Raw genomic sequence first — 55903 nt, forward strand, 5'->3', positions numbered from 1 at the left:
GTCAACAGAACGTGCTCGATGGCACGTGAAATCCGTCGGTCTCTTGCGCCCCATATCTTGTTTCACGCTCTGCTAGGGTAGCAGCGTTTCCATCGAGTCAACAGAGCCGGACGAATCTATATAAATGAACTGCGATGTCGGTGACAGCAGCGCGGTGCTGCGTGAACTACCCCACTTTATTGCGCTCCTCAGTTGCTTCGGCCCCTGTGTTGCTCCTCGAGGAAGGGGAGTTCGCGCCTATTCTTTAGTTTACTAGGCAAATGCGATCTGTCGGTCACGGTCTCTGCAACGGCAGATCGCCTACTGGTGATTCCAGGTTCCTCCGCGCGGTCCGGTGCGTTCAACGATGAGCGCCCACCGTCAGGCGTTGTTGTCTCTACCTTGATCGAGAGGCTCCGATAATCCCATAAAATTGCCCAACACGATACGCAGCGAAGGCAGAGAACACGATCGGCGTCCCAATGAAGAAGATCAGGAGCACCTCTTCACGCGTGAACAGCCCGGTGATCGCATTTCTGTTGACGCCAGGCAACCCCGCGAGAACAATGGGGACGAACAGGAGCGTACTGAACATCAACGCGGCCGTCAATCGCGTGTACGGCCAGGTCCTGTCGCCACTATCTGTCGACGACATCAGGCCTTCACCTCCGAACGGATTTCGCGGTCTGTCGACGGCTGGGTAAACGTCTTCCAATCCTGTTTCGCCCACTCTTGGGCGCGTCGGACGCGATCGGTCGCAGATTGGAACTGGCCGTGATCACCGTGGTCTTCGACGTAGCGAAGACGGCGAAGCAAGCCGTCCATATTCGCGTTTTGGATGCCCAGACCAGGACGCCGGTTCACTTCGAGCACCATCGGCCCATTGGCCTCATCAAAGACAATGTCAACACCAGCGAATCCAAGCCCGCTGGAGATCGCGGCGCGAGAGGCCATCGCGAGCACCGCTTCCCACTCCGGAATGGTGAACTCGAGGTCGGCCCCCGTATCGGGATGAGACTGGATGAACGCATCGCGAGTCTGCTGGTAACCGCCGGACGCCTCGCCAGTGAGAATATCGATAGCGACGGCGACAGCACCGGTATGGATGTTTGCGGTCCCGTTTGATTCGTCGGTGGGAAGCCGGACCATCGACATCACAGGGAACCCCTGGAGGGTGATGACTCGAAGGTCAGGTACTCCACCCGTCGTTCGGTCTGCAAGCAGGCCATCGGGTGTGATGAACCCCTCGACAAGCGCCTCTCTCCGAGCACCGTAGTCACCGACGCCACCAACGCAGATATTTCGAGTGTGAGCCACGATCTCGTCGGCCGTCAGCCGGCCACGATTCGTGAGGAACTCGTTGGTCGCTTCGTCTCGACCACGGACGACGAGTATGTCGCGGCCACCATAGCCGTCGATCGGCTTGATAGCGAACGTCGGTTGCGTCTCGAGAAGCGTCCGTAACTCATCAAAGTCGGATTCGTCTTCGGCGATAAGATACGTAGCCGTTGTGGGGATCGAGAGCCCGTGAAGGGTCTTTTTCATCTCGCCTTTATTGAACTGCGCCATAATCGGCGCGGGGTTGTATTTGTTGATGAACTCTCGATTCCTGACTCGCATCGTGAGGACATCACTGGCGTTGTCTTTTCCGAGGGAGCGTCGTAACTCTCTGAATCGGAGATATTCGCCAAGCCGGACATCCGTGAGGGTCCCGAGAGCAATGTTGACGGCGACGAGTGCGACCCAAAGCTCCGGCGAGTGAATAACGAGTGTGACGAGGGGTTCGAAGGTGATGATCGCGAACGCCGCAGCGATCCCAATAAGGGTAGCAGCGAGGCGCCGCGTCGCGGGCACCCACCCGGTTTCGGTGAGGCTCCCGACGAAGCGCTCGGCGTACCATGTCGTCAACACGACCGGGAAGAGGATAACCGCTTGAAGCGACGGGATGTCTTGGAGTTGCCCAGCGGCTTCGATAACGAACAAACCAATGGCTGCGACGACAAGGAGCGACGCCACACGGTGGGGTGTTCCGAGGTTCAGATCAATGATCGCAACGCGGGCGAGGGCCGTGAGAACGAAGATGTACGCGATAACGAGAAAGCCCCAGAATGGCCCAACAACGACCCACGAAAAGGCCAGAATAACCGGACCGAATACCCCAAAGGTGCTCATGCCAATTTCGTTCCGGAAGACGGCGATAACTGTCCCAGCGATCATCAACCGGAAGGCGAAGTCGAGATCCTCGGCCACCGGAACGAACAGCGCAGAATTGCTCCGCAGAAACACGGCAACGACTGTTAAGCCGAACAGAAGCACCAAACTCGGGAGGTGCTGTTTTACGTTCAGATCCATGAGTCTCCTCGAACTGAACTCCAAAGTATGAGCTGATTAATTACCCCACCTCCAGATGAGAAAACGCTTGAACAACTATTTGTTGATAGCACTTGATACACATTATCTACTGTCATAATGCGATTTGAGTATTTAAATTAGCCTCTTCCATACAGCGGGTATGGGAAACATAATCTCTCTCAAGTAATTCCCTGGGTCGTGTCGAAGTCGTCAGCAAACGAATTGAGATATTCGATCCCCTCCCGCTTGATGTGTGCAGCAATAGCCGCGTCACCGAAAGACAGACTCCCATAGTCCAGAAGAGATTTCCACGGTTATGAACTCCTTCTGGGCCGCGTGGATCAAGATGTGCAGTCGAATAGATCGGAGAGTTCATCAAGCCCGTAGAGGTGTGAGTCGGACCGATCAGCGACGACTGCACGCAAATCCTCGGTGAATCCGGACCGCGAAAAGAGCGCGTAACTCACCTCCCGGTCGTCCCCCTGCCACCGAACCTCCGACTCCAGTGCGGTGAGATCGTCGAACACTTCCCGACCGACGAGAGAAGATGTCCACTTGCACTCGCCGAGCACCAACTGGTTCGCGTCTCGATTGATTCCGACGACATCGATCTCCTCGCCGCCGTACCACCACCGACCGACTCGCGAGCAGGCCACGGGGAAGCCCGACGTTTGCGCCGCCTGCTGACAAACGGTTTCGAACGTCCGACTCGTGTGTATCGGGAGCGTCTCCGCGATCGCTTCCCGAACCGGTGCCGTGTGTCCCTGTTCGAGCGTTCCCCGATTGGGGGCCACGTACCGAAACCAGAACCGAAGGAAATCGTCCGTCAGCCGATACACTCCTCGGCTATCGGGGTCCGTCACTGGGTGTTCTCGCTCGAGGATCGCCAACTGCGTGAGATTCTGAAGATACCGCGAGAGGCTGCTGGCGTCCTTACCGATCTCGTTGGCGATCTCCGTGACGCGGGTCGCGCCACCGGCGATGGCTTCGAGGATCGCCATGTACGTCGCGGGCTCGCGGAGTTCCTGTCGAAGGAGAAACTCGGGTTCCTCGAAGAGGAACTCGCCCTTCGAGAGGACGGCTCGCTCGACGTTCTCGAACAGCGTTCGCTCCGGATCGAACTGTTCGAGATACGCGGGAACTCCCCCCAAAACGCTGTAGAGCTGGATCTGCGTCTCCAGATCATCGTCCGGAAAAAACGCGCGAACGTCCGCAAACGACAGCGGAGCCAGTTCCCACTGTCCAGTCCGACGACCATACAGCGGACTCTCATAGCTCAACACTCCATCCTCCATCATCGAAATCGACGATCCTAACAACACGAGAGAGATGTCTGTCCCTGCGAGTACGTCGTCGACGATCGTCTGAAACACCGAGGGGATCGTGTCGTCTTCGTCGACGAGATACGAGAACTCGTCTAACGCGACTACACACCGCCCGTCAACCCGCGCTGTGAGATATCGAAACGCCTCCGCGAAATCGTCGACATCCGGAGTGACGTCGTCGAACGCGTCCGCACACTGCGCCGCAAACCGTCGAGCATTATGATTCGAACCGCGCTCATCACAGAGGAAATAGACAGAGTCGGAATTCAGCTCTTCGAGTGCCGTTGTCACCAGCGTCGTCTTCCCGACGCGCCGTCGTCCATAGAGAACGAGGAGCTGTCGCTCCGCTCGAGAGAGATGTGATGTGAGCCACTCGAGCTCCGTTGACCTGTTTATCATTATGCATACGATCATATTATCGCAGTCATAATAATCGTTGGGGCCAACGCTCACTTTGTACGGGCCTAACAGACGCTCGCTGATGAGTGAGTGAGTAACACGGCACCGACATCGACGATTCCCATCGACTAAGCGCAAGGTTTTCGCTGTAGTGAGGGAACACTGCTCGCACACATGGACGTGACCGAGGGCGGGGTCCGAGACGTCTGCACGGACGCGGTCTTCGAGCGCGGCGAGACATACCTCGCTGAGAACCGTATCCGCGAGATCCACCGCGTCGACACCGCCGTAACCGCCGTTGTGAGCGGGAGCCGCCAGTACGACGTTCGCGTCGACCTCGCGGCCGACGGGTTCGACCCGTGGTGTGACTGCCCGTACGACGGGCCAGGAGCGTGCAAGCACGTCGTCGCCGTGCTGCTTCGGTGTGTCGACGAGGTCCCGCCGGACGAGGGCGACCGGCTCGACGCCGCGCTCGACGCCGCGAACCCCGACGCCCTGCGAGGGTTCCTGCGCGACGCGCTGGCGATCGACGCCGCGCTCCGCGAGCGGTTTTTCGCTCGCTTCGGTGAGTCCTCGACGCGGTCGGTCGACGAGCTGCGCTCCGCCGTCGACCGGCGGTTCGAGGAGACGAACCCCGAGTACTACGTCGTCTTCGAGCCCATCGACTTCACGGAGTGGTTCGATCTCGCGACCGAGTATCGCGAGCGGGGCCGAGACGCGTCGGCGGCCGCGGTCTACCGGGCGCTCGTCGAGTCGCTCGACGACAACATGGACCGCGTCGACGGCGCGTACGACCACTTCTCACAGGCGTTCGCGCGAGCGCTCGACGGCTACGTCGACTGCGCGGCGGCCGCGGACCGCGAGACCGAGAGAGCCACGGATGCCGTCGCCTTCCTCGAGGAACGGGCGGAGTCGGGGACCCCGTATCTCGCCGACCAGTTCGAGCGGGCGGCGACCGAACTGCAAGAGGAACTGGCGGAGGAATCCGACGGCTGAGTGGGTTCACCACGGCCACCGAGATCGGCACCAGTCCGAATACGGCATACCCCCATCCTACCACCACATTTTAATACCGTTGGGGTTCGATCACAACAAAGAGGGAACGATGCCTGCTACGGTCGCGTACCGGGAGCAAGCCGAGAAACCGGACGGCAGTCGATACGAGATGATCGCGTGGCAGGTTCCCGAGAGCGAAGAGTTCCCGCAGGGACTCAAGTACAGTTTCCAGTATATAAACCCAGACGGCGACACGCTCCTGCGGTACGACAACTCGCCGTACCACCGTGATATTGGTCGACATCATCGCCACGCACCCGATGGCGAGATCACGCAACTGGAGTTCACAGGGCTCGCCGAACTGATCGACGACTTCCAAAACGAGGTGACCGAAATCTATGAGCAACGAACCGACTGACACAGAACCTACACACGACGATTTCACGCCCGATCCGGATGAGGTCGAGTACCCATCGACCCTCCGCATCACGTCGCTCCCAGCGGAGCAGGCGCAAGCGGCAGCCATCAAGCGCGCCGAGCAGTGGGAGGACGGTGAGTCGGTCCCGCACGTCGTCAACTTCGAAGACCGTGCACGGCTCCGTCAGCTGCTCACCGATCGGCGGATGGAACTGCTCGAAACGGTGATGGAGCAGCCGCCCGAGAGCATCCGCGGGCTGGCGAGCCGCCTCGACCGTGACGTCCACGATGTCCACGACGACCTGCATCTGCTGGCCGAGTATAACATCATCCACTTCGAAGCGGACGGCCGGGCGAAGAAACCGTCCGTCCCGTACGACACGGTTCGGATCGAAGTCGAGTTCGGTCTCCCAGGCGGTGACGAATCGGAGTCGACCGCGTCGGCGTGACGGGTAGACATGACTAGACGCCGAAGCCACGGGAAGCCTCAGGCCGTGACCCCGAGGCGGTTCACTCCACCGTCACGCTCTTCGCCAGATTCCGCGGCTTGTCGATCGCCCGCCCCTTGTCGTTCGCGACGTGGTAGGCGAACAGCTGCAGGTACACGTTCGCCACCAGCGGTTCGACGACGCCCACGTTGGGGACCTCGAACGACACGTCCAGCGTGTCGTACGTATCGCCCGCGGACACGCACCCCAACGCCGGCGCGCCGCGCGTCTGCGCCTCGGTGACGTTGTTCATCGTCTCGGCGGCCCGCGCGCCGTCGGTCAACACGGCCAGCACGGGCGTGTCGGGCGTCACCAGCGCCAGCGGACCGTGTTTCAACTCGCCCGCCGCGAACCCCTCGGCGTGGTCGTAGGAGATCTCCTTGAGCTTCAACGCACCCTCAAGCGCCACGGGGACCCCCAGCGCGCGCCCGACGAAGAAGAACGCCTCGCCGTCGCCGTACTCGCGGGCGGCCTCGCGCACCTGCTCCTCCTCGTCGAGCACCTGCTGGACCGCGCCCGGGAGCCCCTGCAGATCCTTCAGCACGGAGCGCGCGTCGGCGGCCGCCAGCGCCCCGCGATCGCGGCCCACGGCCACCGCGAGCATCGCGAGCGTCGCCACCTGCGAGGCGAACGTCTTCGTCGCCGCCACGCCGATCTCCGGGCCAGCGCGGATGAACGCGGTCCCGTCGACCTCCCGCGTCACCGTACTCCCGAGGGTGTTCGTCACGGCGAACGTCCGCGCGCCCGCAGCGTTCGCGCGCCGGACCGCGCCGAGGGTGTCGGCGGTCTCCCCGCTCTGGGTCACGGCGACGACCAGCGTCCGGTCGGGCGTGCGACCCGCCCCGAACTCGTACTCGCTGGCGATCTCGACGGTCGCGCGGACGCCGGCGAGCTCCTCGAACAGCTGTGCGGCGTACCGGCCCGCGTAGTAGGAGGTGCCGCAGGCGACGATTCGGATCTCCTCCAGATCGGCGAGGAAGCCCGGCGGGAACGAGACGTCCAGATCCACGTCTCCCGCGGAGACGTCCAGCCGCCCGGCGAGCGTCTGCCGGAGCGACTCGGGCTGTTCGTGGATCTCCTTGCGCATGTAGTGCTCGTAGCCGCCCTTCTCTGCGGCGTCGGCCTCCCACGTCACCCGCTCGATCTCGCGCTCCACCGGCTCTCCGCGGGCGAAGACCTCGACGCCGTCGGGCGACAGCGCCGCCACGTCGCCGTCCTCGAGGTACGTCACGTCGCGGGTGTGCTCTAAGAAGGCCGTCACGTCGCTGGCGACGAACGCCGCGTTCTCGCCGCGGCCCAACACGAGGGGGCTCCCCCGACGCGCGACGACGATCCGGTCGTCGCCCTCGCGGACCGCACAGATCGCGTAGCTCCCCTCCAGCCGGTCCTCGACGCGCCGAACTGCGGCCAGGAGGTCGGCGTCGCCCTCCTTGCCGTCTTCCTCGCCCCCGGCGCCAGCGGCCAGCTCTTCTTCGATCAGGTGCGGGATGACCTCGGTGTCCGTGTCGCTCGTGAACTCGTGGTCCGCCAGCTCCTTTTTAAGCGCCTCGTAGTTCTCGACGATCCCGTTGTGGACGACCGCCACGTCGCCGACGCAGTCGGTGTGTGGGTGTGCGTTCGCGTCCGTCGGCGGGCCGTGCGTCGACCAGCGTGTGTGACCGACGCCGTGGGTCGCGTCCGGCACGTCCGGGACGGTGAGCCCGTCGACCTCGCCCGACCGCTTCGCGACGGTGAGCCCGCTCGACGCGCCCACGAGCGCGACGCCCGCGGAGTCGTACCCGCGGTACTCCAGGTTGCGGAGCCCCTCGTGGATGATCGCGCCCACGCTTCCGGTGGTCCCGCCGTCAGTCTGTCCCCCGCTGTCCAGCTCGCCGACGAAGCCGATGATTCCACACATGATTATCCCCTCCGGACGACCGCACCCGATTCAACGCGCCCGTCGATCACGACCCCCGCGTCGGCCTGCACGTCGTCGCCGACCACGGCGCCGTCGGTGAGCGTCGCGCCGCCGCCGATCGAGGTGTTGTCGCCGACGACGCCGCCGAGCGTCACGTCGCGGTGAACGGCGTCGCCGACCACGACCGTCGCGTTCCCGCCGACGACCGTCGCGTTCGGGCCGATCCGCGCGTTCCCCGCGACGACGGCGTCGCGGACGACCGCGCCCGGTCCGATGACGGCGTCGGGAAGCACCACGGTGTTCTCGACGACCGCGTTGGCGGCCACCGTGACGTTGCTGCCGATCGCCGTCGCCCCGCTCAGCGTGGCGTTCGGGCCGACGCGCACGTTCCCGGCGAGGACGACGTCCTCGGCGACGGTGACGGTGTCGCCGACGCGCTGTCCCGCCGCGGGGGCGTCGCGGGCGTGGTCGCTGTCGTGGATCAGCGCCGCGTTGACCGTGAGCACGTCCCAGAGGTTCGACACGTCGAGCCACCGGCCGTCGTAGCCGAGGGCGGTCACCTCGTCGCTCCCGGCCAGGTCGTTCAGGGTCGCCGTGATCGCCAGCTTCCCGGCCGTGTTCGTCGCTCGGATCGCGTCGAAGATCGCGGGCGCGAAGCCGTAGACGCCGGCGTTGATGCGGTTGGTGTCCACCGGCCCCTCGGGCTTCTCGTCGATCTCCGTGACGCGGTCGCCGTCGAGGTGGACGACGCCGTAGTCGCGGGGCGACTCCACGGCGGTGACGGTCACCAGCGGCGTGTCGCCGGCGTGGAGGCGGTCGCAGACGGCCGACACCGCCTCGGGGTCGACGATCCGGTCACCGTTGAGCACCGCGAACGGGCCGTCGACGACCGGTTCGGTCTGTAACACGGCGTGACCGGTGCCGAGCTGCGTCGACTGCTCGACGTACTCGATCGTCACGTCCCAGTCGTCGCCGTCGCCGAAGTGGTTCCGGATCCGCTCTTGTCTGTACCCGACGACGAGGACGATCCGGTCGATGCCGGCCGCCGCGACGGCCTCGACGACGTGTTCGAGCAGCGGGCGGTTCGCCACGGGGACCATCGGCTTCGGGCGCCGGTTCGTCAGCGGCTCCAACCGACGTCCCTCGCCCGCGGCGAGGATCACCGCGGTCACGGGAGTGTCGTTCATGCGACAACCGTCGCCCGCCCGCGGTTTAAATTGCTCGCGGTCGGTCAGCGCTCGGAGAGCCGGTCGCGCGTCAGCGCCTCCCCGGGACCGGTCGTGGCTCCCGCGCCCAGTTTGACCCCGGCGTTCAGCGACGTGTTGATCCCCGTCTTCGCCTCGTCGCCGACGATCGCCCCCAGCTTCCGGCGGCCGGTGTCGACGGACTCGCCTTTCACCTGCAGCCGGACGTTCGCGCCGTCGTGCCGGAGGTTCGCGACGTTGGTCCCGGCGCCGAAGTTCACGCCGTCTCCGAGCACCGAGTCCCCGACGTACGAGAGGTGGCCGACCGACGCGTCAGCCATGAGCACGCTGTTTTTGATCTCCACCGAGTGGCCGACGTGCGCGTCCGGGCCCACGACGGTCGCGCCGCGGACGTACGCGTTCGGGCCGACTTCCGCGCCCTCGCGGATCAGCGCCGGCCCCTCGATGTACGCCCCCGACTGGACTCTCGCCCCCTCCTCGACGACCACGGTGCCGTGCAGGTGGACGCCCTCCTCGACCGTGCCGGCGGGCTCGACCCCGTCGTCCAGCTGCGCGAGCGCCAGCTCGTTGGCCTCCAACAGCTCCCACGGGCGACCGACGTCGAGCCACGTGCCCTCGTAGGGCGCCACGTCGATCCGGTGGCCGTCGTCGAGCAGCAGCTCGATCGTCGTCGTGATCTCGTACTCGCCGCGCTCGCTCTCCGGGGTCCGATCGATGTACTCGAACACCTCGGGTTCGAACGCGTAACACCCGACGTTCGCGAGGTCCGTCGGCGGGTCGTCGGGCTTCTCGACGATCCCCGCGAGCGCGCCGTCGTCGGTCGTCGAGAGCACCCCGTACGCCCGCGGGTCCGGGACCGTCGTCGCCGCGACCGCCGTTCCCGACGCGTCGGCGAGCGCCGCCGGGAGCGACGCGTCCACGACCACGTCGCCGTTGAGCACGAGGAAGTCGTCGTCGACGACGGGTTCGACCTGCGCCACGGCGTGAGCCGTCCCCAGCGCCTCCGCCTGTTCCACGTAGTGGACCGGCCGGTCGCGGTAGGACTCGCCGACCGCCTCGCGGATCGCCTCGCCGCGGTAGCCGGTCACGACGACGAACTCGTCGACGACGTCCCGGGCGGTGTCGAACACGCGTTCGAGCAGCGACCGGTCCCCGACCGGGAGGAGCGGTTTCGGTCGTCGATCCGTCAGCGGTCGCATCCTGGTCCCGCGGCCGGCCGCGAGCACGACTCCGTACATGTCAGGCAACGACGGCGGGCCGGGGTTTAGCCGCTGTGGTCGGGACGCGAACGCCGATCCCGAACGCGTCGAACGGCTCCATGTCGAGCCGAATCGCTCCGCAGAGCCGGTCTCACCGGTTCGATCGGCGGATCCGGGGGAGTTTCGAAGCGGCCGCCGGCGCCGCTCTCGTCGCGAGCGCGGGCGACATCGCCGTCACACGCCCCAGACGACGGCGATGCCCGCCGTCGCGACGACGGCGAGGAGCAGCTGGAGCGGCCCCCCGACCCGCAGGAAGTCGGTGAACTCGTAGCCGCCGGGGCCGTACACCATGAGGTTCGTCTGGTAGCCCACCGGCGTCATGAACGACGTCGCGGACGCGAACATCACCGCCAGCAGGAACGCGAACTCGTTGGCGCCGAGCTGCGCGGCCGCGTTGACGCCGACCGGGATCATCAGCACCGCCGTCGCCACCGGCGTGATGACGCTCGCGAGGATCCCGGCGACGGCGTACAGGACGAACATGACGCCGACCGTCGGGAGGACGTCGGCGGTCGCGACGAGGAACTCCGAGACGAGGGCCGCCCCGCCCGTGGACTCCAACGCGATCCCGAGCGGGATGACCCCCGCCAGGAGGAAGATCACGTTCCAGGAGACGGCGTCGTAGGCGTCGGCGGTCGTCAGACAGCCAGTGACCACCATCGCGACGACGCCGGCCAGCGCCGCGATCACGATGGGGAGGACGTCGAGCGCGGCGAGAGCGACGACGCCGACGAGGACCCCGACGGCGATCGGCGTCTCCGGCGAGAGGGGCGCTATCTCGTCGATGTCCGCGTTGGCCAACCGGTCGAGCGCGCGCTGGTCGGCGACGACGAGGTCGCCGGTGTCCGTGAAGTACCGGACGGACGCCGGCGTCGTCCGGACCAACAGCAGGTCGCCCGCCTGCAGCGTGCGCTCGGCGAGGTCCGTCCGGAACACCTCGCCGCCGCGGCGCATGGCGAGCACGCTCGTCTCGTGGTAGTCGTGGAGCCCGGTCTCGGCGACCGTCTCGCCCACGAACGGCGACTGGTCCGGGACGATCGCCTTCGCGAGCATCCCGTCGGTGGCCGTCGACTCGAACGTCTCTTCGGTCACCGTTTCGTAGGCCCGCGTCCCGAGCGTCGCCGCCTCGCGGAACTGCGTGACCGCCCGCAGGGGTCCGTGGACGACCACGCCGTCGCCCGCCTCGATGACCCGGTCGGAGTGCGGGCCGGCGTACGCCTCGCCGTCGCGCCGGATCTGCAGGATGCGGACCGCCGGGTACGCCTCGTCGAACGCTTCGACGGACAGGCCGATCGCGGCCGATCCCGGGCGGACGTACAGGTGCGTGAGGTAGTCGTCGAGGTCGAACTCCGAGACGGGGTCGCTGTCCACGGGGACGCGGGCCGGCGTGAGCCGCCAGCCGACGGTCAACAGGTACGCGGTCCCGACGGCGAGCAGGACGGCGCCGAGCCCCGTGAACTCGAACATCCCGATCCCGTCGCGGCCGTCGATGAGGAGGCGCGCGAAGTCGCTGGCGAGGATGTTCGTCGACGTGCCGATGAGGGTGAGCGTGCCGCCGAGGATGGCGGCGTACGACAGCGGGAGGAGGAGCTTCGAGGGGCTCAGCTCGGAGCTCTCGGCGAGCCCGGTGACCATCGGGATGAACACGGCGACGACGGGCGTGTTGTTCACGAACCCCGCGATGGGGCCGGTCGTGCAGACGGTGGCGACGAGCGCCCGGAACTCGCGGCCGGCGGTGAACTCGGCGAGGTACATGCCGAGCCGCTCGACGATCCCCGTCTGCTGGACGCCCGCGCTGAGCATGTACATCGCCATGATGGTGACCGTCGCGGGGTTCGCGAACCCGGAGATCGCCGCCCGCGCCCCGACGCCGGTCCACGGTTCGAGGACCACGAGCGCGGCGACGACGCTGATCGCGGTGACGTCGTTGGGGACGACCTCGGTGACGAACGCGACCAGCACGACGAGGATGAGCAGGAAGACCACGGCGGCGCCCGACACCTCGACGATCGGCATACCCCGACGACTCGCGTCGGCGACTTTACTGTTCGCATGGGACCGCCACGCGCGTCGGTACCCGAAACCAAAGCCATAATCCCCCTTCTCCGATGACACACGCGCATGCAGGACAAGCGCGTCTTGGTCACGGGCGGGGCGGGGTTCATCGGCTCGACCCTCGCGAACCGCCTCGCGGCCGACAACGACGTGATCGCGGTCGACGACACGTATCTCGGCGATCCGGACAACCTCGATTCGGACGTGGAGTTCGTCGAGGCTTCGGTGCTCGACGACGACTACCCCGCCGACGTGGACGTCGTCTTTCACCTCGCCGCGCTCTCCTCGCGGAACATGCACGAGAGCGACCCCCAGCGCGGCTGCCGCGTCAACGTCGAGGGGTTCGTCAACGCCGTCGAGCGCGCCCGCAAGGAGGGGTGTGAGACGGTCGTCTACGCCTCGACCTCCTCGATCTACGGGAGCCGCACCGAGCCCTCGCCCGTCGACATGGACGTGGAGGCGCACACGGCGTACGAGGCCTCGAAGCTCGCCCGCGAGCGCTACGCCGAGTACTACGCCAACCACCACGAGATGGACGTGGCCGGGCTCCGCTTCTTCTCCGTCTACCAGGGCTTCGGCGGCAACGAGGAGCACAAAGGCGAGTACGCGAACACGGTCGCGCAGTTCGCGGACGCCATCGCCAACGGCGAGGCGCCCGAACTGTTCGGCGACGGCAGCCAGACGCGGGACTTCACGCACGTCTCCGACGTCGCCCGCGCCTGCGAGCTCGCCGCCGACCACGAGCTGACGGGCGTCTACAACGTCGGCACCGAGGAGGCGTACTCCTTCAACGAGATGGTCGCGATGATCAACGACGCGCTCGGCACCGATATCGATCCGGAGTACGTCGAGTGCCCCTTCGACGGCTACGTCCACGACACGATGGCCGACTACTCGGCGTTCCACGAGGCGACCGGCTGGGAGCCCGAGATCGGCTTCCGTGAGGGCGTCGAACGCGTCTGTGCGCCCTATCGCGACGACGACGCTGGCGACTGACCCGCGCCGCGTCCGACTGACCCGCGCCGCGTCCGACTGACCCGCGCCGCGTCCGGGTCCGCTCAGTGCCCCTCGACCGCGCTGCCGGCGGCGATGAGGAAGCCGATGATCGCGGTGATCAGCGCGACGGTCCCGATCGCGATCGCGCCGATCTGGAACGTGTCGCCGGACAGCCGGTTCGCGATGAGGAACAGGAAGACGGTCGTCACGAACCCGATCAGCACGAGCGAGCGCCCGAGCCGACCGACGTCGATGCCGGGTTCGTCAGACACGGTTGAGCAGCTCCTTGAGGACGCCGTCGTATTCGTCGTCGGTCGCGGAGTTGCCCAGCGAGTGGATCGACTGGCAGATCCACAGTCCGGCGGTGAAGTTGATGAACGCCGCCATCGAGATGATACCGAGCTGCCCCTCGACGAACAAGCCCGAGACGACCGCCCCGACGAACCCCAGCGCCATGAGGCTGTGCGTGACCAACGAGCGGGTGCCGAAGTCAGCGAGCTGTAACGAGAGACGGGTGCCAACGGCCATAGGTACCGTAACGGCTAGTGATGTAAAGAGTTAGCGCGGACCGAGGCGGCGATCGGGCTCCGGAGCGCCGAGACGGCTGGTACTTCGAGGGCTTCCGCGTGGAGGCTTCGCGATTGGAAGTGGGCTCGGAGCGGAGCGCAGCGACGCGCCGGCACCCCGACGGTTTACCGTGTCGCCGCCGTAGCCACGTGCGTATGACCGACGACGACGACCGGACGCACGACATCGTGGTGTGGGGCGCGACGGGCGTCGCCGGCGGCTTCGTGGCCGAGTACCTGACCGAGCGGTACGCGCCGGAGGACCTCTCGCTCGCGGTCGGCGGGCGGAGCCCGGAACGACTCGAGGAGGTCGTCGACGACCTCACCGATCGGAGCGACGCGTGGGACGACGTGCCCGTCGTCGTGGGCGACGCGACCGACCCCGAGAGCCTGCGCGCGATCGCCCGCGACACGCGGGTCGTCTGTACGACCGTCGGCCCCTACACGACGTACGGCACGCCGCTGGTCGAGGCCTGCGTCGAGGCCGGCACGGACTACTGCGACCTCACCGGCGAGGTCACCTGGGTGCGCGAGATCATCGACCGCTACCACGAGGCGGCGGTCGACGCCGGCGCTCGGATCGTCCACAGCTGCGGGTTCGACTCCGTGCCCGCGGACCTCGGGACGCTGCTCGCGCAGTCGTTCGCGGCGGAGACGTTCGACGCGCCCTGTCAGACGGTGCGGATCTACCTCGAAGGCGGGAGCGGGAGCGTCAGCGGGGGCACCGTGGCGAGCTTCGGCGAGGTGTTCGAGGCGGCCGACGCCGACCCGCTGGCCCGGCAGACGCTCCGGAACCCGTACTCGCTGGCGCCGCCCGGCGAGCGGAGCGGCGTCGACCCCGGCGAGCAGCGCCGCCCGCGGCGGGACTCCCTGCGCTCGGGGTGGACGGCGCCCTCGCCGATGGCGGCGGTGAACGAACGGGTGGTGCGACGCAGCAACGCGCTCCTCGGGTACCCGTGGGGCCGCGAGTTCCGGTGTTCCGAAGTCGTCTCGACCGGGACCGGACTCGCCGGCGCGGCCACCGCGGCCCTCGTCGCCGGCGGGCTCGGGGCGTTCACGGCCGCCATGTCCGTCGGGCCGGTGCGCTCGGCGCTGCGCCGGTACGCGTTCCCGGACCCCGGCGAGGGACCGACGCGGGAGGAGACCGAAGACGGGCACTTTCTGATCCGCGTGCTCGGCCGGGGGACGGCCCCCTCCGGGCCGTTCACCGTCGAGGTCGAGTTCGGCGCCGACCGCGACCCCGGCTACGGCGCGACGGCGCGGATGCTCGGGGAATCGGCGGTGTGTCTGGCGACCGGCGACGTCGACTCCCCGCTCGACGGCGGCGTGTTGACGCCGGCGTCGGGGATCGGTCTGCCGCTCGCGGACCGGCTCCGCGAGGTCGGGTTCACGGTGTCGGTCGGCGAGGCCGGACCACGCCTCGGCGACTGAGCCGATCAGGCCGGCTGCGAGTCCAGCTTCTTGTAGTCGATGTAGTCGGCCCCGCGGAGTTCTTCGAGCAGGTTGATCGCCGCCCGGGCTCCCTCGCCGACCGAGGTCGCGATCTGCTGGTGACCGCCAGTGACGTCGCCCGCCGCGTACACCCGATCGACCGGGGTCGACTGGTCGGGATCGGTGACGATGTCGTCGCCGTCGACGGGCACGCCGAGCATTTCCGCGAGATCGGTGCCGCCGGCGGTGCCCAACGCGACGAACAGTCCGTCGACCGGAATCTCGTCGCCGTCTCGCGTGACGACGGCTTCGAGGGTCTCCTCGCCGTCGAGTCGGTCGAGGTCGTCGGTGACCACCGGAATCTCCGCTTCGGCGACTCGTTCTGTGAGCTCTCCGTCGGCCTCGAACGGCGACCCGTTGGTGAGGATCCGGACGTCGTCGGTGTAATCGAGAAGCATCAGCGCCTCCGTCGCGGCGTAGTTGTCGGTGCCGACGACCGCGACGGGACTGTCGCGGTAGAAGTACGCGTCACACTCGACGCAGTAGGAGACGCCGTGGCCCTCGTACGCTTCGACGTCCGCGATGGCCGGCCGCTCGTAGTCCGCGCCCGTCGCGATTATCACGCCGTCGACGGCGTACTCGTCGGCCGTCGTCTCGACGCGGTACCGCTCGTCGTCGGGTTCGATCCGCACGACCTCCTCCTCGACGATTTCGGCGCCGTACTTCCGCGCGTGTTCTCGCCCCAGGTCGACGAGCTCCGGACCCGTAACGCCCTCCGGGAACCCGTAGACGTTCTCCATCGTGTCCACGTCCCGAGTCGTCCCGCCGCCGTCGTCGAACACGAGCGTTCGCCTGTCCGCGCGGGCCGTGTAGATCGCCGCGTTCAGTCCGGTCGGACCACCGCCGATGATCGCGACACTAGCCATTGTATTGTAGTATATACACTATACTAACTTATGCGTTGCGACCCTCACACCGACGTCTCGACGCTTCCGCGCTGTTCGCGACAGACACTGATCGACCACAGAGAACGGTCGAAGTCGATCGAAACGCCGATATGAGGCTCCTTAGAGGCCTCACTCCGAGAACACGGTACGGTCCGTGTCGAGAACCCGCGGTGGCGTGATGCGTACACGACCGAGATAGTATTGTATATAAATAGAAATACAATAACCGGCACCGACCACGACGCGGGCGCGATGAGCGATCGAGGCCAGACTCAACGAAGGGCGATCGAGGCCAGGCTCACCGGAAGGCGACCGAGGCACTGCGGGAAGGAGCGCCGGCCGCGGCGCTCGTCGCTCACCCCGAGACGATCCGTCCGGCCGCCTCGCGGAGTGACAGCCCCTCCCCGACGACGTCACGCCGGTAGTGCATGTACACCGCGCCCAGCGGCGGCTGGATGACGTACGCCAGCGCGATCGGTAGCACCGCGCCGGACGGCACCGCGTCCGCGGCGACGACGATCGCCAGCGCGATCGACAGGTTCCGCATGCTGGTCGCGTACACGAGTGCGACGCCGCGGCTCGGATCGAGCAGCGTCCGTCCCGCGACCGCAGCGACGCCGAGGACGCCGGCGTAGAACACGATCAGCGGGACGATCGTTCCGGCCGACGCGACCGGGTCCGCGAGGATCTGACTCGACCGCATCGTCATCGCGACGAACACGATCAGCATGACGCCGAGCGACGACAGCCCGCCGAACGTGGGTTTCAGTCGGTTGAACCCCTCTCGCGTGTAGCGACGCAGCAACAGCCGTCGCGTGAGATTTCCGGCGATCATCGGCACGACGACGACCTGCGCGAGCTGGCGGTACAGCGCCGCGGGATCGAACCCGATGTCTGCGGGCACGAGCAGCGATAGGTACGCCGGTAAGATCACCACCGCCGCAAGCAGGTTCGCCGCCATGGCGACCAGTGCCGACTCGAGGTCGCCGTCGGCCAGGCCGGTCCACGCAGCGGTCATTCCCGATGTCGGGATGAGCGCGATGAAGTACAGCCCGATGGCGTACTCGACGTCGCCGCCGAAAAACCCTCGCGACAGGCCGACCGCGAACAGCGGGGCCACCACGAAGTTGATCAGCAGGCTCAGCCCCACGGGACCGGCGTGATCGCGGATGTTGACGACCTCCCGGAGATCGATGTTGATCATCATCGGGTAGATCATCAGAAACAGGACCGGGACGACCATGGCCCGCAAGACCACCTTCGTCTCCGGTCCCGTGACCTGGCCGAAGGCTAACCCCGCGACGAGCGACGCGACGACGACGTAGATGAGGTTCTCCTTGATGCCGGTGAGGAGTGCGCGTATCATCTGATGGACGTGAGCTCTTCGCGATGCGGGCGATTGCTGTGGTGATACACTCTCTTCCCTCGGGCTGGCGTACGGTCTGTCATCTCTCGAGCACCGATCAGCCGTCCGGAGAGGGCCCCGGATCGGCTCCCGGTCTCTACTCGCGACCACGTGCGACGCAAACAAAAATGTATTGAATTCACAATACTGCATGGTCTGTACTGAAATGAAAAACGAATACCGTCCGCTCAAAATAGCTGAAAAGGTGTTACGCGAATATGGAATTGTGTTTATATACCAATACTAAGGCGAGTGTAAACCGCCAGCAATCGATTCGAGAGTCGGCTCGACCGCACGGCATCGGCGATCGAACGACATTCGAAGAGGAGAGTCCGAGCGACGACGGACCGCGTGTCGCCTGCGTAGGTTACATGTAGCCGAGGTCGCGCAGGCGCTCCATCAGGTCCTCCTTGTCCTGGGCGCGACCGGCGCGCTCGGTCGTGTCCTCGAGGTCCTGGAGCCACGCGGGCTCCTCGGTCGTCTTCTCCGTGCTGACCTCGCTGCCGAGCGAGCGGAAGCCGGCGAAGTACTTCGGCGAGATCGGCACGTCCTCTTGGGTGACGCCCTCGGGCAGGTCGTCGTCGGCCTGCGGGACGTACCCCTCGTCCGGGAACGCCTCGACGGTGTCGGGGACGACGTAGTTCCAGAAGGCGTCCCACACGTCGGCCTCGGCGAACTGCAGGATGGGCTGGATGCGGTCGTGCGGCGGGAACAGGTCGGGGTCGTGGCGCGGCGAGAAGAACGTCTCGTCGGCGCGGGCCTCCTGCTCGTCCCAGCGGACCCCCGAGATGACGCCGTCGATGTCGTGCGCTTCGAGGGCGTTGTTGAGCGCGACCGTCTTCAGGAGGTGGTTCCCGACGTAGGTGTCGAGCAGGAACGGGAACGTCTCCTCCTCGAACTCGAGGATGTCGCGGATGTGGTGCTGGTTCTGCTCGTTCAGCTCGGCGACGGGGATGTCGTCGCCGGGTTCGAGGCCGTGCTCCTCGACGTACGCGCCCACGTCCTCGTTGCGGGCGTACACGAGGTCGATGTCCCACTCGTCGGCCCAGCGCTCGACGAAGTCGGTGATGTCGTCGAAGTGCTGGAAGTGGTCGATGAAGACGGCGGTCGGCTTCTCGTAGCCGAACTCCTCGGCCACCTGGTTGATGAAGTACAGCGTCAGCGTGGAGTCCTTCCCGCCGGTCCACATCACGGCCGGGTTGTCGTACTCCTCGAGCCCGCGCTTCGTGACCTCGATAGCTTTCTCGATTTTGTGTTGCAGCGACGGGTAGTCCGCCGGATCCTCGCCCTCGCCGTCGGCGTAGTCGACGTCGACGCTCGCCGGGAAGTCGTCGGTCATACGGCGGATATGTCTCCCCCGACCGGAATAGGCCTTCTGCATCGGCACGGCTTGTCGGGACCCCCGGATACCGGCGGCACTCGCCAGAACACAAGGAATTTGTCGGCTCGAAGTCACGCTGGACCATGGGACTGTTCGATCGGCTGCGCGGCGACGACGACGAGCGCGTAGTCTTCCTCGGTATCGACGGCGTACCGTACGACCTCGTGCAGGAGCACCCCGAGGTCTTCGAGAACCTGACCGAGATCGCCGAGGCGGGCTCGGCGGGCCGGCTGGAGAGCATCGTACCCCCCGAGTCGAGCGCGTGCTGGCCGAGCCTCACGACGGGCGTGAACCCCGGTGAGACCGGCGTGTACGGCTTCCAAGACCGCGAGATCGACTCCTACGAGACGTACGTTCCGATGGGGAAACACGTGTCGGCGACGCGGCTCTGGGACCGCGTCACCGACGACGGCCGCGACGCGACCGTGCTCAACGTCCCCGTCACGTTCCCGCCGTCGAGCCGGATCCAGCGGCAGGTCTCCGGCTTCCTCTCGCCCTCGCTGGACGCGGCCGCGAGCGACGACGCGGTCCGGCAGGTGCTCGAGGACCGCGACTACCAGATCGACGTGAACGCGAAGCTCGGCCACGACGACGACAAGACCGACTTCATCGAGAACGCGCACGCGACGCTCGACGCCCGCTACGACGTGTTCACCCACTACCTCGATCAGGACGACTGGGACCTCTTCTTCGGCGTCTTCATGAGCACCGACCGGGTCAACCACTTCCTGTTCGGCGACTACGCGAACGACGGCGAGTACAAGGAGGAGTTCCTCGAGTTCTACCGGACGCTCGACGAGTACATCGGAGCGATCCGCGACGGGCTCGACGACGACACGACGCTGATCGTCGCCTCCGACCACGGGTTCACCGAGCTCACGTGGGAGGTGAACTGCAACCAGTTCCTCGCCGACGAGGGGTGGCTCTCGTACGACGGCGACGACCACGACTCGCTCACCGACATCGACGACGAGACGCGGGCGTACTCGCTCATCCCCGGCCGGTTTTACCTCAATCTTGAGGGCCGCGAGCCGGAGGGGGTCGTCCCCGAGTCGGAGTACGAGGCGGTCCGGGAGGAGCTCATCGAGGACCTCGAGTCGCTCACCGGCCCCGACGGCCGGCAGGTGTGCAAGCGGATCGTGAAAGGCGAAACCGTCTTCGACGGCGACCACGACGAGATCGCGCCCGACCTCGTCGTCATCCCCGCGGACGGCTTCGACCTGAAGTCCGGCTTCGGCGGCAAGGAGGCCGTCTTCACCGAGGGGCCGCGCAACGGGATGCACAAGTTCGAGAACTCGCTGCTGTACTCGACCGACCCCGACCTCGAGGTGGCGGGCTCGAACCTCTTCGACGTGACGCCGACGGTCCTCGACCTGATGGACGTCGAGCACGACGGCGACTTCGACGGCGAGAGCCTCCTCGTCGAGTAGCGCGCTCCTCCGAAGGGTCGCCTCGGTCGTCAGAGCTTCTTGGCTTCTCGTCCTCCCATCCTCCCATCCTCCCATTCTCCCATCCTCCCATCCTCCCATTCTCCCATCCTCCTATCCTCCCATCCTCCCGTCCTCTCGTTTCCCGTCCCTACCCGAGCAGCGACCACCGCTCTCCCGGAGCGGCCCGGAGTCCGTAGAGGTCGTCGCCGTCGACCACGAGCAGCCGGCCCCCGACCGCGAACAGTTCGGTGACGCGGACGCCCTCCGGGAGCGGGGCGCTCCAGCGGTCCGCCCCGTCCGCGCCGACCGCGACCACCGTCGGCCCGGTCCGTCGCCCACCGTTCCGACTCGTTCGGCGGTCGACCGCGTAGATCCCGCGCCCGTCGGCGGCGAACCCGCGGGCGGCGGGCAGGTCGTCGCGTTCCCACGCGACTTCGCCGGCCGCGACGTCGAGCGCCCGGACCGTCTCGCCGCGGCGGAGGTAAACGCGGGACCCGAGCGCCTCGCCGCTGCTGTCTCCGTCGACGATCGGCGGCCGCTCCCCCGGCGTCGGCGCGTCCAGCGCGAACCGCCGGTCGAGGTCGCGGTCGAAGCCCGACACCGAGTCCGCCCGCTCGTCGCCGACCACGACCCGTCCGTCGACGACGGCGAGCCAGTCGACGCCGCTCGAAAGCGCCCGGGCGACCCGTCGCTCTCCGGTCCGATCGAACCGGGCGAGCACGGGGCCGTCTTCGGATCCGCTCTCCCCATCGGCCCCCGAGACGGCGACCCAGACGTCCTCGCCGTCGACCGCGACGCGGTCGGGAGCGACGGAGCCCGGGCCCGGGTCGCTCGCGTCGGGCCACGCCGCCGCGAGACCGAACGCCCGGTCGCCGGTCGCCGCGTCGAGGACGATGACGTCGTCTCGGCGGACGGCGGCCACGAGCCGGTCGCTGGCGCGGACGGCGTCGACGCTCGCGGCCCGGTCGTCGTCCGTCGCGCCGTCGCTCTCGGAGGAGCGGTCATCGTCCGTCGTGCCATCGCTCTCCGCGGCGCCGTCGCCCTCCGAGGAGCCGTCGGCATCCGCGGCGCCGACGGCCGACAGCCAGCGGGTCGCGTCGCGCTCGGTCGCCTCGTCCGCGCCCCCGTCGACCGCCCGCTCGTCGCGGTCGAACGCGGCCGCCTCGCGGTCGATGGCGGTCACGCGACCGCCCTCGACAGGCACGACGACCGACGTCTCGGTGACCGCCGGGACCCCCGCGGCCTGCCGCTCGGTCTCGGCCTCGAGCCGGGAGTCGCCCGCCGAATCGAGGGCGGTGACCGCCGCGTTCTCCACGTCGCGCCACGTCTCCGTCCCGAAGTCGAACGTGCGGCCGGACCGGTTCCACACGACGAACAGCCGGTCGCTCGCGGGGAGGAACCAGCGGTCGCCGTCCCTGAGCAGCCCCCCGCCCCCGAGCGACGACTCCCACGCGAGGTCGCCGCCGCCCGGGCGGTAGCCGCAGCCGGCGACCGAGCCCGCAAGGCCGACTCCGGCCGCCGCGAGGAACCGGCGGCGCGTGGGGTTCTCGGGCCCGTCGCGTCCCGTCACGCCGTCTCACCCGAACGCCCGGCCGCCAGCTCCCGGAGCCGCTCGATCCGCTCGCGGGTCGGGGGGTGCGTCTCCGGGAACACGTCGGTGCTCACCAGCTCCTTGTCGCCGAACGCGCGGCTCTCCAAGGGCGCGACGTACAGCGCCTCGGCGCCGCCGTCGAACTCCCGGAGGTCGCGCTCCGGCACGTCGGGCATCGACTCGTCGAGGGCGTCGAGCGCGCTCGCGAGCGCCGCCGGCGACCCGGTGATCTCGGCGGCCGCGCGGTCGGCCGCGTACTCGCGGTAGCGCGAGAGCACGCGGTGGATCAGGACGCTCCCGACCCAGAACATCGCCGAGACGGTGAGCGTGAGCACCGCGCTCACCGTGATCACGACGAGCCCGACCGCGAGCGCCCGGCCGTCGCGGTTCCCGCCCGACCCGCCCCCGCCGAAGCTGAGGAGCCGGAACAGCCCGTAGAGGACGTAGAAGGCGAGCACGGCGAGGTAGTACGTGACCGTCGGGAGCACCCACGCGACGGTCATCAGGCTCGCGTCGCGGTTCGCGAGGTGCGCGACTTCATGCGCCAGCACGGCGTCGCGCTCGTCGTCGTCGAGCGTCTCCAACAGCGCGCTCGTGACGACGGCGGTACCGTTTCCGGGGGTGCCGACCGCGAAGGCGTTCGGGAGCTCCGTGCGCGCGACCGCCACGTCGGGCTTGGGAACGTCCGCCTGCGCGGCCACCCGCGTGACGGCGGCGTGCAGCGCCGGGTACTCGTCGGCCGACACCCGGCGCCCGCCGACGGAGCGGAGGACGGTTCGGGGGCCGTAGCGGTACTGAACCGCGAGCCCGCCGAGGACGACGACCGCGAGAACGACCGGGTCGACGTAGAACTCACCGGTGTAGGGGCGCTCGTTCGCCCACTCCAACAGCGGGAGCCCGACCGCGTTGATGAGGAAGACGAACGCGTAGGCGAACGCGAACGGGAGCGCGACCACCAGCCCGGTCGCGATCAGCATCCGGAGGCGGAGCTGGCGGTCCCGGTCGAGCCGGTTCGACGGCGCGAGCGCGCGAAGCGGGCGGAGGAGGTCGGCGATGGAGGGCGACATCGTGTTCGACCGGCCCGTTTGGTCGGCCGCGAGTTAAATCCGCTCGGTCGGCGTCGAACACCGCATGCAGAGCACGTCGGTGCCGGCCCAGTTGACGTCGTTCGACCCGCAGCTCGGGCACCGGTGCGTCTCGTTGCCGTACTCCGTCGTCCCGCGCGGCGCCGCGAGGTGGCCGTCCGCGACGGCCGTTTCGACGAGCCCCGCGAAGCGCTGCTTTTTAAATCGGGCGCGGTGCGCGAGGAAGTCGCCCGGGCGCGAGGGGTCCGGCCCGTGGAGGTCCTCCCACTTGATCGCGATCTCGCCGTTCGCCTGCCCGCGGGCGACCTGCTTGATCGTCGCGGCCGCGGCGCCGAACAGCGGGGTCGTCGCGAGCGCCTGCGGCGAGTCGACCGTCTCGGCGGCGGCCGCGTAGCGCTCCGCGGCGTCGTCGTACGCCTCCGCCGCCCCGTCGAGCCCGCCGACGACCCGGAAGTCGGCGACGAACTCCGCGAGACAGGCGCCCTGTCCGGGCGAGTCGAGCACGCGCTGGAAGTCGCGCGTCGCGGCGATCCCCTCGACCACTCGCTGGGTGGCTCTCCCGTCCTCGCCGGCGACGCGGTACGCCACCGCGGCCGCGCACAGCTGTTGGAGCCCCTGCCCGATCCACCCCTTCTCGTCGGGCGCGAACGGGTCGAGGTCCGGCCGCGGGTCGGCGAGCACGCGCCGCCCGCCGCGGGTGTACCGGTCTCCCGCCGCCTCGTACTGCCGAGCGGCCAGCGCGTCGACCGCTGCGTCGTAGTGGCCGCCGTCCTGCGTGTTCATACCCGACTGAGGGACTTCAGCGGATTAGGGGTGTCGGGGACGGGGCCCGAGAGTGGTCCGCGCGCCGCGTCCGCCTTACGCCGCGGAGTCGCCCCGAATCGACCGGTAGAACGCGACCGAGTACGTGGCGTAGAACGCGCCGGCCGCCCCGGTCACGAGGACGTATCCGAGCGCGACCGCGACGAGGACCGCCGTCGTCGGCTCGACCGAGACGACAGCCGCGAACGGGGAGCCCGACGGCTGCTGCGGCCCGAAGACGAGCGAGCCGCCCCCGGCTAACACGCCGACGACGGCGCCGCCGACCGTGAGCAGGGCCGTGTAGCCGAACACGCTCAGGAGGTTCGACCGAACGAGCCCCGCGCTCCGGCGGAACCCGTCGACGAGCTCGGTCCCGTCGAGGACGACGGCGTGGGCGTAGAACTGGAGGAAGAAGGTGACCAGGAGGTACGTCAGGAGCAGCCCGACCGCGAGGACGGCCACGATCACGAGCAGCGTGGGGTCGAAGCCGAGGGTCGGCGCGTCGACGCCGGCGGCCGCGCCGTCGCCCCCCATGCCGCTGCCCCCGGTCCCGGCCATCGTCGCGCCGACGACCACGATGATCGCGCCCATGAACGCGATGAATCCGAAGACCGTGTTCACCGCGAGCAGGACGAAGTAGCCCAAGAGCAGCGGGACGTAGTTCGCCTTCCCGGTCGCGACCAGCGTCCCGAGCCCCGTCCCGCCGTCGAGCGCCTCGTCGGCCATTCCGAGCAGGCCGCCCTGGAAGAACGGGAGCACGAGGACCAGCACGCCGAACGTGACGAGCGAGATCGCCGACGCGAGCACCGGGCTCGTCGACTGCACGAGCAGGTTCGGGAGCTGTGACACGCCGAACAGCGCCGTGACGAGCACCAGGATCGGATTGCGAACGATGCCGCTGACTGCCGGACGGATCGATTGGAGGGCCGCCATACCCCGTGATTCCGTCCGGGATACATAAATCGAGGTGACGTGACCGGAGGACCTGCTACCAGGTGAGCCCCTCGTACGTCAGCCCGTCGCGACGCTCGACGATCCGGCGGCCGTCGATCACGACCGGCGCCGCCATCGCGTCGAACGCGTCGTCGAGCGCCGCGAACTCGTCCCAGTCGGTGACGACGAGCGCGGCCGTCGCGCCCTCCAGCGCGCCCGCGGCCGAGTCGGCGTACGCCGCGTCGGGGAAGCGTTCGCGCATATTCGCGGTCGCGACGGGGTCGTACCCGACGACCTCGGCGCCCCGCGCCTGCAGTCCCTCGATGACCGGAATCGCCCGCGAGTTTCGGATGTCGTCGGTGCCGGGTTTAAAAGCGAGTCCGAGTACGGCGACGCGCTCGCCCGCGACGTCGGCGTGGGAGTCGAGCAGTTCGAGCATGCGCTCCGGCTGGCCGTCGTTCACGGCGACCGCAGCGTCGAGCATGGCCGGCTCGTAGCCCGCCTCGCGGGCTGCCGACCTAATTGCATCCACATCTTTGGGAAAACAACTCCCGCCCCACCCCACCCCCGAGCGAAGGAACCGCGCCCCGATCCGGTCGTCGAGGCCGACCGCGTCCATCACCTCGTAGGCGTCGATGCCGAACCGCTTGCAGATGTTCCCGAGGTCGTTCGCCAGCGAGATCTTCGACGCGAGGAAGGCGTTGTTCGCGTACTTGATCATCACGGCGGTCTCGGGGTCGGTCCGGATGACCGGCACGTCCCCGTCGGTCGCGGCGACCAGCGGCTCGTACAGCGCCTCCAACCGCGCCGTCGCCCACTCGGACTCGGCCCCGAAGACGAGCTTGTCCGGGTGCTGGAAGTCGTCGACCGCGGTCCCCTCGCGGAGGAACTCGGGGTTGGTCGCGAGCTCGACGCGGTCGGCCGCGTCGCCGGCGCCCTCGTCGAGCGCCTCGCGCACCGCTCTCACGCCCGGCGGCGTGATCGTGCTCTTGACGACGACGAGGTGGCGGTCGTCGGGGGCCCCGGACGCGGAGCCGTCCGCGGCCCCCGCTTCCGCCAGCGCCTCCCCCGTCATCTCGGCGGCCGCGGTGAGCGCCCCGAGGTCGATGCTCCCGTCCTCGTTCGAGGGGGTGCCGATCGCGAGGAACGTCACGTCGGCGTCGGGGACGCCGCCGTACTCGGTCGTGGCGCGGAGCCGGTCGCCCGCGTGTTCGGCCAGCAGCTCGTCGAGACCGGGCTCGTGGATGGCCGCGTGCCCGTCGTTGATCGCCGCGACCACGTCTGGATCGATGTCGATGGCGGTCACGTCGTGACCCGCGTCCGCGAGGCAGGCCGCGAGGGTCGTTCCGACGTAGCCGCTTCCGACGACGGTGACTCGCATACCGAAGCAAGCGACCCCCGCCTCAAAGAACGTTGCGCGTCTCCGGATCCGAGATCCGCTCCGGGCGATACTTACCTGCGGCCCACCGAGGCGACGGTATGTCCGAAGGGCCGGACCCGGAGAGGGCGGAGACGCGCCGACCAGCGGCGGCCGACCGCGTCGACCGGGTCCCCCGCCGCGTCGGCTGGCTCCTCGTCGTCGCCCTCCTCGCGGTCCCGATGGCCGTGATTCCCGGGGAGAACCTCACCCTCGTGACCCTCTGGGGCTTCCTGAACGCGGCCGGCTCCGGCGGGCCGCTCGGCGCCGGCGGCTACCCCGTGTGGGCGTACTTCCTCGAGCAGCCGCGCGCGTTCGGGTCGCTCCCGGCGTCGATCCGGGCGTGGCCGCTCGCGATCGGGTTCTACGTGGTCGCGGCGGCCAGCGCGACGGCGGGCGTCGCGCTGGGGCGGGAGGACCGACGCGTCACCGGCGGGCTGCTCGCGCTCGCCGCGGCCGCGAGCCTGTGGGTCTCCGTCGGCGTCGCGACCCGGTTCGGCGTCGGGACGACCGCCGGCTGGCTCGCCGTGATCCCGGTCGGCGCGCTCGCGACGGCGGCGGTCGCCGTCGGGGTCTACGGGCGCGACCTCCGTGGCGCGTTCGAGCGGTGACCGCGGCGCGGGACGGGCCGCGCCGCCGTCGGCTCCATTTATATACGCGGGAGCGAAACGCCGTCCCATGACGACCCTTCCGACCGTCGTCGCCGTCAGCGGCGTGACGGGGCTCGCGACCGGGCTCGGCGCGCTCCCGGTGTTCTTCCGGACGCGCGTCACCCATCGCGTCTACGACGCGGCGCTGGGGCTCGCGGCCGGGCTGATGGTCGCGGCCAGCGTCTTCGGCCTGATCCTCCCCGGGATGGAGGAGGGGACGCTCACGGCGGTGATGACGGGACTCCTCCTCGGCGGGATCGGCCTGCTCGCCGGGAACTACGCGGTTCCGCACCTCCACGCGCAGTACCGCGAGTGGCTCCCCGAGGGCGGCGCGACCGGCGACGACGCCGCGGCGATGGCGGTGTCCGACGAGACCGAGCGGCCGGACCACGAACTCTCGGCGTTCGCCGACCCCGTCGCGGCCGGCGAGTCCGCCGACTCCACCGATTCCGCCGGGAAAGCCGATCCGTCCGAGTCCGCCGACGCGGCCGCCGAACGAGAAGTGACCCTCCGGAAGGCGCTGCTGATCGGCGGGGCGATCACCCTCCACAACGCCCCCGAGGGGCTTGCGATCGGCGTCGCGTTCGCGTCGGGGTTAGAGGAGGTCGCGCTGGTGCTCGCGGTCGTGATCGGGCTCCAGAACGTGCCCGACGGGTTCGCCTTCGCGGTGCCGATGGCGGACACCGGGATGTCGAACCTGCGGGTGATCTGGTACACAACGCTCTCCGGGCTCGTCCCCCAAGTCGTCGCCTCGGTGTTCGGCTTCCTGCTCGTCTCCGTCGCGGCCGGGCTGTTCCCCGTCGCCTCCGGGTTCGCCGCGGGCGCGATGCTCGCGGTGGTGTTCCGGGAGCTGATCCCCTCCTCGCACGGCCACGGACACGCCGACGCTGCGACCGGAGCCTTCCTCGTCGGCTTCGTGCTGCTCGTCGTCGTCGACGCGGTCGTCGTGGTGTGAGTCGTACAGGACCGCGACGGCGTTTCAACCCGACACGCCCTGCGTTCGGCCATGTCAACGACCGTCTCGACGCCCGACGGGGAGCAGACCTGCGCCTACTGCGGCTCGCGGATCTTCGCGCACGACCCGATCTGCGTGCGCGACTGCGACGACGACTGCGGCTCCCCCGCCTACTTCTGCAACTACGCGTGCCTCTCAGCGCACGTCGGCCAGAAGGGCCTCACCGCGGGGAACGCCTGCGAGTGGTCGCCGGGGCAGTAAGCGTCGATATCGATCGCGGTCGATCGGTCGCCGGCAGTCACAGAACGCCGAGATATCCCGCCGTCGCTCTTGCGATCGCCTCCGTCGCCTCGTCGGTCAGTCGACCTTCCTTCCTGTGGATGTCTGCGTGTCGTATCGTCACGACGGTCCACGGATTGACGTACGTCTCTCGCGGAAGTCCGCCGGCGACGAAGTCGGCGTCTGTGAGCGGAACCGCAGCCGACCGTCGCGTCGTCGTCGCGGCGACGTAAACGGCCTCCTCGTCCGTGAACGGGTGCGTGTCGTCGCTGATCCGAACGTACGGCCGAAAGTCGTTGTCCGCGAATAGATCTGGCCCTTTGACCACCGTTCCCCGTTCGCCGGTCACGCTTCGTCCTCGCCGTAATAGTCGTCAGTCGTCGACGCCGAACTCGCCGCCTGCTGTGCGGCGAACGACGCGAGCCGGTCGTCCTCGGCGATCGCCCAGTAGCGACCGCGGTGGCGGACGAGTCCACGGTCCTCCAGTCTGGAGAGCACGGATCCCACGCTCCCGCGTTTGATTCCCGTTCGCTCGTGGATCTCGGTCTGCGTGAACGCCTGGTCGTCGTGTTCGACGAGGAACGCGAGGACGCGGTACGGCTGGGTTCCGACCGCCACGTCGAGCGCGGCGTCCGGTTCGTCGTCGAACGCGTCGATCCCGATCGGCATGTGGAATAGTTTGTAATATATTGTAATAAATGTAGTGGCGAAGATCGCAGTTGAGCGTCAACGAACGTGAGAACACGCAGAAAGCGCCGTCGAAGGCCGTATCGATCTCTACTCGTTGTCCGGGCTGCTCGGGTGGTAGTCGGTGTCGTACTGTCCCGGATTCGCGTCGACGCGGTCGGGGTTGATGCGGCCGGCGAGCAGCATGAAGTCGAGGACGGTGCAGTACAGCATCGCCTCGACGACGGGGACGGCCCGCGGCGGGAGCACGGGGTCGTGCCGGCCGACGACCTGCACCTCCTTCTCCTCGCCTGTCTCCCAGTCGGCGGAGCGCTGCTTCTTGGGGATCGAGGTGGGCGCGTGCCACGTCGCCTCGCCGTAGATCGGCTCGCCGGTGGTGATCCCGCCCTGGAGCCCGCCGTGGTCGTTGCCGACGGGGACCGGGTCGCCCTCGTCGCTCTCGACGTGGTCGAACGACTCGCCGTCGTCGAACGTCCAGTCCTCGTTGCGGTCGCTGCCGGCCACGTCCGTCGCGTCCGTGCCGAGTCCGTACTCGACGCCGGTCGTCGCCGGAATCGAGAACATCGCCTGGCCGAGCCGGGCGGGGAAGCTGTCGAACCGGGGGGCGCCGAGCCCGCGGGGGACGCCCCGGCACTCGAAGTAGATGGAGCCGCCGATGGAGTCGCCCCGCTCCTGGTACTCCTCGATCAGCGCCTGCATCTCGGCGGCCGCCTCGGGGTCGGCACAGCGCACGTCGTTCTCCTCGGACCGGTCGAGGATCTGCTCGAAGCTCACGTCGTCGGCCTCGACGTCGCCGATGCGGTTGACGTGCGCTTTGATCTCGATGTCGTAGTCGGAGGCGTCGAGCACCTGCTCGGCGACGGCGCCGGCCGCGACCCAGTTCACCGTCTCGCGCGCGGAGGAGCGCCCGCCGCCGCCCCAGTTGCGCGTGCCGAACTTCGCGGAGTAGGTGTAGTCGCCGTGCGAGGGCCGCGGCGCGGTGACGTACGGCTCGTACTTGCCCGAGCGCGCGTCCTTGTTCTGTATCACCATGCCGATCGGCGTGCCGGTGGTGTAGCCGTCCTGGACGCCGGAGTTGACGACGACCTCGTCGGGCTCGCCCCGCGAGGTCGTGATCATCGACTGGCCCGGCTTGCGCCGGTCGAGCTGCGCCTGGATCGCCTCCTCGTCGAGCTCGACGCCGGCGGGCACCCCGGAGACCGTCACGCCCATCGCGTCGCCGTGGCTCTCGCCGTACGTCGTCACCTGAAAGAGCCGACCGAACCGGTTCCCGTTCATACACTCACGTGTGGCCGGGGGCATATATGGGTTGCAATCCGCGCAACGGACCGCGGCCTCGCCGCGACCGACGGGCGTTTATAAGTCGATCCCGTTTGTGGGGCCGTGCGCGATCGTCTCACCTCCGATCTGGGCGTGTACGCCCTCTCCGGGCTGTTCTCGCTCGTCGTGTTCGCCGTGGCGCTGGCGCTCCTCTCGCGGACGCTGCCGGACGGGCTCGGCTCCCGGCAGCTCGTCGGGCTGGTCGTCGGCTACCTGCTGTTCCTCGGCGTCTACACGGTCGCGTGGTACATCTACACCGAGATCGAGAGCCGCGAAGAGATCTGACGGGGCACCGGGTTCCGGCTGCCGAACGGTTTTCACGCCGCCCCGCGACGGGCCGGTATGACGTGGGACACGATCGACCTCGACACCGACGAGGACAGCGGCGTGGCGACGATCACCGTCGACCGCCCCGACCAGCTCAACGCCCTCACCGTCGACACGCTCGAAGCGATCGAGGAAGCGCTCGCGGAGGCCGAGGCGGCCGGCGCCCGCGCGCTCGTGCTGGCCGGCGCTGGCGACGAGGCGTTCGTCGCGGGCGCGGACATCTCCTACATGGTCGAGCTGTCGACGCCGGAGGCGCAGGCGTACGCGGAGCTTGGGCACCGCGTCGCGGACGCGATCGAGTCGTTCCCGGCCCCGACGGTCGCGGCGATCGACGGCTACGCGTTCGGCGGGGGCTCGGAGCTCGCGCTGGCCTGTGACCTCCGCGTGGCCGCCGAGCGCGCCGTGATCGGACAGACCGAGATCGACCTCGGGATCATCCCCGGTTGGGGCGGCACCCAGCGGCTCTCGCGGCTCGTCGGCGACGAGACCGCGAGGCGGCTCGTCTTCCTCGGCGAGCGGATCGACGCGACGGAGGCCGCAGCGATCGGCCTCGTCGGTGAGGTCGTTGACGACGATGCGTTCGACGACCGGATCGACGAGCTGGCGGGCGAGCTGGCCGCGAAGCCCGCGTTCGCGATGCGGGCGGCGAAGGAGGCGCTCAACGGCGCCCGAGACGGGACGCAGGCGGGCGGGCTCGCCCTGGAGCGCCGGGCGTGGTCCGGCCTGTTCGGCACGCACGACCAGCGCGAGGGGATGCGCGCGTTCCTGGAGAAGCGGGAGCCCGACTTCGAGTAGGCTCGGTACCGTGGTTGCGCGACGGAGGTCGCTCGTCCAAACGAGCTGTCGAGCGCGGTCCGGACCGGCGCGTCACGCGATGAAACGCCTGTTCCGCGGCGTTCGGTTCGGGTCCGCGGGTCGCTCGAGGCCTATGCTGCGTGCGGGGTCAGGACCGATGCCGTCGGTCGCTCACTGCTCTCCGCCTCGGAACCGCTGCAACGCTCGAGTCAGCCAGTACGCGGCGTAGACGAGAACGACCGGCGCGACCAGCGCGAGGATCAGCAACACGCCGGCGGGGGGAGCTTGGAGAGCGACCATACGCTCCGTTGAGCGAGAGTCGTGATACGCTTTGTGAGGGCCGCACCGAGAGCTGCCGCACCCCCGTCACGCCCCGTGCGATCGGGGTTCACGGAGCCGGGCAATCGCCACGCTTTATTAATCCGCCCGAGTACCGGCGACATGGACCAGTTGCGGCAGTCGCTCCTCGACGCGCCGATCATCGAGAAAGGCGAGTACCAGTACTTCGTCCACCCGATCAGCGACGGCGTCCCCATGCTCAAACCGGAGCTCCTCCGGGAGATCGTCATCCGGATCATCCGGAAGGCCGAGCTGGAGAACGTCGACAAGATCGTCACCCCCGCGGCGATGGGGATCCACATCTCCACCGCGCTCTCGCTGATGACCGACATCCCCCTCGTCGTCATCCGCAAGCGCCAGTACGGCCTCGACGGCGAGGTCCCGCTGTTCCAGGAGACCGGCTACTCCGAGTCGGAGATGTACATCAACGACGTGGAGGAGGGCGACCGCGTCCTCGTCCTCGACGACGTGCTCTCGACGGGCGGCACGATGAAGGCGATCCTCGACGCGCTCACCAACGAGGTCGGCGCGGACGTCGTCGACGTCGTCGCCGTGATCAAGAAGGCGGGCGAGAACGAGCTCGACCAGACCGACTACAACGTGAAGACGCTGATCAACGTCACCGTCGAGGACGGCGAGGTCGTGATCGTCGACGCGCAGGGCGACGACTGAGAGGCGTCTCCTCTCCTACGCAGTCCGTTTCCGGAGGTCCGCGAGCACGCCGGCAGTGCCGTCCATGTACGGCTCTTCGACCACCACGTCGGCGGCCTCACGGGCGGCGGCGTCGGCGTTGGCGACCGCGTACGACTCGCCGGCGACCGCGAACGTCGACACGTCGTTCTCGCTGTCGCCGATCGCGACGAACTTGTCCGGCTCGACCCCGAGCGCCTCGGCGACGCGTTCGAGTCCGCGCCCCTTGCTCACGCCGGTCGACTTGACGTGGAACGCGTAGCCGGTGTCGACGACCTCAACGTCGCCACCGGCGGCCGCGGCGACCTCGCGGAGCAGCGCCTCGTCGGCGTCGAGCGACAGCGCCACCTCCGTCTCCCGCCATCGGTTCACCGTGTCGCGGCCCCCCCAGCCGAGGTCGCCGCCGCGCTCGCGGAACGCCTCGACGACGGCCCGCGGAGCGGCCGAGTCGCCGAGGACGGCCGTCTCGTCGTCGACGTGGACGACGCCGCCGTTCTCGGCGATGACGGTCTCCGCGCGCCCGAGGAAGTGCGCCAGCGCGACCGGGTACGGGAACGCCTTCCCGGTCGCGAGCACGACAGGGGCGTCCCACTCCGGCAACAGCTCGAAGACGCGCGCGTCGATCCGGCCGCTCGCCGTCGTCAGCGTTCCGTCGATGTCCAACGCGAGGGGCGGAACCATACAGGATGTGAGGCCACCGCGCGCAACTGTCTTGCGTTCGCGGCCGACCGACCGATCGGATAAAAGGTGCGGCGGCGGACCCGCCTCAGACCGACCACGACGGCCGGTCGAACAGCTCGCGGAACACGAGCGTCGGGAACCGCGGGACGAGCCGGCTCGGCGGCCGCCCCTTCCCGTCGCTCTGTCGGGCCGTCACCCGGTCGAGGAGCCCGGCGTCCGCGAGTTCGTAGAGGACGCGTCGCACCGTCGAGGGCGAGAGGTCGACCGCCTCCCGCGAGGCGATCGTCTCGGTCGCGGCGCTCACCGACGCGCGGTCGTCGTCGGACAGGCTCACGAGCTCGTAGAGGAGCCGACGCCGGCTCTCCGAGAGCGAGAGGACCCGTCCGAGCGCGACGCCCGGGCGGGGAACGGCCTCAATCCCCGCGTCGAGGTCCTCCGGCCGCACCGTCGAGGCGCCCGCGCGCTCCGCGGTGATCGCCGCGCCGGCGATCGCGGCGAGGGCGTCGTGGGCGTCGCCGTCGGCCCACTCGCTCACCTCGCGGATCTGGTCGTGGGTGAGCGCGTCGCGCCCGAGCCCGGTAGAACACCGGCTCGTCAACAGCTCGACGAGCACGTGCCGGCGGTACGGCTCGAACGCCACCGCCTCGTCGGGGTCCCACTCGATCGCCGACGGGTCCTCGCGCCCGAGACACACCGGGGCGACCCTGTCGCTGACGGCCGTGAGCCACTCGACGACGGTCGTCGCGCTCGGCGTCTCGGGCTCGTTGGTGTGATCGACCGCGACGACGAGGTTCGGGTCGGTCGCGACGGCGTCCCGCAGCGCCTCGACCAGTTCGTCCGTGCCGATCCCGTGTTCCGGGACCGTGTCGTCGCTGACCGCGTCGAGCGCGGCGTGGTACAGCCGGAACCGCGTCGACGCGCGGCGGGCGTCGACGTAGACGAATCCCGGGAGCGTCGGCTCCACCGCGCGCGTGGACGTCTGTATCGCACGTCGCGGTCCGCTGTGGGACGCGAGGCGCCGGAACAGCGCGGAGACGATCGCCGACTTCCCGCTCCCTTTTGGCCCGTGTACGTAGGCGCTCGGCGGGAGCGACCCGGCGAAGGTCGGTTCGAACACGTCGAGGAGCCGTTCGATCGCCGGCCCCCGGCCGACCGGCGACTCGGTGTGCGACACCGGGGAGACGGCGTCGATGTCGACGAGGACGCCGGCCCCGACGTCGTAGCCGAGCCGTCGCTCGATCCGGTCGTCGATGTTCACGGGCACCCCTCTGCGGACGATATCCGCGACCGATACGGGGCGTTCACACGCCTCCTCAGCGTCCGGCTTCGGCTCGACGGATGCCAGCCGCTGGTCACCAGTGGTCGGGTTTGTACCGGTTGATGAGCACCGTCGAGAGTACGAAAACCAGCCCGCTGATGAGGCCGGCGATCAGTCCGACGACGAGCCGAACGACGGGCGTCCCCTCCGACACGATAGCCATCACAACCCCGACGACGGCCATCACGATGAGGAGGTTCCGGCGATCCTTCGGCTCGAGTCCCAACCGGTCCAACATACCACGTCGTCCTCGGCGCGATATTTAAACGCCTCGTGTTCGGTCGTCGGCTGTAACGGGGTGGCCGATCGCGCCAGCCCGATCCAGTCGGCGTCGGCCGAACAGTTCTCCCCCGATGGAAACCTATACCACCGTCGGGCGAACTACGACTGGTATGTCGAACGATCCGGCCGTGGAGGCGCTGCACACGGTCGACGACCGAAGCAAAGTGGTCGCCGTTCTGGCGACGTTGGCCGCGTTCGGGGCCGGGATGTTCACTATCGGCGACATCGAGTTCGTCTCGGTCGCCGCGGCCGCGGTCGGGATCGGCGTCCGGTTCGGATCGGTCTGGTGGGGCGCTCGCGCCTTCGTCGAGAGCGAGTCGTCGACGGTCGCCGACCAGCCGACCGCCGGAAGTTATCACCACGGCGCGCTCGGAATCGCGCTCGTGTTGGCGGGTTGTCTCGCGCTGGTCGCCCGGTATCTTGGCGGTGAGGTACTGCCGGTTGCCGTCGGCTCCGCTGCGGTCGTCGTCGTTGCGTCTCTTGGTCTCTCCGTGCTGCTCCCCGAGTGACGGCCGCACTCGCTCACGGCAACTCTCACACCGGTCGCTGTCCGGATGGTTCCGTTCGACCGCAGATGAGCGAAGTGCCATAATAAAATTCTGCCGAGAGTGGGGAGGCGTTAGATCCCTGTTCCAGGAATCCAGACGCCCCAGTTCAGCAGCCCGGCGACGACCAGTAGTCCGATAACCAGCGTCCAGACGACGATGGCGGCCGCCGGCGGGTCGAAGTGCGTGTCGGAGTGCGCGTAGAACACGCGCTGGGACGCTTCACCGACGAGCGCGGAGAACAGCCCGAACACCGCGCCGAACAGCAGCGCAGGCGCGGCACCGAACGCCAACGGCGCCGTCAGGTCGGCGGCCGAGAGGTCGGTGAGCATCAGGATTCCCTCTTCCCACGTGGAGAGGAACGCGGTCGCCCCCGCCAGCGTCATGTGGTGCGTTACCGGGATCCGGTCGACGCCGAGGTTCAAGAACAGCAGCGACGCCGCGCTGATCCCGAACCCGGCGAACACGGCGATGAGACCGTGCCCGCCGCTGATCATGTTGTACGTGATCACGCCGGCAGCGAGACCGGTGAAGAAGCCGATCGCGGCGACGTGGGACCACTTGTACATGTTCGGGAGCCACGGTTCGACAGCGAGGCGGTCCTCGCTCTCCTTTCCGCCGTCGCCCTTGACCTCTCCGGGATCGCGCATCTCCCCGCGCTCGAACGGCCCCATGTCGAAGTAGCCGTTCGCTTTGTCGCTCACTTTGCCGATGATGCTGTAGCCGAAGACGGCTCGAACGACGATTGCGCTGATAACGATGCTGACCGGAATCGGGTCGACCGGCACCGCGAGTTGTCTGGAGAGTTGTTCGATGAGGACGCCGAAGATGCCGAAGACGGCACCGACAGCGAGGATGTCCGGCTTACTCCCGAGCGCGAATCCGATGTCCTTCGCGTTGTGGTAGTCGAATCCGGACTCCATATACCCCTTGTTGGCTGCGTACCCCGCGGCCGCGACACCTCCCGCGAAGGAGATGTGCGGACCGAACACCGGGCCGAAACCGACGTCGACGCCGAAACCGCCGCCGCCGAGTGACCCGCCGATCACGAGGAAGCCGGTGAAAATGAACGCCGGGAGCGCGCCGAGCGCCGCTCCGAACGCGCCTCCCGCGAGCGCACCGAGGATGATCGCCGGATTGGTGAGGCTGTTGATCACGTCCGTCGGCGCGCCGGGTTCGTACCCGACCTGTAGCACGGTGTCGGCCGCGATGGCCAGATCCGGAACTAACTCGATGCCCATCTATTCGTCCTCCTGAGCCCAGTCGCGGGAGCGGTCGACCGCGTCGTCCCACCGGCTGTACAGCTTGTCGACCTCGGCCTGGCCCTTCTCGGGGTTGAACTCGCGGTCGACCTGCCAGTTGTCGCGGAGCTCGTCGACGGTGTCCCAGTAGCCGACGGCGAGGCCGGCGGCGTACGCCGAGCCGAGCGCCGTGGTCTCGTCGACCTGCGGTCGGACGATGTCCGTCTGGATGATGTCGGACTGGAGCTGACAGAGGAAGTTGTTCTTGACCGCGCCGCCGTCGACGCGGAGGCTCGTCATCTCGACGCCGGAGTCCGCCTCCATCGCCTCCGCGAGGTCGCGGGTCTGGTAGGCGATGCTCTCGAGCGTCGCGCGGACGATGTGCTCTTTGGTCGTCCCGCGGGTCATCCCGACGATGGTCCCGCGAGCGCGGCCGTCCCAGTGCGGGGCGCCGAGCCCGGTGAAGGCCGGGACCATGTAGACGCCGTCGGTCGAGTCGACCGACCGGGCCAGCTCCGCGGTCTGGGCGGCGTTGTTGATCAGGTCGATGTCCTCGAGGAACTCGATCGCCGCGCCGGCGATGAAGATCGACCCCTCCAGCGCGTACTGGACCGGTTCGCCGGACATCTGGAACCCGACGGTCGTGAGCAGGCCGTTGTCGGACGCGACGGCCTCCTCGCCGGTGTTCATCAGGTAGAACGCACCGGTGCCGTAGGTGTTCTTGGCGTCGCCTTTGTCGAAGCAGGTCTGTCCGAACAGCGCGGCCTGCTGGTCACCCAGCGCACCGGCCACGGGGACCTCTTCGCCGAGGAACCCGTCCGCGTCGGTGTGCCCGTAGTACTCCTCGTCGGAGGACGGGCGGACTTCGGGCACCATCTCCTTCGGGACGCCGAACTCGTCGAGGAGCTCGTCGTCCCACTCCATCTCTCGGATGTTGTACAGCATCGTCCGAGAGGCGTTGGTGACGTCCGTGATGTGGTTCCCCGTCAGGTTGTAGATGAGCCACGAGTCGATCGTCCCCATGACGAGTTCGCCCTCGCGGGCCCGGTCGCGGAGGTCGCCGCCGCGGGAGCTCTGCATCTTGAGCGGCTCCGCGTTGTCGAGGATCCACTCGGTCTTGGTCGCGGAGAAGTACGCGTCGCACTCCAGTCCGGTCTTCTCGCGGATCTCCTCTACTTTCCCCGCCTCCTGGATCTCCTCGACGCGGTCCGTCGTCCGCCGGTCCTGCCACACGAGGGCGTTGTGGACCGGTCGGCCGGAGTCCTTGTCCCAGACGATCGTCGTCTCGCGCTGGTTCGTGATCCCGAGCGCGTCGAGCTGACTCGCCTCGAGATCGGCGTCCGCGAGGCCGTCGAGGACGACCTGTTTGGTGTTCTCCCAGATCTCTATCGGGTCGTGTTCGACCCAGCCCGGGTTCGGGTAGATCTGTTCGTGCTGTTCGTACGCGTTCGCGACGACTTGGCCCTCGTGGTCGAAGACCATGAATCGAGTGCCGGTCGTCCCCTGGTCAATCGCACCGACATACTGTGTCATGTTTTGAATCCCTCCTGTGGCGCTGGTCCGCTCGCGGCGTCGGCGCAAATCGGACGGCGAGCGCCGACCGGGGGCACGGGTCGTCCCCCGGACCGTCGAGCGCGACGCCGTGTCCGTCCTTTCGCCGAACGAGCCGCCCGTTGCGCCTCGACCGACGACTGCCCGGCCACGCCGGGAGCCTCCGACGACGCCGCAGTCGGCCCGAAAGCCGACGGAGCGGGCGCAGACGGAGTGACGGTGTCGCCGCCGCCGCGACATATCTTCACGGAAGCTACCACGCCACTCGTGAACATAATGTACTACCATAATAATCTTCCTGTTAAAATCCGGCTCTCACCGCGAACGAAAAATGGTATATATAAACTAATCGACTCCGACAACGATTGTACTACTTGAACGTCCCTGATCGTTATGGGTGACTCCCTGCAGGAGGTAAAGTAAAGTGGGCGGGGTCCGAGCAGTTTGACATGGACCAACAGGTGGACGTCGTCGTCGTCGGTGGGGGATCGACGGGGTGCGGCGTCGTCAGGGACCTCGCGCGGCGGGGGCTCGACGCGGTGCTCGTCGAGAAGGGGAACCTGACGCACGGCACGACGGGGCGAATGCACGGGCTCTTACACAGCGGGGGGCGGTACGCGGTCTCCGACCAGAAGAGCGCGAGAGAGTGCATCGAGGAGAACATGGTGCTCCGCGATATCGCGGGCCACTGCGTCGAGGAGACCGGCGGGCTGTTCGTCAAGCGGCCCGAGGACTCCGAAGAGTACTTCCAAGAGAAGCTGGAGGGGTGTCGCGCCTGCGACATCCCGGTCGAGGTGATCGACGGCGAGGAGGCCCGCCGACGCGAGCCGTACCTCGCGCACGACGTGGAGAAGGCGATCGCGCTGCCGGACGGCGCGGTCGACCCCTTCCGGCTCTGCGTCGCGAACGCGGCCGACGCCCGCGAACACGGCGCCCGGATCGAGACGCACGCCCCGGTGACCGACGTGCTCGTCGAGGACGGCGAGATCGTCGGCGTCGAGATCGAACACGAGACGGGGCCCGGGAAGCGCGTCCACGGCGAGCCCGGGACGACCGAGGAGATCCGCGCGCGCCACGTCGTCAACGCGACCGGCGCGTGGGCGGGCAACGTCGGCGCGATGGCCGGCGTCGACGTGGAGGTGCGCCCCTCGAAGGGCGTGATGACGGTGATGAACACCCGTCAGGTCGACACCGTGATCAACCGCTGTCGGCCGAAGGGCGACGCCGACATCATCGTCCCCCACGAGACCGCCTGCATCCTCGGCACGACCGACGAGGAGGTGGACGACCCCGAGGACTACCCCGAGGAGGAGTGGGAGGTCGACCTGATGATCGAGACGCTCTCGGAGCTGGTCCCGGCGCTCGAAGACGCCCGGACGCTCCGCTCGTTCTGGGGCGTTCGGCCGCTGTACGAACCGCCGGGAACCGGCACCGAGGACCCGACCGACATCACGCGCGACTACTTCCTCTTGGACCACGGCGACCGCGACGACCTCCCGGGGATGACGACCATCGTCGGCGGGAAGCTCACCACCTACCGCATGATGGCCGAGTCGATCAGCGACCACGTCTGCGACGCGCTCGGCCACGACGCGAGCTGCGACACCGCCGAGGCGCCGCTGCCGGGGTCGGAGAGCGAGGCGCGCATGGAGGAGCTGATGGACGAGTTCGGGCTCCGGTCGCCCGTCGCGCGGCGCTCGGGCCAGCGGCTCGGCTCGCGCGCGGACGACGTGCTCGACGAGTACGACCCCAACCCCGTGGTCTGCGAGTGCGAGGGCGTCACCCGCGCCGAGGTGCAGGACGCGATCGGCGAGGCCGGCAGCGACCTCAACGCGGTCCGCCTGCGCACCCGCGCGTCGATGGGCAACTGTCAGGGGGGGTTCTGCTCGCACCGGATCGCCGCGGAACTGGCGCAGGAGTACCCGGAGCCGGTCGTCCGTGACGCGGAAGACGAGCTGTACCAGGAGCGCTGGAAGGGCCAGCGCCACGCGCTGTGGGGGCGCCAGCTCTCGCAGGCGATGTTAAACCACCTGCTGCACGCGACGACGATGAACCGCGACGGCGACCCGGCGAGCCTCGACAGCGAGGTCGACTTCGGCGCCTTCGACGCCGGGTCCGAGTCCGGAACGGCCGGGGCGAACGAGGGCGGCGACGCCGGAACCGCCGCGGCCGACGGGGGCCGCGCAGGGGACGACGCGGCCACCGACGGGGGGATCTGATGGCGATCGATAGCGACGTCCTCGTCGTCGGCGGGGGGCTGGCGGCGATCACCTCAGCGGTCGCGGCGGCCCGCGAGGGCGCCGACGTGCGGCTCGTCTCGCACAAGTCGAGCACGCTCCGGCAGGCCTCCGGGCTCGTCGACGCGCTCGGCTACGTGCCGGCGACCGAGCCCGCACAGCCCTTGCGGGAGGGGCCGCCGACCGCGGGCCGCGAACTGGACCGCGACGACTGGCCCGACCCGGAGGGACCGCTCGCCGACCCCTTCGAGGCGATCGACCGGCTCCCCGAGACGCACCCCTACCGGGTCCTCGGCGCCGACGCGCTCCGCGAGGGGTTGGCCCTGTTCGACGACCTGGCCGGCGACGCGTACCGGGGCGGACACACCGAGACCAACGCGCTCCTCCCGACGTTCGGCGGGAGCGTGAAGCCGACCGCGCGGTACCCGGCCGCCGCGGAGGCTGGGATCGCGAGCGACGGCCGACCCGCGCTGATCGTCGGGTTCCGGTCGCTGACCGAGTACGACGCGCGGGCGTTCGCGGGCCGACTGGAGGCGGCCGGCGTGCCGTTCGACGTCGCCGGCGCAGAGGTGGAGTTCGCCGAGGCGTTCCGAGCGGACACCAAGGTCACCCGGCTCGCGAAGGCGCTCGATCACGACGAGGAGATCGACGGCGTCCCGGCCCGCGAGGCGCTGGCGAAGGCGGTCGCGCCGCACCTCCACGACGTCGTCGACGAGGCGGGCGGCGTCGACCGCGTCGGGCGCGTCGGCTTCCCGGCGTTCCTCGGCGATCAGGAGGGTGACGCGGTCCGCGCCGAGCTGTCCGACCGGCTCGGCGCCGACGTGTTCGAGATCCCGATGGGCCCGCCGAGCCTCCCCGGACTCAGGCTGGAGGACCGGCTGTACGACGCGCTCGACGCGGAAGGCGTCCGGTTCGAGACCGGCTTCCCGGTCGTCGGGATCGAGGCCGAGACTGACGGCTCGATCGAGACGGTCTCGGTCGACCGGAAGGGGCGCGAGACGCCCTACGGCGCCGACGCGTTCGTGTTGGCGACCGGCGGGCTCGTCGGCAAGGGGCTCGACTCGGACCGCGAGGGCGTCCGCGAGCCCGCGTTCGGGCTCCACGTCGAGCAGCCCGAGGACCGCTACGAGTGGTTCGTCGACGACGCGTTCGGCGACCAGCCGTACGCGCGCTTCGGCGTGCGGATCGGCGAGGACGGGCGCGCGCTGGACGCGGACGGAGAGGCGGCGTACGACAACGTCTTCGCGGCCGGCGGGGTCGTCGGCGGCGCGGACGTGGCCAGGGAGAAGTCCGCGAGCGGAGTGTCGCTCGCGACCGGGATAGTGGCGGGACGACAGGCGGCGACGGAGGCAACCCAATGACACGACACACGGACGACAACGGAGAGGCGACGGACGCAAACGGAACGAGCGGCGGCGACGACCGCGCCGCCACCGACGGCGGCGTCGAGAGCGCGACCGGCGGTACCGACGCGCCCGAGCTCGACCCGGACGCCTACGACCCGGTCGACGTGTTCCCGGGCGGCGACCTCGACCTCCGGGAGGGCGCCGACTCCTGTTACAAGTGTACGAGCTGTGACACCTCCTGTCCGGTGGCCGAGGTCGACGAGGAGTTCCCGGGGCCGAAGTTCCAGGGCCCGGAGCAGTGGCGGCTCAAGCGCAAGGAGGACCACGACATCGACGAGTCGATCACCTCCTGCTCGAACTGCATGCGCTGTGACGACGCCTGTCCCTCCTCGGTGCCGCTCTCGCAGATGCACAACGAGGCGCGCGGCCAGTTCGTCGAAGAGCAGATGGAGAAGCTGTCGGTGGAGTACGTCCGGAACCGGATCTTAGCGAACTACCACACCTCGGCCCAGCTGGCGAGCGTCTTCCCGCGGACCGCCTCGTTCACGATGAACTTCGGTCCGGTCCGCTGGGTGATGGAGAAGACGATGGGGATCCCGAAGGAGCGCGACTTCCCCGAGTTCGCCACCGAGACGTTCCGCGAGTGGTGGAAGGGGCGCGGCGGCGCGCAGGTCGAGAACCCGGACAAGCGCGTGGCGTACTTCCACGGCTGTTACTCCAACTTCAACACGCCGGAGGTCGGCAAGGCGATGGTCCGCGTGTACGAGCACTTCGGCTACGAGGTGATGGTGCCCCCGCAGAAGTGTTCGGGCACGCCGATGTTCGCGAACGGGATGCTGACTGACGCGCGGCGGCACGCGGAGACGAACGTCGAGAGCCTCGTCGAGGCCATCGGCGACGGCGCCGACGTGATCGCCTCCTGTACCTCCTGTTCGCTGTCACTGCGGCAGGAGTACCCCGAGCTGTTCGACATCCACGGGATCGAAGACGTCTCCGAGCACACCTACGAGGCGCTCGAGTACCTCCGGATCAACGAGGACCTCGAAGGCGAACTGGCCGAGAACGAGCTCGCCGACGAGCAGTCGTACGCCTACCACGCGCCGTGTCACGCCCGCAATCAGGGGCTCTCCCGGCAGGCGGTCGAGACGTTCCGCGACGTCGACGGCGTCACCATGGAGGACGTCGGCGACTCCTGTTCGGGCATCTCCGGCACCTACGGCTGGAAGGAGGAGAAGTACGAGAAGTCGATGAAGATCGGCGCGGAGATGTTCGAGCACATGGAGGACGCGGAGGGCGACGTGGGAATGACCGAGTGTCCGACCTGCGCGATGCAGATGGAACACGGCACCGGCTACGAGATCAAGCACCCGCTTCAGCTGCTTGAGGACGCCGTCGTCGCGTAGAACCGCCCGACTGCGACTCGCCGCGGTTCGTTCTTCCGCTCCGATTTTCAGATGAGATAACCGCGAAGGAACGTTTATTCCCGGATATCTGGTAGCCCAAGCACGTGACGCTCGCACAGTTCCTCGACCAATTCGACGGCGCCGATCGGTCCATCGTCGTCAACCGCACCGACCCGGACCCCGTCTTGAACATGCTCGTCGACACGTTCGGGGAAGACGCGGTGAACGTGGTCGACGAGACCATGGGAGGTATCGACCGACCAAGCGATACGGGCGGACTGGTCGGGGGCGAGTCCGACGAGCGCGAAACTGACGGCGGTCGTTCCGACCCCGGCGGAGAGCTCACGACCCGGGAGTTCACGACGGATCGGATCACCGACCCGAACGGAGCGAGCGTGACGCGAGAGCCCGCCGACCGACCCGAGCCCGACGACGACTGCCCGGCGATCAACGTCGACGCGCTCCGGCGGCACGAGGACGTGCCATTCGACGGTGACAGGCTCGGGGAACTGGAGAACCTCGCGCTGCTCGTCGAGGGCGACCGGGTAATCGCGGGGTCGACCCTGGACGAACTGGGCGAAACGGTGCTGCTCGTGAACTCGGACCTGTACGTCACCGGGGCTCGGACGCTCGACGACGTCGACCTGCCGTCGGTGATCAGCGGGCTCACCGACACGACCTTCACGCTGCGCGGGTATCCCGAGTCGAACCGACAGAAGCTCCTGCTCATCACCATCTCGCGGTTCATCGAGCGGACCGCGTGGCTGGCCGGCGACGGGACGCTCCGCTCGTCGTTTCAGCGCCTCTCGCGCATCGACGACGAGGTCGGCACGCGAAGCGTGTACGAGCGCGTGTCGAGGGCCGGCGTGGACACCCACCTCTACGGCGTCCCGGACGACCTCCCGCGCGACCTCGACGCGGTGATCCACGGGGGCGACACCCGCGACTTCACCGACGCGTGGTTCGTCCTCTTCCGGCCTCCGGAGGGTCCGAGCCCGACCGAGGGCACTCCCGAGAGCGATCTCGAGCGGGGGGTAGACGGCGGCGTGGGGATGCTCGCGGTCGAGACGGAGCCGCGGGTCTGGCGCGGGCTCTGGACGTTCGACGCCGATCGGGTGCGGTCGCTGAACCGCTACATCGAGCGAAATCTGTAGGAAAGACGAAAGCCGCTCCGTCTACAACCCGAGTTCGCGCCCCAACACGACGTGTTGGATCTCGCTCGTCCCCTCACCGATCTCCATCAGCTTCGCGTCGCGGTAGAACCGCTGGGGCGCGAAGTCGGTGGTGTAGCCGTAGCCGCCGAGCGTCTGGACCGCCTCCTCGGCCACCTCGCGGGCGGCCTCGCTGGCGTCGAGCTTCGCCAGCGCGGACTCCCGCGTGACGGACTCGCCGGCGTCGTACTTCGTGGCCGCCTTGTGCGTCAGCAGGCGGGCGCGCTCCGTCTGGCGGTGCATGTGGACCACCTTGTCGCGGATCGCGTCGAACTTCGCGATCGGTCTCCCGAACTGCTCTCGCTCGCCGGCGTACTCCTTGGCGGCCTCGTAGGCGCCCTGCGCGAGGCCGACCGAGAGCGCGGCGATGGAGATCCGTCCGCCGTCGAGCGTCTTCATCGTCTGCGTCCAGCCGTCGCCCTCCTCGCCGAGCAGCCGGTCCTCGGGGATCCGCACGTCGTCCAGCGCGATCTCGCAGGTGGGCGAGCAGTTGAGCCCCATCTTGTCCCAGACCGTCGTCACCTCGAACCCGTCGTCGTCGGGGTCGACGATGAACGTCGAGATCCCGTCGTACCCAGCGTCGGCGTCGGTGACGGCCTTCACGAGGACGCTGTTGGCGACGCTCGCGTTCGTGATGAACTGCTTGGTGCCGTTCAGCACGTACTCGCCCGCGTCGGCGTCGTGCTCGGCGGTCGTGTCCATGTCCGAGGCGTCGGAGCCGCTGCCGGGCTCCGTGAGCGCCCACGCGCCGAGTTCGCCGCCCGCCGCGAGCGGCCGGAGCCACTCCTCCTTCTGCTCCGCCGTCCCGAACAGCTCGATCGGCTTCGCGCCCAGCGAGGTGTGGGCGGCGTAAGAGAGCCCGATCCCACCGGAGACGCGGCCCAGCTCCTCGGTGACCAGCGCGTACATGAGCTGGTCCCCGCCGAGCCCGCCGTACTCCTCGGAGACGGGCACGCCCATCACGTCGAGGTCGCTGAGGTCGGCGAACACCTCGTCGGGGAACCGGTGCTCGTCCTCGATCTCCTGTGCGATCGGCCGGATCTCCTCCTCGCAAAACTCCCGCACGGTGTCGCGGATCATCCGGTGTTCCGCGGGCAGCTCGAAGTCCATGCGCAAGAATTGCGACGCGTCGTCATAAACGGAACGAACGACCGTTAACGATCCGCGCCGGCACCGACGTGACCATTTATCAGGCGCGGTCGCCTCAAACCGCCCATGGAGCTTCGCCGGCTCGTGCGCGGCCGCGTGGACTGGCCCGACATCGAGCGGGTCGTCCGCGAGCTGGCGGACCGGTACGACCGCGACGAGATGCGGGTGCGCTTCCTCGACGCCGACAACTGGCTGTCGACGCCGATGGTGATCGACGACGACCTGTTCGTGAAGGTGATCACCCGCCAGAACACGCTGGTCCACGCGCTGTTCACGACCGGGCGGAACCTCGGGGCGTTCTCCGCGGGCACCGAGGGGTTCTTCGAGCGCTACGAGACCCCCTACGAGATGGCGCGCCACGAGCTGGAGGCGACGCGACGGGTCCGCGAGATCGGCGTCAACGCGCCGGAGCCGATCGAGGCGCTGGAGGTCGGCGACCTCGGCGTCGTCGTGTTAGAGTACCTCCCCGAGTTCCGGGCGCTCGACGAGCTCGACGCCGGGGACGTGGCCGCGCTCGCCCCGGCGCTCTTCGCCACACTCCGGACGATCCACGACGCCGGGCTCGCCCACGGCGACCTCCGCGCCGAGAACGTGCTCGTGCGCGACGGCGACCTCTACGTCATCGACGCGACGAGCGTGAGCGAGGAGGGCCGCGCGTCCGCGCGGTCGTACGACATCGCGAGCGCGCTCGCCGCGCTGGAGCCCCTGATCGGCGCCGCCGACGCCGTCGAGGCCGCGCTCGACAGCTACTCCACCGACGAGATTCTGGCGGCACGGCAGTTCCTCGACTTCGTCGCCATCCGGCCCGACCACGAGTTCGACGCCGCCGGGCTCACCGGCGAACTGGAGAAGCGGGCGGCCTGAGGGAACCGGGTCGGGGCGACCGCGCTCGCGCTCACTCCGTGGCCGCGTCCGATGCCCCGTCGGCCGTCTCCGCGCGGTCGCGGCTCACGGTCCAAATGCCGACGGTCATCAGCGCGCCGCCGACCACGAATCCCGATCCGAGCGACTCGCCGAGCAGCGCGGCCCCGAGCGCCGCGCCGACCGCGGGCTGCGCGAAGAAGAAGACGGCCACCGTCCCCGCCGGCACGTACTCCAAGCCCTTGTACCAGAGGTACCAGGCCGCCGCCGTCGCCCCCAGTCCGAGGTACAGCACGGCCGCGACCGACTCGGCGGTCAGCGGGAGGTCGGCCGGCGAGAGACCGAGGTACCACAGCTCGCCGGCCGCGAGGGCGCCGAGCATCGGGAGGCTGGCCAGCGAGGAGTACGTCGCCGCCCGCAGCGCCCCGTGTCGCCTGACCGCGCGCAGCCCCCAGACGGTGTAGCCGGCCCACGTCGCGCTACCGACGAGGAGCAGCGCCACGCCGAGGGCGTTGCCCGCGGCCATCGACCCCAGGTCGTACTGCCCGGCGACGACGACCGCGGTCCCGACGCCGGCGACGGTCATCCCGCCCGCTTTCGCGGTCGTGACCCGCTCGCCGAGCACGGCCGCGCCGAGCAGAACGGTGAACACGGGCGTGAGAACCGTCAGCAGCGACCCCTGGCTGGCGTTCGTCAGCTCCGTGCCGACGAACTGGGTCGCGATCGTCACGGTCACCCAGCCACCGAGCGCGACGAAGGTCGGCCACTCGCTTCGGGAGGGCGCGGGACCGCCACGCCCGGCGACCGCGAGCCAGAGCGCGCCGGCGCCGACCGCGACCCGGAGGAAGCCGAGCGTCACGGGCGGGATCAGGTCGAACCCCCACTTGCTGACGACGTACATGCCGCCCCACAGCGCCGCGGCTGCGAGGGGCGCGAGCGCAAACGCGTATCGACCGATACCTGATGACATGCGGGGATGTGAGGAGGACGGAAGGAAGGAAGAAACGCCCGGGGACTCAGCCGCCGAGGTACAGCTGGGAGACCTCCTCGTCGTTGAGGAGCTCCTCCGGCGTGCCCTCGAAGCGGACCGTCCCCTGATCGAGGACGTAGCCCCGGTCGGAGATGCCGAGCCCCTTCGTCACGTTCTGTTCGACCATCAGGATCGCGGTGTCCATGTCGTTGACCTCCTGCACGTCCTCGAACACGTCGTCGGCCGTGTTGGGCGCGAGCCCCGCGGACGGCTCGTCGATGAGCAGCACGTCGGGCTCCATCACCAACGCCCGGGCGAACGCCAGCACCTGGCGCTGGCCGCCCGAGAGCGTCTTGGCCTTCGAGCCGCGCTTCTCGTCGATGATCGGGAACCGGTCGTACAGCGTCTCGATCACCTCTTCGAGGCCGCCGTCGCGGGCGACGCCGCCCATCCGGAGGTTCTCGTCGATTGTCAGCGAGCCGAACACGTTGTCGGTCTGGGGGACGTAGCCGATCCCCTCGCGGACGATCTCCTCGGGCGCCATCCCGCCGATGTCGCGGCCGTGGTACTCGACGGTCCCCGTCCACGGCGTCAACATCCCGAACGCCGTCTTGAGCACCGTCGACTTCCCGGCCCCGTTGGGGCCGACGAGACAGACGATCTCGCCCGGGTCGAGCCGGACCGAGCAGTCGTCGAGCACCTGCACCTCGCCGTACCCGCTGTCGACGCCCGACAGCGAGAGCACGGGACCGGCTCCGTCGGTGGCCTCTTCGGGCCGAGTGGTGTCGTCGCTCATGTGCCGCCTCCGAGGTACGCCTCGATGACGCGATCGTCGCTCCGGACGCCGTCCGGCGTCCCCTCCGTCAGGACGCTCCCTTGGTCCAAGACGACGATCGGGTCCGCCAGGTCCATCACGAACTCCATGTCGTGTTCGATCAGCAGGAACGTCGTCCCCTGCTCGTTGAGCCGCCGGATCTGGTCTTTGAGCTTCTTGGCCAGCGTCGGGTTCACCCCCGCGACTGGCTCGTCGAGCAGCAGCACCTCCGGCTCGGCGAGCATCGCCCGCGCGAGCTCGACGAGCTTCATCTGGCCGCCGGAGATGTCCGTCGCGGGCTGGGTCGCGAGGTGATCGATCTCGAAGTCCTCTAAGATCCGCTCCGCGTCGGCGAGGTTCGCCGACTCGCTCTCCGAAACCGCCCCCGGCGTGGCGAACAGCTTGACGAACGACTCGCCGGGCTGGTTCCGCGGGCCGACGAGCATCGCCTCGCGGACGGTCATCCCCTCCAGCTTGCGAGGGGTCTGGAACGTCCGGATGAGGCCGTGCTCGGCCACCTCGTACGGCTCCATCCCGGTCACGTCGGTCCCGTTCACCTCGACGGTCCCGCCGTCCGGCTCGTAGAAGCCGGAGATGAGGTTGAACAGCGTCGACTTCCCGGCCCCGTTGGGGCCGATGAGCCCGGTGATCGTGCCGCGCTCGACCGCGAAAGTCGCGTGGTCGGTCGCGGCGAGGCCGCCGAACGACTTCTGGAGGTCGTCGACGCGGAGGACGGCGTCCTCCTTGGGGAGCGCGCCCTCACTCATCGCCACCACCCCCTTTCTGTTCGCGGACGCCGCTGTCCGGCGTCTCGGTCGTTCCGCCCCCGTCGACCGCGCTCGGCCAGATCAGCTCCCGCTGGGGCGGGAGGACCCCCTGCGGCCGGTAGCGCATCACGGCGACGATCACGATCCCGATCAACAGCAGCCGCATCGGTGCCGGATCGATCGGGATCGCGAAGTCGTTCAGGAACCGCGTCCCCTCGCGGATGGTGACGATCACGATGCCGCCGAACAGCGCCCCGCGGTTGGAGCCGCTGCCGCCCAGAATCACGGCGACCCACGCGTAGAACGTCGTGATCGGGTCGAGGTCGCCCGGCCCGACGTAGAGGTTCAGGTGGGTGTAGAACACGCCCGCCAGTGCCATGATCAGGCTCCCGAGGATGAACGACTGCATCTTGAACGAGTAGGTGTTCTTCCCGAGCGCCCGCGCGAGGTCCTCGTCGGACCGGATAGTGCGCAGCACGCGCCCCCACGGCGACTGGTGCGCCCGCCGCAGCATCAAGAACGTCACGCCGGCGAACGTGAGCACGAGTAGGACGTTCAGCAGCGCCTCCCAGAACGACGTCCCGAGGATGATCGGCGAGCCGGGGATCACAACCAGCCGGAGTCCCGGCATCGTCTCCGGGAACGTCGAGAGCACCGGCCACCCCTTGAAAAAGCTCGGAATCCCGCGCACGCCGGCGCTCCCGTTCGTCAGCCAGCGCTCGTTGAGCACGACCAGCCGGACGACCTCCGCCAGTCCGAGCGAGGCGATGGCGAGGTAGTCGGCCCGGAGCCGGAGCGTCGGGATGCCGATGAGCAGCGCTAACACGAGCGCGACGACGAGCGCGACGACGAGCCCGACGAGCGGGTTGAACCCGCCCGCAATCGGCGAGCTCTCGGCGGTCATCAGCGCGGACCCGTACGCGCCGATCCCGAAGAACGCGGCGACGCTGAAGTTGATCAGGCCGGTGAACCCCCACTGGGCGTTGAGCCCGAAGGACAACAGCGCGTACATCCCGGCGAGCCCGACGAGGAACAGGAAGTACGTCGGCCCGAGCGCGCCAGTGAGCAGCGCCCCGAGGAGGAACAGCATGAACGCGACGCTGACGCCGAGCACCCACCTTTCCGGACGAGTCAGGTCGGCGAACGCCGCTTTCGGGTCGGCGAGGAGGCTCATGTTGCCCCCTCCCCGGCGATCCCGTTGGGGCGAACCAACAGCACGACGACCATGATCACGAACGCGATCGCGTTCGCGTACTCGAGGGTTATCAGATTCTCGAGCAGGGTCGCGAGCCACCCCTGCCCGATCGGTAGCGCCTCGACGACGTTGGAGAAGAACGGCGTTAATTGGGTTATCATGCCGATGAGGAAGCCGCCCGCCATCGCGCCGTAGACGGAGCCGATTCCGCCGAGGATCACCGCCGCGAAGATGATCAACAGGAGGTTGAATCCCATCCGCGGCGAGAGCTGGTTGAACAGCCCGAGGAACACGCCCCCCGCGCCGGCGAGCCCGGCGCCGATGACCCACGTCCACAGCTTGACCCGCTTCGTTCGGATACCGCTGACCCGCGCGAGGTCGGGGTTGTCGGCCATCGCGCGCATCTTCCGGCCGAGGTCGGTGTACTGCAACAGGACGTGTAGTCCGGCGACGAGGACGACCGCCGAGGCGACGATCGCCACGTCGTGAAGCGTCACTCGGACACCGTACGGGATGAGCGTCTCGATCGGGCGCAGCGACTGGATACCGAACCGGGTGAAGTCAGAGCCGAACCGGATCTGGATCACCGCGCGGTAGATGAACGCGATCCCGATCGACGTGATCAACAGCCCGATCGAGTCGACGTCGAGCGGCTCGTAGATGAGCTTCTCGGTGCCGACCGCGACGACCGCCGCGACGGCGATCCCCACGACTAAGGCGAGGAAGAAACCGTACGGCAGCCCCAACACCGCGCCGCCGAGCCCGCCGACGGCGCCGAACGTCACGAGCGCCGTGTACGCGCCGATGGTCATCGTGTCGCCGTGCGCGAAGTTCGCGAAGTCGGCGATGCTGTACACCAGCGACAGCCCGATGCTGCCGAGGACGATGATGCTACTGAAGACCAGCCCGTTCGCTAGGTATCCGAGGACGGTCATCTGTCGGGATCAGCCTTCGATGAAGTCGATGCCTTCGTAGTCGTGATCTTGGACCTCTTGCACCTGGAGGAACCCGATCGGGTCCCCGTTCTCGTCGAAGTCGATGGGGCCGCTGACGCCCTGGTAGTCGACGTCGTCCGGGCCGCCGCCGTCCACGAGGATCTCGCTGGCGGCCTCGAAGGAGGTCACCTCCTCGCCGTCGGGACCGGAGACGCGCCGCACGGTGTCCTGGAGCGCCTCCCCGGTGAACTCGTCGGCCGCCTGGATCGCGAGCGCGGCGTTGATGACGCAGTCGTAGGCGTACGCCGCCCAGGAGGTCGGTGTTCGGTCGTACTCGTCCTCGAAGGCGGACGCGAACGACTGATAGTTTTCCTCTTCGACCGGCGCGGACGGCACGACGATTTTCATGCCATTCATGCTCCCCTCGGGAGTGTTCTCCAGCACGTCGTCGCCGGAGACGGAGTCGGCGCCGTAGAACTGCGCCTCGTATCCGGACGAGAACACTTCGTTGACCATCGTCGCGAACTCCGCCTGGTAGGTGATGAACAGCCACGCCTCCGCGTCGGAGCTGTCCATCTCCGAGATGACGCCGGAGTACGACGACTGGTCCCCATCGTGTGAGTTCTCATACGCGAGGTCGCCCTCCCACGCGTCGACGAACGCGTCGGCGAGGCTCTGCCCGTAGTCGTTGTTCACGTAGGTGAGCGCAACCTCGTCGTAGCCGTCCTCGGCGATGAGGTCCGCGAGCGCGTTCGCCTGGCTGAGCCCCGACGGCGACATCCTGAGCAGCCCCGGGAAGTTCGTGAGCTCGAGCCCCGTGGAGTTCTGACTGAGCTGGACCACGTCAGACCCCTCGACGACGCTCTCGTAGATGGCCAGCGAGACGCCCGATCCGACCGCGCCGATGAGGAACGGGACGCCGTCCTGATTGACGAGCTTCTGTGCGGCGGCGATGCCACCCTGGTTCTCGCTCTCGGAGTCCTCGACGGAGATCTCGAGTTCACGGCCGCCGATGCCGATATCGTTGACATGCTGTAAGGCGAGTTCGACGCCGCGCTGATTTCGCTCGCCGAACGACGACAGCGAGCCGGTCTGTGAGTCGACCATCCCGATCTCGTAGGTCTCCGTCGAATCGTCGCCGTCGCTTCCGTCGTCGCCGTCACTTCCGTCGTCGCCGTCACTTCCGTCGTCGCCGTCGCTTCCGTCGTCGCCGTCGTCGGTGGTGCTGAGACATCCCGCGAGCGAGACGAGGCCCGCTCCGCCGGTCAGTTTCAGTAGCGTTCTCCGGTCGGTCATGTCCATGCTATCTCGTGACATATGTAACCTGTAGTCTCCGTCGACGTATGGGTATCTGAAACCCTACCCGTCCATGGTCGGTGGAGACGGATATCACCCCCCACGTGGCGCAATATTTGCGCTTACGGATTTTATCTACAAGTAATACGCGAAATAATTGGTCGGGTGCCCTTATATGACCGTCGGGTACTCCGTTGATCATATGATTCCGCCCATCGCGAGCAACTTTGTCGCCGGCGAGACGCCGGCGGCGGCGCTCGCGCACGTCGAGTCTCTCAACGAGCGGGGCGTGACCGGCATCCTGAATCTCCTCGGCGAACACTACGAGGAGCGACCCCCCGCCGACGCGGACGCGGACGCGTACGTCGACCTCGTCGAGGCGATCGCCGACCGAGGGGTCGACGCCTGCGTCTCCGTGAAGTCGAGCCAGATCGGCCTCGACATCGGTGACGACGTCTTCGAAGAGAACCTCGCGCGCATCGTCGAGGCGGCCAACGCCCCCGCGGCGACCGGTCCGGACGGGACCGGCACGTTCGTCTGGATCGACATGGAGGACCACGAGACCACCGACGTGACGCTCGACGCCTTCGAGCGCCACGCGCTCGAGACCGACGGGAACGTCGGCGTCTGCGTGCAGGCGAACCTGAGGCGCACGCGCGAGGACCTCGAGCGGCTCGCGGACCTGCCCGGGAAGGTCCGGCTCGTGAAGGGGGCGTACGACGAGCCCCCGGCGTTATCGTACACGGAGAAGGCTCGCGTCGACGAGTCGTACCGCGACTGCCTCGCGTACATGTTCGAGGCGTTCGACGACGGGGTCGCCGTCGGGAGCCACGACCCCGCGATGATCGAGTACGCGGGCGAGCTCCACGCCGAGCACGGGACGCCCTACGAGGTGCAGATGCTGACGGGCGTCCGGGAGTCGGCGCAGTTCGAGCTGGCCGGTGACCCCGACGTGGACGCCGAGGTGTACCAGTACATTCCGTACGGCTCCAAGTGGTTCTCGTACTTCTACCGGCGGATCCGGGAGCGCAAGTCGAACGCGCTGTTCGCGCTGCGAGCGATCGTCGGGAACTGAGTGGTTCTGGTCCGAGAGCGGCGATCGCCGGTCACGGGTCCAGCAGCTTCGACTCCGCCTTCCGGAGGTGTTCGAGCAGCGTCGTCTTCGAGACGTCGAGGTCGTCGGCCAGATCGCGCGTCGACGCCTCTCGCGGCCACTCGTAGTACCCCGCCTCGCGGGCGTGCTCGTACACCTCCCGCTGGGTCGTGGTGAGCGTGTCGAGCCGCTGTCCGCGGGGCGACTGCCCCGGCTGCCCCGACGACGACATCGACTGCACGGTCACCTCCGCGCCCGCGCTCTCCTGCACCGCGTCGAGCGACTCCCGGATCTCCGTGCGCTCGCCGACGAAACACACCTGCCACTCCTCGCGGCCGTCCTCGATACGGACGGGAGCGCTGTGGACGAACCCGTGTTCGAGGAGCGTCGGACACATCATGTCCGCGGGGTCGTACTCCAGGAAGAACTCGCGCACGACGTTCCCCGGCGCGTCGCGGGCGCGCCCGAACCGCTCCTGTAGTTCGAGGAGGTCGCCCGCGCGGTCGGACGCGCGGATCGCGTCGAGCAGCTCCTCGACCTCCTCGTTCGTGTCCGCGAAGGCGGTGAACAGCCCGTTCACCGAGTTCGGCGTCTCGGCGTTCGCCTTCGGTGAGTTGTAGATCGCGTGGGCGAGGACGCCGCCGTCGGTCTGGCCGGTCGCCTCGATCGCCCAGCAGTTCGGGTGCCACAGGTCGAGCGTGAGCCGGGTGCCGGACCACTCCTCGGCGCCGCCCGGGTCGGTGATTGCCATCGTTACCCTTCCTGTGGCACCGCATCACAAAGAGCCTGCCGACCATGGTCGGGTGGGATATTTGGACGGGACGGCGGAAACGACCGCCCATGTCGGACGCGTACAAACACTACATCGACGGCGAGTGGGTCTCGGGCGCGGGCTCGGAGACCTTCGAGAGCGAGAACCCGGCGACCGGCGAGGCGCTCGGCACCTTCGAGCGCGGGACGCCGGGCGACGTGGACGCGGCGGTCGACGCCGCGGACGCGGCGTTCGAGGAGTGGCGCGAGCTCTCCCGGGTCCAGCGCGCGGAGTACCTCTGGGACGTGTACCACGAGCTGCGCGAGCGGACGGACGAGCTCGGCGAGATCGTCACGAAGGAGTGCGGGAAGGAGATCTCCGAGGGAAAGGCCGACGTGGTCGAGGCCGCGCACATGGTCGAGTGGGCCGCGGGCGACGCGCGACACCCGAAGGGAGACATCGTCCCCTCCGAGATCCCCGCTAAAGACGCGTACATGCGCCGGAAGCCGCGCGGCGTCACCGGCTGTATCACCCCGTGGAACTTCCCCGTCGCGATCCCCTACTGGCACATGGCCATCGCGCTGGTGGAGGGCAACACCGTCGTGTTCAAGCCCGCCGAGCAGACTCCGTGGTGCGCGCAGATCATCGCGGAGATGTTCGACGACGCCGGGATCCCGGACGGCGTGTTCAACATGGTACAGGGGTTCGGCGACGCCGGCAACGCGATCGTCGAGCACGACGACGTCGAGACAGTCATCTTCACCGGGTCGGCCGAGGTCGGTCACCTGATCCAGGACAAGCTCGGCGGCGTCGCCGGCAAGCGCGCCGCCTGCGAGATGGGCGGCAAGAACGCGATCGTCGTCACCGAGGAGGCGGACCTCGACACGGCGGTCCACTCCGCGGTGATGTCCTCGTTTAAGACGACGGGCCAGCGCTGCGTCTCCTCCGAACGCCTGATCGTCCACACCGACGTGTACGACGAGTTCAAAGAGCGGTTCGTCGAGATCGCCGCGGACGTCGCCGTCGGCGACCCGCTCCGGGAGGACACGTTCATGGGGCCGCTCATCGAAGCGGAGCACCACGAGAAGGTCGCGGAGTACAACGAGCTCGCCCGCAAGGAGGGCGTGAACGTCCTCGTCGACCGCACCGACCTCGACGCCGACGAGATTCCCGACGGCCACGAGGACGGCCACTGGATCGGGCCGTTCGTCTACGAGGCCGACCCCGACGAGGACCTCCGCTGCACCCACGAGGAGGTGTTCGGACCGCACGTCGCGCTCCTGGAGTACGACGGCGACATCGAGCGCGCCGTCGAGCTTCAGAACGACACCGAGTACGGGCTCGCCGGCGCCATCGTCTCTGAGGACTACCGCCAGATCAACTACTACCGCGACCACGCCGAGCTCGGGCTGGCGTACGGGAACCTCCCCTGTATCGGCGCGGAGGTCCAGCTCCCCTTCGGCGGCGTCAAGAAGTCCGGCAACGGCTACCCCTCCGCCCGGGAGGCCATCGAAGCGGTCACCGACCGCACCGCGTGGACCCTGAACAACTCGAAGGAGATCGAGATGGCGCAGGGCCTCTCGGCGGACATCAAGACGAAGGACGAGTAGGCACCCCGGCCGTCGGTTTATATACCCGTTTTTCGAAGCGCCGCGACCGCCTCGCTCGGCGACGATCCGTCCGCCAGCGCGCCCCGCGGGACGAGCCGCTGGCGCGGTCGCCCCACCGGCTGCGAGACCGGCTCCGTCTCGACGAGCCCGGCGTCGGTGAGGTCCCGTTTTATCCGTGTGAACGTCGCCGAGCTCCCGATCCCGGCGTCCTCGCAGGCGCGGCGCAGGTCGCGGTCGAGGGCGCCGCGCC

General features: G+C 68.4%; 55 protein-coding genes (1 of these 55 cut by a window edge). 20 read left to right on the forward strand and 35 right to left on the reverse strand.

From position 1 onward, the window contains the following. Positions 1 to 376: 376 nt before the first annotated feature. From C468_RS18415 to C468_RS16580, 3 genes are all read right to left on the reverse strand, one after another. Entirely contained in the window at positions 377 to 634 is a 258-nt protein-coding gene (locus C468_RS18415; RefSeq protein ID WP_008850064.1) for a hypothetical protein, read from the reverse strand. Continuing rightward, a complete protein-coding gene (locus C468_RS16575) occupies positions 634 to 2331 on the reverse strand; it encodes a sugar-transfer associated ATP-grasp domain-containing protein (RefSeq protein WP_008850065.1) in 1698 nt (565 codons plus the stop codon). The genes C468_RS18415 and C468_RS16575 overlap by 1 nt, the downstream gene beginning before the upstream one ends. 341 nt (positions 2332 to 2672) lie before the next feature. Further along, entirely contained in the window at positions 2673 to 4055 is a 1383-nt protein-coding gene (locus C468_RS16580) for an ATP-binding protein (protein ID WP_049912321.1), read from the reverse strand. Positions 4056 to 4229: 174 nt separating this feature from the next. On the opposite strand from C468_RS16580, the gene C468_RS16585 reads away from it, so the two are divergent. From C468_RS16585 to C468_RS16595, 3 genes are all read left to right on the forward strand, one after another. After that, positions 4230 to 5051, forward strand: a complete 822-nt coding sequence (locus C468_RS16585; RefSeq protein ID WP_008850067.1) for an SWIM zinc finger family protein — start codon at positions 4230 to 4232, stop codon at positions 5049 to 5051. Positions 5052 to 5160: 109 nt separating this feature from the next. Further along, positions 5161 to 5469 carry a toxin-antitoxin system TumE family protein gene (locus C468_RS16590; RefSeq protein WP_008850068.1) on the forward strand — a complete coding sequence of 103 codons (309 nt, stop codon included), beginning with the start codon at positions 5161 to 5163 and terminating at the stop codon, positions 5467 to 5469. Then, a complete protein-coding gene (locus C468_RS16595; RefSeq protein WP_008850069.1) occupies positions 5450 to 5917 on the forward strand; it encodes an HVO_A0114 family putative DNA-binding protein in 468 nt (155 codons plus the stop codon). The genes C468_RS16590 and C468_RS16595 overlap by 20 nt, the downstream gene beginning before the upstream one ends. A 61-nt stretch (positions 5918 to 5978) precedes the next feature. Here C468_RS16595 and glmS read toward each other — a convergent pair whose 3' ends face one another. From glmS to C468_RS16615, 4 genes are all read right to left on the reverse strand, one after another. Further along, positions 5979 to 7853: a glutamine--fructose-6-phosphate transaminase (isomerizing) gene (gene glmS / locus C468_RS16600; RefSeq protein WP_008850070.1), complete on the reverse strand. Its 1875-nt coding sequence runs from the start codon at positions 7851 to 7853 to the stop codon at positions 5979 to 5981. Positions 7854 to 7855: 2 nt separating this feature from the next. Continuing rightward, entirely contained in the window at positions 7856 to 9040 is a 1185-nt protein-coding gene (locus C468_RS16605; protein ID WP_008850071.1) for a sugar phosphate nucleotidyltransferase, read from the reverse strand. Between the two features lie 44 nt (positions 9041 to 9084). After that, positions 9085 to 10296: a bifunctional sugar-1-phosphate nucleotidylyltransferase/acetyltransferase gene (gene glmU, locus C468_RS16610; RefSeq protein ID WP_008850072.1), complete on the reverse strand. Its 1212-nt coding sequence runs from the start codon at positions 10294 to 10296 to the stop codon at positions 9085 to 9087. Positions 10297 to 10491: 195 nt separating this feature from the next. After that, positions 10492 to 12333 carry an SLC13 family permease gene (locus C468_RS16615; RefSeq protein ID WP_008850073.1) on the reverse strand — a complete coding sequence of 614 codons (1842 nt, stop codon included), beginning with the start codon at positions 12331 to 12333 and terminating at the stop codon, positions 10492 to 10494. A gap of 105 nt (positions 12334 to 12438) precedes the next feature. Between C468_RS16615 and C468_RS16620 the strand changes: the two genes are divergently transcribed. Then, positions 12439 to 13368 (forward strand): NAD-dependent epimerase/dehydratase family protein, encoded by a 930-nt coding sequence (locus C468_RS16620; protein WP_008850074.1) that lies wholly within the window; start codon positions 12439 to 12441, stop codon positions 13366 to 13368. A gap of 62 nt (positions 13369 to 13430) precedes the next feature. On the opposite strand, the gene C468_RS16625 is transcribed toward C468_RS16620, so the two are convergent. Both C468_RS16625 and C468_RS16630 read right to left on the reverse strand, forming a co-directional pair. Continuing rightward, positions 13431 to 13640: a hypothetical protein gene (locus C468_RS16625; protein ID WP_049912322.1), complete on the reverse strand. Its 210-nt coding sequence runs from the start codon at positions 13638 to 13640 to the stop codon at positions 13431 to 13433. After that, positions 13633 to 13896: a hypothetical protein gene (locus tag C468_RS16630; protein ID WP_049912324.1), complete on the reverse strand. Its 264-nt coding sequence runs from the start codon at positions 13894 to 13896 to the stop codon at positions 13633 to 13635. The genes C468_RS16625 and C468_RS16630 overlap by 8 nt, the downstream gene beginning before the upstream one ends. A 194-nt stretch (positions 13897 to 14090) precedes the next feature. Here C468_RS16630 and C468_RS16635 point away from each other — a divergent pair, with 194 nt between their 5' ends. Next, entirely contained in the window at positions 14091 to 15365 is a 1275-nt protein-coding gene (locus C468_RS16635; protein ID WP_008850075.1) for a saccharopine dehydrogenase family protein, read from the forward strand. Positions 15366 to 15370: 5 nt separating this feature from the next. On the opposite strand, the gene C468_RS16640 is transcribed toward C468_RS16635, so the two are convergent. From C468_RS16640 to C468_RS16650, 3 genes are all read right to left on the reverse strand, one after another. Then, positions 15371 to 16291, reverse strand: a complete 921-nt coding sequence (locus C468_RS16640) for an NAD(P)/FAD-dependent oxidoreductase (RefSeq protein WP_008850076.1) — start codon at positions 16289 to 16291, stop codon at positions 15371 to 15373. A gap of 376 nt (positions 16292 to 16667) precedes the next feature. Further along, positions 16668 to 17678, reverse strand: coding sequence for an arsenic resistance protein (locus tag C468_RS16645; protein ID WP_008850077.1), 1011 nt, complete (start codon positions 17676 to 17678; stop codon positions 16668 to 16670). Between the two features lie 406 nt (positions 17679 to 18084). Further along, positions 18085 to 19056 (reverse strand): phosphoadenosine phosphosulfate reductase family protein, encoded by a 972-nt coding sequence (locus C468_RS16650; RefSeq protein ID WP_008850078.1) that lies wholly within the window; start codon positions 19054 to 19056, stop codon positions 18085 to 18087. 125 nt (positions 19057 to 19181) lie between these two features. On the opposite strand from C468_RS16650, the gene C468_RS16655 reads away from it, so the two are divergent. Then, the gene (locus C468_RS16655; protein ID WP_008850079.1) at positions 19182 to 20528 is read left to right on the forward strand and encodes an alkaline phosphatase family protein; all 1347 of its coding nucleotides are present in this window, start codon (positions 19182 to 19184) and stop codon (positions 20526 to 20528) included. 148 nt (positions 20529 to 20676) lie between these two features. On the opposite strand, the gene C468_RS16660 is transcribed toward C468_RS16655, so the two are convergent. The 5 genes from C468_RS16660 to aglM all read right to left on the reverse strand — a co-directional run bounded on the left by C468_RS16660 (position 20677) and on the right by aglM (position 26319). Beyond that, entirely contained in the window at positions 20677 to 22098 is a 1422-nt protein-coding gene (locus C468_RS16660; RefSeq protein WP_008850080.1) for a hypothetical protein, read from the reverse strand. After that, positions 22095 to 23186, reverse strand: coding sequence for a M48 family metalloprotease (locus C468_RS16665; RefSeq protein WP_008850081.1), 1092 nt, complete (start codon positions 23184 to 23186; stop codon positions 22095 to 22097). Before C468_RS16665 ends, C468_RS16660 begins: the two co-directional genes overlap by 4 nt. A 33-nt stretch (positions 23187 to 23219) precedes the next feature. Next, a complete protein-coding gene (locus tag C468_RS16670) occupies positions 23220 to 23987 on the reverse strand; it encodes a hypothetical protein (protein ID WP_008850082.1) in 768 nt (255 codons plus the stop codon). A gap of 75 nt (positions 23988 to 24062) precedes the next feature. Beyond that, positions 24063 to 24938, reverse strand: a complete 876-nt coding sequence (locus tag C468_RS16675; protein WP_008850083.1) for a DUF7847 domain-containing protein — start codon at positions 24936 to 24938, stop codon at positions 24063 to 24065. A 55-nt stretch (positions 24939 to 24993) separates the two neighbouring features. Then, positions 24994 to 26319, reverse strand: coding sequence for a UDP-glucose 6-dehydrogenase AglM (gene aglM, locus C468_RS16680; RefSeq protein ID WP_008850084.1), 1326 nt, complete (start codon positions 26317 to 26319; stop codon positions 24994 to 24996). Between the two features lie 98 nt (positions 26320 to 26417). Between aglM and C468_RS16685 the strand changes: the two genes are divergently transcribed. From C468_RS16685 to C468_RS16695, 3 genes are all read left to right on the forward strand, one after another. After that, complete coding sequence (locus tag C468_RS16685) at positions 26418 to 26966, forward strand: TIGR04206 family protein (RefSeq protein WP_008850085.1); 549 nt, start codon at positions 26418 to 26420, stop codon at positions 26964 to 26966. A gap of 67 nt (positions 26967 to 27033) precedes the next feature. After that, entirely contained in the window at positions 27034 to 27960 is a 927-nt protein-coding gene (locus tag C468_RS16690; protein ID WP_008850086.1) for a ZIP family metal transporter, read from the forward strand. Between the two features lie 51 nt (positions 27961 to 28011). After that, positions 28012 to 28221 carry a hypothetical protein gene (locus tag C468_RS16695; protein ID WP_008850087.1) on the forward strand — a complete coding sequence of 70 codons (210 nt, stop codon included), beginning with the start codon at positions 28012 to 28014 and terminating at the stop codon, positions 28219 to 28221. A gap of 37 nt (positions 28222 to 28258) precedes the next feature. On the opposite strand, the gene C468_RS16700 is transcribed toward C468_RS16695, so the two are convergent. From C468_RS16700 to aroC, 3 genes are all read right to left on the reverse strand, one after another. Then, complete coding sequence (locus C468_RS16700) at positions 28259 to 28588, reverse strand: hypothetical protein (RefSeq protein ID WP_008850088.1); 330 nt, start codon at positions 28586 to 28588, stop codon at positions 28259 to 28261. Beyond that, a complete protein-coding gene (locus tag C468_RS16705; RefSeq protein ID WP_008850089.1) occupies positions 28585 to 28908 on the reverse strand; it encodes a helix-turn-helix transcriptional regulator in 324 nt (107 codons plus the stop codon). Before C468_RS16705 ends, C468_RS16700 begins: the two co-directional genes overlap by 4 nt. Positions 28909 to 29016: 108 nt before the next feature. Further along, complete coding sequence (gene aroC, locus C468_RS16710) at positions 29017 to 30204, reverse strand: chorismate synthase (protein ID WP_008850090.1); 1188 nt, start codon at positions 30202 to 30204, stop codon at positions 29017 to 29019. A gap of 105 nt (positions 30205 to 30309) precedes the next feature. Here aroC and C468_RS16715 point away from each other — a divergent pair, with 105 nt between their 5' ends. Further along, complete coding sequence (locus tag C468_RS16715; RefSeq protein WP_008850091.1) at positions 30310 to 30531, forward strand: hypothetical protein; 222 nt, start codon at positions 30310 to 30312, stop codon at positions 30529 to 30531. A 57-nt stretch (positions 30532 to 30588) separates the two neighbouring features. Further along, positions 30589 to 31368, forward strand: coding sequence for an enoyl-CoA hydratase/isomerase family protein (locus C468_RS16720; protein WP_008850092.1), 780 nt, complete (start codon positions 30589 to 30591; stop codon positions 31366 to 31368). A gap of 171 nt (positions 31369 to 31539) precedes the next feature. Here the strand turns inward: C468_RS16720 and C468_RS19160 are convergent, their stop codons facing one another. Further along, the gene (locus C468_RS19160) at positions 31540 to 31668 is read right to left on the reverse strand and encodes a hypothetical protein (RefSeq protein ID WP_275039713.1); all 129 of its coding nucleotides are present in this window, start codon (positions 31666 to 31668) and stop codon (positions 31540 to 31542) included. A 141-nt stretch (positions 31669 to 31809) separates the two neighbouring features. Here C468_RS19160 and hpt point away from each other — a divergent pair, with 141 nt between their 5' ends. Then, the gene (hpt, locus tag C468_RS16725) at positions 31810 to 32379 is read left to right on the forward strand and encodes a hypoxanthine/guanine phosphoribosyltransferase (protein WP_007999325.1); all 570 of its coding nucleotides are present in this window, start codon (positions 31810 to 31812) and stop codon (positions 32377 to 32379) included. 15 nt (positions 32380 to 32394) lie between these two features. Here the strand turns inward: hpt and C468_RS16730 are convergent, their stop codons facing one another. From C468_RS16730 to C468_RS16740, 3 genes are all read right to left on the reverse strand, one after another. Next, entirely contained in the window at positions 32395 to 33078 is a 684-nt protein-coding gene (locus C468_RS16730; protein ID WP_008850093.1) for a phosphoglycolate phosphatase, read from the reverse strand. Positions 33079 to 33163: 85 nt separating this feature from the next. Continuing rightward, positions 33164 to 34336, reverse strand: a complete 1173-nt coding sequence (locus tag C468_RS16735) for a Cdc6/Cdc18 family protein (protein WP_049912341.1) — start codon at positions 34334 to 34336, stop codon at positions 33164 to 33166. A 94-nt stretch (positions 34337 to 34430) separates the two neighbouring features. After that, positions 34431 to 34634, reverse strand: coding sequence for a hypothetical protein (locus tag C468_RS16740; protein ID WP_008850095.1), 204 nt, complete (start codon positions 34632 to 34634; stop codon positions 34431 to 34433). A 154-nt stretch (positions 34635 to 34788) separates the two neighbouring features. Between C468_RS16740 and C468_RS16745 the strand changes: the two genes are divergently transcribed. Next, positions 34789 to 35187, forward strand: a complete 399-nt coding sequence (locus C468_RS16745) for a hypothetical protein (RefSeq protein ID WP_008850096.1) — start codon at positions 34789 to 34791, stop codon at positions 35185 to 35187. Positions 35188 to 35297: 110 nt separating this feature from the next. Here C468_RS16745 and C468_RS16750 read toward each other — a convergent pair whose 3' ends face one another. Together C468_RS16750 and glpK are read right to left on the reverse strand one after the other, a co-directional pair. Further along, positions 35298 to 36464, reverse strand: coding sequence for a hypothetical protein (locus C468_RS16750; RefSeq protein WP_008850097.1), 1167 nt, complete (start codon positions 36462 to 36464; stop codon positions 35298 to 35300). Continuing rightward, the gene (glpK, locus tag C468_RS16755; protein ID WP_049912326.1) at positions 36465 to 37997 is read right to left on the reverse strand and encodes a glycerol kinase GlpK; all 1533 of its coding nucleotides are present in this window, start codon (positions 37995 to 37997) and stop codon (positions 36465 to 36467) included. It abuts the gene before it with no gap. A gap of 467 nt (positions 37998 to 38464) precedes the next feature. On the opposite strand from glpK, the gene glpA reads away from it, so the two are divergent. From glpA to C468_RS16775, 4 genes are all read left to right on the forward strand, one after another. Beyond that, positions 38465 to 40234 carry an anaerobic glycerol-3-phosphate dehydrogenase subunit GlpA gene (glpA, locus tag C468_RS16760; RefSeq protein WP_008850099.1) on the forward strand — a complete coding sequence of 590 codons (1770 nt, stop codon included), beginning with the start codon at positions 38465 to 38467 and terminating at the stop codon, positions 40232 to 40234. Further along, on the forward strand, positions 40234 to 41613 hold the full coding sequence (glpB, locus tag C468_RS16765; protein WP_008850100.1) for a glycerol-3-phosphate dehydrogenase subunit GlpB: 1380 nt from the start codon (positions 40234 to 40236) through the stop codon (positions 41611 to 41613). The genes glpA and glpB overlap by 1 nt, the downstream gene beginning before the upstream one ends. Then, positions 41610 to 43001, forward strand: a complete 1392-nt coding sequence (locus C468_RS16770) for an anaerobic glycerol-3-phosphate dehydrogenase subunit C (RefSeq protein WP_008850101.1) — start codon at positions 41610 to 41612, stop codon at positions 42999 to 43001. Before glpB ends, C468_RS16770 begins: the two co-directional genes overlap by 4 nt. A gap of 104 nt (positions 43002 to 43105) precedes the next feature. Next, positions 43106 to 44155, forward strand: coding sequence for a hypothetical protein (locus C468_RS16775; protein WP_008850102.1), 1050 nt, complete (start codon positions 43106 to 43108; stop codon positions 44153 to 44155). Between the two features lie 21 nt (positions 44156 to 44176). On the opposite strand, the gene C468_RS16780 is transcribed toward C468_RS16775, so the two are convergent. Continuing rightward, positions 44177 to 45322 (reverse strand): acyl-CoA dehydrogenase family protein, encoded by a 1146-nt coding sequence (locus C468_RS16780; protein ID WP_008850103.1) that lies wholly within the window; start codon positions 45320 to 45322, stop codon positions 44177 to 44179. Between the two features lie 105 nt (positions 45323 to 45427). Here C468_RS16780 and C468_RS16785 point away from each other — a divergent pair, with 105 nt between their 5' ends. Then, positions 45428 to 46225 carry an RIO1 family regulatory kinase/ATPase domain-containing protein gene (locus C468_RS16785; protein ID WP_008850104.1) on the forward strand — a complete coding sequence of 266 codons (798 nt, stop codon included), beginning with the start codon at positions 45428 to 45430 and terminating at the stop codon, positions 46223 to 46225. A gap of 31 nt (positions 46226 to 46256) precedes the next feature. Here the strand turns inward: C468_RS16785 and C468_RS16790 are convergent, their stop codons facing one another. The 6 genes from C468_RS16790 to C468_RS16815 are packed head-to-tail and all read right to left on the reverse strand — an operon-like array spanning position 46257 to position 52220. Continuing rightward, entirely contained in the window at positions 46257 to 47192 is a 936-nt protein-coding gene (locus C468_RS16790; RefSeq protein ID WP_049912329.1) for a DMT family transporter, read from the reverse strand. A 46-nt stretch (positions 47193 to 47238) separates the two neighbouring features. Beyond that, the gene (locus tag C468_RS16795; protein WP_008850106.1) at positions 47239 to 47988 is read right to left on the reverse strand and encodes an ABC transporter ATP-binding protein; all 750 of its coding nucleotides are present in this window, start codon (positions 47986 to 47988) and stop codon (positions 47239 to 47241) included. Next, positions 47985 to 48773, reverse strand: coding sequence for an ABC transporter ATP-binding protein (locus tag C468_RS16800; protein WP_049912343.1), 789 nt, complete (start codon positions 48771 to 48773; stop codon positions 47985 to 47987). Before C468_RS16800 ends, C468_RS16795 begins: the two co-directional genes overlap by 4 nt. Next, positions 48766 to 49947: a branched-chain amino acid ABC transporter permease gene (locus tag C468_RS16805; protein WP_008850108.1), complete on the reverse strand. Its 1182-nt coding sequence runs from the start codon at positions 49945 to 49947 to the stop codon at positions 48766 to 48768. The genes C468_RS16800 and C468_RS16805 overlap by 8 nt, the downstream gene beginning before the upstream one ends. Beyond that, complete coding sequence (locus C468_RS16810; protein WP_008850109.1) at positions 49944 to 50903, reverse strand: branched-chain amino acid ABC transporter permease; 960 nt, start codon at positions 50901 to 50903, stop codon at positions 49944 to 49946. The genes C468_RS16805 and C468_RS16810 overlap by 4 nt, the downstream gene beginning before the upstream one ends. A gap of 9 nt (positions 50904 to 50912) precedes the next feature. Next, entirely contained in the window at positions 50913 to 52220 is a 1308-nt protein-coding gene (locus C468_RS16815; protein ID WP_049912331.1) for an ABC transporter substrate-binding protein, read from the reverse strand. A 181-nt stretch (positions 52221 to 52401) separates the two neighbouring features. Between C468_RS16815 and C468_RS16820 the strand changes: the two genes are divergently transcribed. Continuing rightward, a complete protein-coding gene (locus C468_RS16820; RefSeq protein WP_008850111.1) occupies positions 52402 to 53274 on the forward strand; it encodes a proline dehydrogenase family protein in 873 nt (290 codons plus the stop codon). 31 nt (positions 53275 to 53305) lie between these two features. Here the strand turns inward: C468_RS16820 and C468_RS16825 are convergent, their stop codons facing one another. Continuing rightward, complete coding sequence (locus C468_RS16825; protein WP_008850112.1) at positions 53306 to 54043, reverse strand: helix-turn-helix domain-containing protein; 738 nt, start codon at positions 54041 to 54043, stop codon at positions 53306 to 53308. Positions 54044 to 54132: 89 nt separating this feature from the next. On the opposite strand from C468_RS16825, the gene C468_RS16830 reads away from it, so the two are divergent. Beyond that, a complete protein-coding gene (locus C468_RS16830) occupies positions 54133 to 55653 on the forward strand; it encodes an aldehyde dehydrogenase family protein (RefSeq protein WP_008850113.1) in 1521 nt (506 codons plus the stop codon). Between the two features lie 17 nt (positions 55654 to 55670). Here the strand turns inward: C468_RS16830 and C468_RS16835 are convergent, their stop codons facing one another. Next, positions 55671 to 55903 carry the final stretch of a transcriptional regulator TbsP domain-containing protein gene (locus C468_RS16835; RefSeq protein ID WP_008850114.1) on the reverse strand. The gene runs 703 nt beyond the window's last position, so 233 of the gene's 936 nt are visible here — the last part of the coding sequence; the start codon falls outside the window, past its right edge — the gene reads right to left on this strand; it ends in the stop codon at positions 55671 to 55673.

It is taken from the genome of Halorubrum kocurii JCM 14978 (assembly GCF_000337355.1).
Lineage (GTDB): Archaea > Halobacteriota > Halobacteria > Halobacteriales > Haloferacaceae > Halorubrum > Halorubrum kocurii.

Excerpts from the sequence above, each read along its gene's own strand:
- C468_RS18415 (WP_008850064.1), bottom strand. The coding sequence starts at position 634 with ATGTCGTCGACAGATAGTGGCGACAGGACCTGGCCGTACACGCGATTG.
- C468_RS16575 (WP_008850065.1), bottom strand. The coding sequence starts at position 2,331 with ATGGATCTGAACGTAAAACAGCACCTCCCGAGTTTGGTGCTTCTGTTC.
- C468_RS16580 (WP_049912321.1), bottom strand. The coding sequence starts at position 4,055 with ATGATAAACAGGTCAACGGAGCTCGAGTGGCTCACATCACATCTCTCT.
- C468_RS16585 (WP_008850067.1), top strand. The coding sequence starts at position 4,230 with ATGGACGTGACCGAGGGCGGGGTCCGAGACGTCTGCACGGACGCGGTC.
- C468_RS16590 (WP_008850068.1), top strand. The coding sequence starts at position 5,161 with ATGCCTGCTACGGTCGCGTACCGGGAGCAAGCCGAGAAACCGGACGGC.
- C468_RS16595 (WP_008850069.1), top strand. The coding sequence starts at position 5,450 with ATGAGCAACGAACCGACTGACACAGAACCTACACACGACGATTTCACG.
- glmS (WP_008850070.1), bottom strand. The coding sequence starts at position 7,853 with ATGTGTGGAATCATCGGCTTCGTCGGCGAGCTGGACAGCGGGGGACAG.
- C468_RS16605 (WP_008850071.1), bottom strand. The coding sequence starts at position 9,040 with ATGAACGACACTCCCGTGACCGCGGTGATCCTCGCCGCGGGCGAGGGA.
- glmU (WP_008850072.1), bottom strand. The coding sequence starts at position 10,296 with ATGTACGGAGTCGTGCTCGCGGCCGGCCGCGGGACCAGGATGCGACCG.
- C468_RS16615 (WP_008850073.1), bottom strand. The coding sequence starts at position 12,333 with ATGCCGATCGTCGAGGTGTCGGGCGCCGCCGTGGTCTTCCTGCTCATC.
- C468_RS16620 (WP_008850074.1), top strand. The coding sequence starts at position 12,439 with ATGCAGGACAAGCGCGTCTTGGTCACGGGCGGGGCGGGGTTCATCGGC.
- C468_RS16630 (WP_049912324.1), bottom strand. The coding sequence starts at position 13,896 with ATGGCCGTTGGCACCCGTCTCTCGTTACAGCTCGCTGACTTCGGCACC.
- C468_RS16635 (WP_008850075.1), top strand. The coding sequence starts at position 14,091 with ATGACCGACGACGACGACCGGACGCACGACATCGTGGTGTGGGGCGCG.
- C468_RS16640 (WP_008850076.1), bottom strand. The coding sequence starts at position 16,291 with ATGGCTAGTGTCGCGATCATCGGCGGTGGTCCGACCGGACTGAACGCG.
- C468_RS16645 (WP_008850077.1), bottom strand. The coding sequence starts at position 17,678 with ATGATACGCGCACTCCTCACCGGCATCAAGGAGAACCTCATCTACGTC.
- C468_RS16650 (WP_008850078.1), bottom strand. The coding sequence starts at position 19,056 with ATGACCGACGACTTCCCGGCGAGCGTCGACGTCGACTACGCCGACGGC.
- C468_RS16655 (WP_008850079.1), top strand. The coding sequence starts at position 19,182 with ATGGGACTGTTCGATCGGCTGCGCGGCGACGACGACGAGCGCGTAGTC.
- C468_RS16665 (WP_008850081.1), bottom strand. The coding sequence starts at position 23,186 with ATGTCGCCCTCCATCGCCGACCTCCTCCGCCCGCTTCGCGCGCTCGCG.
- C468_RS16670 (WP_008850082.1), bottom strand. The coding sequence starts at position 23,987 with ATGAACACGCAGGACGGCGGCCACTACGACGCAGCGGTCGACGCGCTG.
- C468_RS16675 (WP_008850083.1), bottom strand. The coding sequence starts at position 24,938 with ATGGCGGCCCTCCAATCGATCCGTCCGGCAGTCAGCGGCATCGTTCGC.
- aglM (WP_008850084.1), bottom strand. The coding sequence starts at position 26,319 with ATGCGAGTCACCGTCGTCGGAAGCGGCTACGTCGGAACGACCCTCGCG.
- C468_RS16685 (WP_008850085.1), top strand. The coding sequence starts at position 26,418 with ATGTCCGAAGGGCCGGACCCGGAGAGGGCGGAGACGCGCCGACCAGCG.
- C468_RS16690 (WP_008850086.1), top strand. The coding sequence starts at position 27,034 with ATGACGACCCTTCCGACCGTCGTCGCCGTCAGCGGCGTGACGGGGCTC.
- C468_RS16695 (WP_008850087.1), top strand. The coding sequence starts at position 28,012 with ATGTCAACGACCGTCTCGACGCCCGACGGGGAGCAGACCTGCGCCTAC.
- C468_RS16705 (WP_008850089.1), bottom strand. The coding sequence starts at position 28,908 with ATGCCGATCGGGATCGACGCGTTCGACGACGAACCGGACGCCGCGCTC.
- aroC (WP_008850090.1), bottom strand. The coding sequence starts at position 30,204 with ATGAACGGGAACCGGTTCGGTCGGCTCTTTCAGGTGACGACGTACGGC.
- C468_RS16720 (WP_008850092.1), top strand. The coding sequence starts at position 30,589 with ATGACGTGGGACACGATCGACCTCGACACCGACGAGGACAGCGGCGTG.
- C468_RS19160 (WP_275039713.1), bottom strand. The coding sequence starts at position 31,668 with ATGGTCGCTCTCCAAGCTCCCCCCGCCGGCGTGTTGCTGATCCTCGCG.
- hpt (WP_007999325.1), top strand. The coding sequence starts at position 31,810 with ATGGACCAGTTGCGGCAGTCGCTCCTCGACGCGCCGATCATCGAGAAA.
- C468_RS16730 (WP_008850093.1), bottom strand. The coding sequence starts at position 33,078 with ATGGTTCCGCCCCTCGCGTTGGACATCGACGGAACGCTGACGACGGCG.
- C468_RS16740 (WP_008850095.1), bottom strand. The coding sequence starts at position 34,634 with ATGTTGGACCGGTTGGGACTCGAGCCGAAGGATCGCCGGAACCTCCTC.
- C468_RS16745 (WP_008850096.1), top strand. The coding sequence starts at position 34,789 with ATGTCGAACGATCCGGCCGTGGAGGCGCTGCACACGGTCGACGACCGA.
- C468_RS16750 (WP_008850097.1), bottom strand. The coding sequence starts at position 36,464 with ATGGGCATCGAGTTAGTTCCGGATCTGGCCATCGCGGCCGACACCGTG.
- glpK (WP_049912326.1), bottom strand. The coding sequence starts at position 37,997 with ATGACACAGTATGTCGGTGCGATTGACCAGGGGACGACCGGCACTCGA.
- glpA (WP_008850099.1), top strand. The coding sequence starts at position 38,465 with ATGGACCAACAGGTGGACGTCGTCGTCGTCGGTGGGGGATCGACGGGG.
- glpB (WP_008850100.1), top strand. The coding sequence starts at position 40,234 with ATGGCGATCGATAGCGACGTCCTCGTCGTCGGCGGGGGGCTGGCGGCG.
- C468_RS16770 (WP_008850101.1), top strand. The coding sequence starts at position 41,610 with ATGACACGACACACGGACGACAACGGAGAGGCGACGGACGCAAACGGA.
- C468_RS16780 (WP_008850103.1), bottom strand. The coding sequence starts at position 45,322 with ATGGACTTCGAGCTGCCCGCGGAACACCGGATGATCCGCGACACCGTG.
- C468_RS16785 (WP_008850104.1), top strand. The coding sequence starts at position 45,428 with ATGGAGCTTCGCCGGCTCGTGCGCGGCCGCGTGGACTGGCCCGACATC.
- C468_RS16790 (WP_049912329.1), bottom strand. The coding sequence starts at position 47,192 with ATGTCATCAGGTATCGGTCGATACGCGTTTGCGCTCGCGCCCCTCGCA.
- C468_RS16795 (WP_008850106.1), bottom strand. The coding sequence starts at position 47,988 with ATGAGCGACGACACCACTCGGCCCGAAGAGGCCACCGACGGAGCCGGT.
- C468_RS16800 (WP_049912343.1), bottom strand. The coding sequence starts at position 48,773 with ATGAGTGAGGGCGCGCTCCCCAAGGAGGACGCCGTCCTCCGCGTCGAC.
- C468_RS16805 (WP_008850108.1), bottom strand. The coding sequence starts at position 49,947 with ATGAGCCTCCTCGCCGACCCGAAAGCGGCGTTCGCCGACCTGACTCGT.
- C468_RS16810 (WP_008850109.1), bottom strand. The coding sequence starts at position 50,903 with ATGACCGTCCTCGGATACCTAGCGAACGGGCTGGTCTTCAGTAGCATC.
- C468_RS16815 (WP_049912331.1), bottom strand. The coding sequence starts at position 52,220 with ATGTCACGAGATAGCATGGACATGACCGACCGGAGAACGCTACTGAAA.
- C468_RS16820 (WP_008850111.1), top strand. The coding sequence starts at position 52,402 with ATGATTCCGCCCATCGCGAGCAACTTTGTCGCCGGCGAGACGCCGGCG.
- C468_RS16825 (WP_008850112.1), bottom strand. The coding sequence starts at position 54,043 with ATGGCAATCACCGACCCGGGCGGCGCCGAGGAGTGGTCCGGCACCCGG.
- C468_RS16830 (WP_008850113.1), top strand. The coding sequence starts at position 54,133 with ATGTCGGACGCGTACAAACACTACATCGACGGCGAGTGGGTCTCGGGC.